The 57,671-nt window shown below is 64.7% G+C and carries 47 protein-coding genes and 1 pseudogene (1 of these 48 running past the window's edge); 38 read left to right on the top strand and 10 right to left on the bottom strand.

Annotated features, from left to right (window positions below; genetic code table 11):
* Window positions 1-566 precede the first annotated feature (566 nt).
* The 3 genes from RMO95_RS02645 to RMO95_RS02655 form a co-directional block, all read right to left on the bottom strand.
* Window positions 567-2,204 (bottom strand): hypothetical protein, encoded by a 1,638-nt coding sequence (locus tag RMO95_RS02645; RefSeq protein WP_310449040.1) that lies wholly within the window; start codon window positions 2,202-2,204, stop codon window positions 567-569.
* Between the two features lie 186 nt (window positions 2,205-2,390).
* A complete protein-coding gene (locus RMO95_RS02650; protein ID WP_310449041.1) occupies window positions 2,391-2,948 on the bottom strand; it encodes a pyridoxamine 5'-phosphate oxidase family protein in 558 nt (185 codons plus the stop codon).
* On the bottom strand, window positions 2,948-4,702 hold the full coding sequence (locus tag RMO95_RS02655; protein WP_310449042.1) for a sigma 54-interacting transcriptional regulator: 1,755 nt from the start codon (window positions 4,700-4,702) through the stop codon (window positions 2,948-2,950). Before RMO95_RS02655 ends, RMO95_RS02650 begins: the two co-directional genes overlap by 1 nt.
* Between RMO95_RS02655 and RMO95_RS02660 the strand changes: the two genes are divergently transcribed.
* The 18 genes from RMO95_RS02660 to RMO95_RS02745 all read left to right on the top strand — a co-directional run bounded on the left by RMO95_RS02660 (window position 4,701) and on the right by RMO95_RS02745 (window position 24,957).
* The gene (locus RMO95_RS02660; protein WP_310449043.1) at window positions 4,701-5,132 is read left to right on the top strand and encodes a hypothetical protein; all 432 of its coding nucleotides are present in this window, start codon (window positions 4,701-4,703) and stop codon (window positions 5,130-5,132) included. The genes RMO95_RS02655 and RMO95_RS02660 overlap by 2 nt on opposite strands.
* A complete protein-coding gene (locus RMO95_RS02665) occupies window positions 5,129-6,964 on the top strand; it encodes a PEP-utilizing enzyme (RefSeq protein WP_310449044.1) in 1,836 nt (611 codons plus the stop codon). Before RMO95_RS02660 ends, RMO95_RS02665 begins: the two co-directional genes overlap by 4 nt.
* Window positions 6,965-7,032: 68 nt before the next feature.
* Window positions 7,033-8,115: a PEP/pyruvate-binding domain-containing protein gene (locus RMO95_RS02670; RefSeq protein ID WP_310449045.1), complete on the top strand. Its 1,083-nt coding sequence runs from the start codon at window positions 7,033-7,035 to the stop codon at window positions 8,113-8,115.
* Between the two features lie 74 nt (window positions 8,116-8,189).
* The gene (ppcB, locus tag RMO95_RS02675; protein WP_310449046.1) at window positions 8,190-9,704 is read left to right on the top strand and encodes a phenylphosphate carboxylase subunit beta; all 1,515 of its coding nucleotides are present in this window, start codon (window positions 8,190-8,192) and stop codon (window positions 9,702-9,704) included.
* A 55-nt stretch (window positions 9,705-9,759) separates the two neighbouring features.
* Window positions 9,760-10,998 carry a Tm-1-like ATP-binding domain-containing protein gene (locus RMO95_RS02680; protein WP_310449047.1) on the top strand — a complete coding sequence of 413 codons (1,239 nt, stop codon included), beginning with the start codon at window positions 9,760-9,762 and terminating at the stop codon, window positions 10,996-10,998.
* A 12-nt stretch (window positions 10,999-11,010) separates the two neighbouring features.
* A complete protein-coding gene (locus RMO95_RS02685; RefSeq protein WP_310449048.1) occupies window positions 11,011-11,718 on the top strand; it encodes a CBS domain-containing protein in 708 nt (235 codons plus the stop codon).
* A gap of 123 nt (window positions 11,719-11,841) precedes the next feature.
* Window positions 11,842-12,435 (top strand): UbiX family flavin prenyltransferase, encoded by a 594-nt coding sequence (locus RMO95_RS02690; RefSeq protein ID WP_310449049.1) that lies wholly within the window; start codon window positions 11,842-11,844, stop codon window positions 12,433-12,435.
* 38 nt (window positions 12,436-12,473) lie between these two features.
* A complete protein-coding gene (locus RMO95_RS02695) occupies window positions 12,474-12,995 on the top strand; it encodes an NUDIX hydrolase (protein WP_310449050.1) in 522 nt (173 codons plus the stop codon).
* Between the two features lie 6 nt (window positions 12,996-13,001).
* On the top strand, window positions 13,002-13,472 hold the full coding sequence (locus RMO95_RS02700) for a pyridoxamine 5'-phosphate oxidase family protein (RefSeq protein WP_310449051.1): 471 nt from the start codon (window positions 13,002-13,004) through the stop codon (window positions 13,470-13,472).
* 10 nt (window positions 13,473-13,482) lie between these two features.
* Window positions 13,483-14,208: a metallophosphoesterase gene (locus RMO95_RS02705; protein WP_310449052.1), complete on the top strand. Its 726-nt coding sequence runs from the start codon at window positions 13,483-13,485 to the stop codon at window positions 14,206-14,208.
* Between the two features lie 431 nt (window positions 14,209-14,639).
* Complete coding sequence (locus RMO95_RS02710; RefSeq protein ID WP_310449053.1) at window positions 14,640-16,421, top strand: 2-oxoacid:acceptor oxidoreductase subunit alpha; 1,782 nt, start codon at window positions 14,640-14,642, stop codon at window positions 16,419-16,421.
* Entirely contained in the window at window positions 16,421-17,263 is an 843-nt protein-coding gene (locus RMO95_RS02715; protein ID WP_310449054.1) for a 2-oxoacid:ferredoxin oxidoreductase subunit beta, read from the top strand. The genes RMO95_RS02710 and RMO95_RS02715 overlap by 1 nt, the downstream gene beginning before the upstream one ends.
* Entirely contained in the window at window positions 17,260-17,793 is a 534-nt protein-coding gene (locus tag RMO95_RS02720; protein WP_310449055.1) for a ferritin family protein, read from the top strand. The genes RMO95_RS02715 and RMO95_RS02720 overlap by 4 nt, the downstream gene beginning before the upstream one ends.
* A gap of 42 nt (window positions 17,794-17,835) precedes the next feature.
* Entirely contained in the window at window positions 17,836-18,093 is a 258-nt protein-coding gene (locus RMO95_RS02725) for a YfhL family 4Fe-4S dicluster ferredoxin (RefSeq protein ID WP_310449056.1), read from the top strand.
* Between the two features lie 58 nt (window positions 18,094-18,151).
* On the top strand, window positions 18,152-20,476 hold the full coding sequence (locus RMO95_RS02730) for an aldehyde ferredoxin oxidoreductase C-terminal domain-containing protein (RefSeq protein WP_310449057.1): 2,325 nt from the start codon (window positions 18,152-18,154) through the stop codon (window positions 20,474-20,476).
* A 54-nt stretch (window positions 20,477-20,530) separates the two neighbouring features.
* On the top strand, window positions 20,531-21,826 hold the full coding sequence (locus RMO95_RS02735; protein ID WP_310449058.1) for an AMP-binding protein: 1,296 nt from the start codon (window positions 20,531-20,533) through the stop codon (window positions 21,824-21,826).
* A gap of 227 nt (window positions 21,827-22,053) precedes the next feature.
* Entirely contained in the window at window positions 22,054-22,518 is a 465-nt protein-coding gene (locus RMO95_RS02740; protein ID WP_310449059.1) for a MarR family transcriptional regulator, read from the top strand.
* 114 nt (window positions 22,519-22,632) lie between these two features.
* Window positions 22,633-24,957: an aldehyde ferredoxin oxidoreductase C-terminal domain-containing protein gene (locus RMO95_RS02745; RefSeq protein ID WP_310449060.1), complete on the top strand. Its 2,325-nt coding sequence runs from the start codon at window positions 22,633-22,635 to the stop codon at window positions 24,955-24,957.
* 88 nt (window positions 24,958-25,045) lie between these two features.
* Here RMO95_RS02745 and RMO95_RS02750 read toward each other — a convergent pair whose 3' ends face one another.
* The 3 genes from RMO95_RS02750 to RMO95_RS02760 form a co-directional block, all read right to left on the bottom strand.
* Window positions 25,046-25,504 carry a UPF0158 family protein gene (locus RMO95_RS02750; protein ID WP_310449061.1) on the bottom strand — a complete coding sequence of 153 codons (459 nt, stop codon included), beginning with the start codon at window positions 25,502-25,504 and terminating at the stop codon, window positions 25,046-25,048.
* A 116-nt stretch (window positions 25,505-25,620) separates the two neighbouring features.
* Entirely contained in the window at window positions 25,621-25,785 is a 165-nt protein-coding gene (locus RMO95_RS02755; protein ID WP_310449062.1) for a hypothetical protein, read from the bottom strand.
* A 74-nt stretch (window positions 25,786-25,859) separates the two neighbouring features.
* On the bottom strand, window positions 25,860-26,642 hold the full coding sequence (locus tag RMO95_RS02760) for a hypothetical protein (protein ID WP_310449063.1): 783 nt from the start codon (window positions 26,640-26,642) through the stop codon (window positions 25,860-25,862).
* Window positions 26,643-27,078: 436 nt separating this feature from the next.
* On the opposite strand from RMO95_RS02760, the gene RMO95_RS02765 reads away from it, so the two are divergent.
* Window positions 27,079-27,306 carry a dodecin family protein gene (locus RMO95_RS02765; RefSeq protein WP_310449064.1) on the top strand — a complete coding sequence of 76 codons (228 nt, stop codon included), beginning with the start codon at window positions 27,079-27,081 and terminating at the stop codon, window positions 27,304-27,306.
* Between the two features lie 74 nt (window positions 27,307-27,380).
* Here the strand turns inward: RMO95_RS02765 and RMO95_RS02770 are convergent, their stop codons facing one another.
* Window positions 27,381-28,178 (bottom strand): GNAT family N-acetyltransferase, encoded by a 798-nt coding sequence (locus tag RMO95_RS02770; protein WP_310449065.1) that lies wholly within the window; start codon window positions 28,176-28,178, stop codon window positions 27,381-27,383.
* A 38-nt stretch (window positions 28,179-28,216) separates the two neighbouring features.
* On the bottom strand, window positions 28,217-29,290 hold the full coding sequence (meaB, locus tag RMO95_RS02775; protein WP_310449066.1) for a methylmalonyl Co-A mutase-associated GTPase MeaB: 1,074 nt from the start codon (window positions 29,288-29,290) through the stop codon (window positions 28,217-28,219).
* Between the two features lie 94 nt (window positions 29,291-29,384).
* Here meaB and RMO95_RS02780 point away from each other — a divergent pair, with 94 nt between their 5' ends.
* The 19 genes and pseudogenes from RMO95_RS02780 (at window position 29,385) to RMO95_RS02870 (ending at window position 56,010) form a co-directional block, all read left to right on the top strand.
* A complete protein-coding gene (locus RMO95_RS02780; protein ID WP_310449067.1) occupies window positions 29,385-30,092 on the top strand; it encodes a GntR family transcriptional regulator in 708 nt (235 codons plus the stop codon).
* 79 nt (window positions 30,093-30,171) lie between these two features.
* Window positions 30,172-31,377, top strand: coding sequence for a thiolase family protein (locus RMO95_RS02785; protein WP_310449068.1), 1,206 nt, complete (start codon window positions 30,172-30,174; stop codon window positions 31,375-31,377).
* An 82-nt stretch (window positions 31,378-31,459) separates the two neighbouring features.
* Entirely contained in the window at window positions 31,460-33,073 is a 1,614-nt protein-coding gene (locus RMO95_RS02790; protein ID WP_310449069.1) for a long-chain fatty acid--CoA ligase, read from the top strand.
* Window positions 33,074-33,097: 24 nt separating this feature from the next.
* A complete protein-coding gene (locus RMO95_RS02795) occupies window positions 33,098-35,224 on the top strand; it encodes a hydantoinase/oxoprolinase family protein (protein ID WP_310449070.1) in 2,127 nt (708 codons plus the stop codon).
* A complete protein-coding gene (locus RMO95_RS02800) occupies window positions 35,221-36,903 on the top strand; it encodes a hydantoinase B/oxoprolinase family protein (RefSeq protein WP_310449071.1) in 1,683 nt (560 codons plus the stop codon). The genes RMO95_RS02795 and RMO95_RS02800 overlap by 4 nt, the downstream gene beginning before the upstream one ends.
* Window positions 36,904-37,222: 319 nt before the next feature.
* Window positions 37,223-38,356 (top strand): acyl-CoA dehydrogenase family protein, encoded by a 1,134-nt coding sequence (locus tag RMO95_RS02805; RefSeq protein WP_310449072.1) that lies wholly within the window; start codon window positions 37,223-37,225, stop codon window positions 38,354-38,356.
* Entirely contained in the window at window positions 38,353-38,748 is a 396-nt protein-coding gene (locus RMO95_RS02810) for a cobalamin B12-binding domain-containing protein (protein ID WP_310449073.1), read from the top strand. The genes RMO95_RS02805 and RMO95_RS02810 overlap by 4 nt, the downstream gene beginning before the upstream one ends.
* A 115-nt stretch (window positions 38,749-38,863) precedes the next feature.
* Window positions 38,864-40,453 (top strand): acyl-CoA mutase large subunit family protein, encoded by a 1,590-nt coding sequence (locus RMO95_RS02815; protein WP_310449074.1) that lies wholly within the window; start codon window positions 38,864-38,866, stop codon window positions 40,451-40,453.
* A 100-nt stretch (window positions 40,454-40,553) separates the two neighbouring features.
* Window positions 40,554-41,420 (top strand): xanthine dehydrogenase family protein subunit M, encoded by an 867-nt coding sequence (locus RMO95_RS02820; protein ID WP_310449075.1) that lies wholly within the window; start codon window positions 40,554-40,556, stop codon window positions 41,418-41,420.
* Window positions 41,404-41,880 carry a (2Fe-2S)-binding protein gene (locus RMO95_RS02825; RefSeq protein WP_310449076.1) on the top strand — a complete coding sequence of 159 codons (477 nt, stop codon included), beginning with the start codon at window positions 41,404-41,406 and terminating at the stop codon, window positions 41,878-41,880. Before RMO95_RS02820 ends, RMO95_RS02825 begins: the two co-directional genes overlap by 17 nt.
* Window positions 41,881-41,965: 85 nt before the next feature.
* Window positions 41,966-44,380, top strand: a complete 2,415-nt coding sequence (locus RMO95_RS02830; RefSeq protein ID WP_310449077.1) for a xanthine dehydrogenase family protein molybdopterin-binding subunit — start codon at window positions 41,966-41,968, stop codon at window positions 44,378-44,380.
* 100 nt (window positions 44,381-44,480) lie between these two features.
* Window positions 44,481-45,674: a CoA transferase gene (locus tag RMO95_RS02835; protein WP_310449078.1), complete on the top strand. Its 1,194-nt coding sequence runs from the start codon at window positions 44,481-44,483 to the stop codon at window positions 45,672-45,674.
* A 57-nt stretch (window positions 45,675-45,731) separates the two neighbouring features.
* A complete protein-coding gene (locus RMO95_RS02840; RefSeq protein WP_310449079.1) occupies window positions 45,732-46,883 on the top strand; it encodes an ABC transporter substrate-binding protein in 1,152 nt (383 codons plus the stop codon).
* Between the two features lie 240 nt (window positions 46,884-47,123).
* Complete coding sequence (locus tag RMO95_RS02845; RefSeq protein WP_310449080.1) at window positions 47,124-50,723, top strand: indolepyruvate ferredoxin oxidoreductase family protein; 3,600 nt, start codon at window positions 47,124-47,126, stop codon at window positions 50,721-50,723.
* A gap of 48 nt (window positions 50,724-50,771) precedes the next feature.
* Entirely contained in the window at window positions 50,772-54,356 is a 3,585-nt protein-coding gene (locus RMO95_RS02850) for an FAD-dependent oxidoreductase (RefSeq protein ID WP_310449081.1), read from the top strand.
* A gap of 156 nt (window positions 54,357-54,512) precedes the next feature.
* The gene (locus RMO95_RS02855) at window positions 54,513-55,076 is read left to right on the top strand and encodes a 2-oxoacid:acceptor oxidoreductase family protein (RefSeq protein ID WP_310449082.1); all 564 of its coding nucleotides are present in this window, start codon (window positions 54,513-54,515) and stop codon (window positions 55,074-55,076) included.
* 39 nt (window positions 55,077-55,115) lie between these two features.
* Window positions 55,116-55,298, top strand: a pseudogene (locus tag RMO95_RS02860) (HigA family addiction module antitoxin); the annotation flags it as partial.
* Window positions 55,299-55,496: 198 nt separating this feature from the next.
* Window positions 55,497-55,751: a type II toxin-antitoxin system prevent-host-death family antitoxin gene (locus tag RMO95_RS02865; protein WP_310449083.1), complete on the top strand. Its 255-nt coding sequence runs from the start codon at window positions 55,497-55,499 to the stop codon at window positions 55,749-55,751.
* Window positions 55,732-56,010: a Txe/YoeB family addiction module toxin gene (locus RMO95_RS02870; RefSeq protein ID WP_310449084.1), complete on the top strand. Its 279-nt coding sequence runs from the start codon at window positions 55,732-55,734 to the stop codon at window positions 56,008-56,010. The genes RMO95_RS02865 and RMO95_RS02870 overlap by 20 nt, the downstream gene beginning before the upstream one ends.
* Window positions 56,011-56,272: 262 nt before the next feature.
* Here RMO95_RS02870 and RMO95_RS02875 read toward each other — a convergent pair whose 3' ends face one another.
* Both RMO95_RS02875 and RMO95_RS02880 read right to left on the bottom strand, forming a co-directional pair.
* Window positions 56,273-56,908 carry a DUF998 domain-containing protein gene (locus tag RMO95_RS02875; RefSeq protein WP_310449085.1) on the bottom strand — a complete coding sequence of 212 codons (636 nt, stop codon included), beginning with the start codon at window positions 56,906-56,908 and terminating at the stop codon, window positions 56,273-56,275.
* A gap of 320 nt (window positions 56,909-57,228) precedes the next feature.
* On the bottom strand, window positions 57,229-57,671 hold the 3' portion of the coding sequence (locus tag RMO95_RS02880) for a filamentous hemagglutinin N-terminal domain-containing protein (RefSeq protein WP_310449086.1). It continues 3,436 nt past the right edge of the window; the window shows 443 of its 3,879 coding nt (coding positions 3,437-3,879); the start codon falls outside the window, past its right edge — the gene reads right to left on this strand; it ends in the stop codon at window positions 57,229-57,231.

Consider the following 57,671-nt stretch of genomic DNA (forward strand, 5'->3'; position numbering starts at 1 on the left):
AGTATCATCAACAACCAATTGAATCTGTTCGCGATTTAGCCGGACAGCAGTGACCTGAAGTATTTATGGTGTTTGGGCAGGCTACCGACGCCCCCACACTGTCCAATTGATTCAATCATTCTCAGGAAAATTCCAGGGTTCACTCAAGAACGCTGGACCCAACTGGATTCTGTGCAGCGCTATAAGGAAATCATCGCTTCCGCCAAAATCAAAGCAAAAGAAAAAGGGCTTCCTTTGGCCGCATGGGAACTACATGAATACAACTCAAACGCCACCTAACACCACGTATATGGACTCCCCCCGAAGTCAAGAGAACTGACCGATAGGTTTGGCTGTTGGGAAGCGCATGCAGTCATATATCCGGCATCTGTAGTGGGCTCTGAGTGGCCGCTTTCTCAACCAGCCTACGTCGGCTTAGGGCACCGAGCGGTAGCACATCCAAACTGAACGATTGCCGCTTCGGCCAAGAAACAAACATCCATCCCGCCCGCTTCCAACCCATCCAAAAACAAAAGTTGCCGCTGGCGACACGGCGATCCGCGGCGCGGGGCGCGGGGCGGCGCGATTCAGCTCTTGCCCGGCGCCACCCAGGCGAAGGCGACGCGCATGTAGTCGGCGCCTTCTTCGATGAGTTCCATGAGCCGGACGTGGCGGGCGTGTTCGCCGGCCATGACTTCGTAGAGTTCGCCGATCCAGATCGCTTGCCGTTCGATCAGCATCACCGGGCGGTCGTGCGCCTTGATGCCGTCCGGCAGCAGCAGGGCGCGCAGGTAGGTGTATTTGAAACCGCCGCTCGATGTTTCCCAGTTCGAGGCCTGGTGCGTTTCGCTGCCGATCACGCGCAGATGGGTGGCGATCGGACGCTTGGAGACGATCCAGAGGCCGCAACGCATGCGGCCGAATTCGGAGGCTTCGACGCTGCGGATGATGCCAACCCACCACGGCGACGCTGCGTTCTCGCGGCCGCCGCAGAGCACGCCGGGTTCGGCCCAGGCGCCCAGGCGCTGCGGCACTTCGACGCCGGCGCCCCATTCGCTGCGGTCGCGCAGGGTCCAGATTTCCGGCGCCGCGTCCGGGGTTTCCGCCGCGAGCTGGACGCTCGAGCGCTGGTGCTGCTCGACGTTGAGGTCGTCGTCGAGCGCCGCGCCCGATCCCGCGTCGAGGATGGTCACGCGCGGCGAGATCGAGGCGAAGCCATGGATGATCTCAACCGGGTCAGTCACCGCGGTGCGCTCGAAGCGCCGCTGCGGCGGCGTCGGCCCCAGGTAGATCAGCAGGTGGCGAATCACGCTGAAGATTTGCGCCTGCGTGAATTCCGGGCCGAAGCGGGCCTCTTCGGCGAGCAGGTTCTTCTCGACCAGGCCTTCGATTTCCGTGAGCTTGGGCAGGGCCGGCCCGCCGCCGAAGTAGCGTTTGGCGGGTGACGCGGCTTCGTCGGGATTGCGTTGCCGCGGCGGCGTGCCGGCGGCCAGGTCGATCACGAAATTGCAGTCGGGCTGCGGCTCCGGCGACCAGGCAAAGGACACGGCGAAGCGTTCGAGTATGCGGCCGGCCAGCTCCACCTGTTCCGGCGGCAACTCGTGCAGCGCGGCCAGGCTCATGCCCGCCATGCGCAGCAGTTCGGCGCGGATGTTGGAATGCACTTCGCGCTCGTGCACCACGATCGCGACGTGATCGAGCTGCATTTTCTCGGCATAGGCGAACAGCCGGCAGGGCGATTTCCAGAGCTCAGGCCCGGAGCCGATATAGCGCAGCTGGCGCATGCGTTCCGCATGCTCGCTGGCGCGTATGGCGCGCGCTATGGCTTGAGCGAGGTGACTGGCGAAATGCGCCGCGCCGGGCGCGCCGGCTTCGTGATCCTGGACGCAGCGCTCGTAAGCCGCGGCCACGGCGATCCAGTAGCTGTGGAGCAACTCGTAGAGCTTGCGCAGGTCGTGGTCGCGCGTGTGGATGTGGTGCAGATATTCCTGGAACACGGCGCCCGCGAAGCGGTTGCCGGCCGACTCGATCTCGGCGACGATCAGGAAGCGGTCGTCGCAGGCGAAGCCGTCGGTGTTGGCCAGCGAACTGGCCCACACCTCGACCTCGATCAGCGCCGCATCCGGTTTGGATTTTTCCAGGGGCTTCAGCAGCCGGCGCGCGGCCTCGACCGAATTCATCGGGTGATCGGGCTTGTGCGAGAACAGTTTTCCAAGTTCGAACATCGGGCTCCCCCCTGCGGCGCGGCCCGACCATTCTAGCCGCATACGACGTGGTGATTATAGGAAGACTCGGCAATGCCGGCTTGCCCCGGCCCCACCCCGGCCCTCCCCATCCCCACCCCAGCCCTCCCCTTTGCCGGCCCGCGAAGCGGATTTCCCGGCAGGCAAGGCCTGGGGAGGGAGCCAGATTCATGCGATTGCCCTGTCGGCAATGCGGACGGCGCGGCCCTGGAGTTCTGCAAGAGTTGGCGCTGGCGACACGGCGCCCGGGGGCCCGGTCAGCGGTGGCCTGAGTTCGATTTCCTCGCGGTGGCCAAAGCCCTGGCTGTTGTCGATGAAATGCATGCGCTCGGGCAGCAGGCGGTACCAGCGCACCTTGGCCAGCGCCTTGACGATGGCCGGCGGCATCTTCGCCAGCGGGCCGACGATGGGAAACTTTTCGCCATAGAGCCGCTGGGCGCGCTTTTCGTCCTCGCCCTGCAGTTCGACGACGCGGCCTTCGAGCTGGATGCCCTTGATCTGTGCCCAGTCACTGTAGTCCTCCTGGATCGTCGCCGCACAGCGCGGATCGAGCGCCAGGTTCTGGCAGTGGCGCGTGGTCGGCGAAGACAGGAAGATCAGCGACGCCCCTTCGCTGGCGTAGAACACGGCCGCCGCCCAGGGGCCTGCGGCGCCGTGGGTGGCCAGGGTCATGACATGGTGGCCGGCGAGGTAGTCGGCCAGCGGCTGCGGCAATGCCGTGGGCATCAGGCCGCGCCTGCCTGCGTCGGGTCGAGGGATGCGGGGCCGAAATCGTCGGCGCCTTCCTTGCCTTCGTGCAGGCGCTTGAGGCGATAGGCGATCTGCGGCCGGGTCAGGCCGAGCATGCGCGCGGCGGAAGACAGGTTGCCGCGCGCCTTGTCGACGGCGGTTTCGAGCAGCATGGCTTCGACCTGGTCCAGCGTCAGCGAGCCGTTGAACACCGCCTCGCGCAGGTCCTTGCCGGTTTCCCAGCAGTTGATGTCGAGGCCGCCGGTGGGGTCGAGCCCGAATTCATGCGGCTGGTCGTCGTTGCATGACATGAACAGATGGCCGACCTCGATGCGCGTGCCGCTGGGCGCGAGAATCACGCCACGCTCGACGGCATTCTGCAGTTCGCGGATGTTGCCCGGCCACGGGTAGCCGAGCAAGGCGCGCTTGGCCTTGTCTGTGAAGCCGCGCAGCTTCTTGCCGTGGATCGCGCTGTGCTTGGCCAGGAAATGCTTGGACAGCAGCGGTATGTCCTGCTTGCGCTCGCGCAGCGGCGGAATCACGATCTGGTAGGCGTTGAGGCGGTAGTAGAGGTCGGAACGGAAACGCCCTTCCTTGACCAGTTGCTGCAGGTTGGCATTGGTGGCGGCGACCAGCCGCACATTGATCTTGCGCGTCTTCTGGTCGCCTAGGCGTTCGATCTCGCCTTCCTGCAGCACGCGCAACAGCTTGGCCTGGGCCGACGCCGGCAGGTCGCCGATCTCGTCGAGGAACAGCGTGCCGCCGTCGGCGCGCTCGAAACGCCCCGGGCGCGAAACCAGGGCGCCGGTGAAGGCGCCCTTCTCGACGCCGAAGAGTTCGGATTCGACCAGCTCGTGCGGAATCGCCGCGCAGTTCACGGCGACGAAGGATTTGCCGCTGCGCGAGCTCATTTCGTGCAGGCTGCGCGCGAAGACTTCCTTGCCGACGCCGGTCTCGCCGCGCAGCAGGACGCTGATGTGGCTGCCGGCGGCCTGCTTGAGCAGCGCATAGGCGGCGCGAAATCCCGGCGAAGCGCCGGTGACGTCCTCGGGCAACTGGTCGCGGTCGCCGATCGAGGAACGCAGTTGCACCACCTGGGTCTGCAGGTCGATCAGTTGGTCGGCGATCGACTCGCTGTTGAAGTAGCGCATCTGCAGGGCGGCGTCGTCCCATTCCTCGGCCGGCTTGCCGATGATGCGGCAATTGTTGTGGCCCATGCCGGTGCACTCGACCTCCTTGTAGAGGATGGTGCGACCCATGAAGGCTGAGGTATAGCCGCAGGCATAGCCAATCTGGGTCCAGCACACCGGCTCGCTGTGGATGCCGTAATGGTGGCGATGCCACTGTCCTTCCCAGGAATGCTCCCAGAGGATCTCGGCGTAGAACTGCCCGGTGTGGCGATTCAGCTCCACCTTGACCGGGGTCGCGCGCACGATGCCTTCCAGGGTGTGCAGTTGCGGGCCGGTCATGAAGGCGTCGAGATCGCTCGAATCCTCGGCGCGGGTGCGCGCCAGCTCGGCGTCGCGCACGCCGGAGGCGTAGCCCATGCGCGTCAGCAAGCCGCGCGCGCGGTCCATGCCCAGGGTGTCGATCAGTTCCTTGCGCAAGGCGGCCTGCGCCTCGGCATGCACCAGCAGCATGCGGTGCTCGTGCAACCAGATCTGTCCGGTTTCGGCACAAAAATGCACGCGGGCGCGCAAATCCTCGCTGCTCGAACTGCTGGTACGCCCGACACTGCGGAGCTTGGTCATGGCCTCACTCTCACTCTGTCTACTCCTCAATCCGCCCATTCAATGCCTGATCGTGAACGCAGCCTTGATGGATGTCAAACAATCATTTTCCCGCCGGCGGCGGTCGCGATTCCGGCTATTGCTCGAAACATCAAAAACCCCGACTGGCAACGTGGAATTTGATCAAATGATCAAGGGTCGATTTTCGTCCGCGGCCCTGCAAGCCCCCTTCCGCGGACTTGCCCACGTCATTTTTGCTGCAGGCGCGCAAGGCGCTGAATCGGCTTTTTTAGTCGGTTCCGATCGCGTCGCAACCCGCCGACCTCCCCCCGCATATTGCACCGCGCCATCGCGGCTGGCCCGTGGCTTGCGTTACATCGCTTGCTCCGGGCATCCGACCGGGACCAAACAATCCGAAATTCAAAAAATTACAGAAGGAGACATTCAATGAAGTTTCCAGTTCCGCACGACGTAAAAGCCGCCACGATTCCAGGCACCGAAGGCTGGGAAAGGATGTACCCGTACCAGTACCAGTTCGTCACCGACGATCCGGAACGCAACCAGTACGAAAAGGAGACATTCTGGTTCTACGACGGATTGCACTACCCGGAGCCGCTGTATCCCTTCGACACGATCTGGGACGAAGCCTGGTTCCTCGCCCTGTCGCAGTTCAACAACCGCATCTTCCAGGTGCCGCCGGTGCGCGGCGTCGACCACCGCATGATCAACGGCTACGTCTACATCTCGCCGGTGCCGGTCAAGGATGGCGCCGAAATCGGCAGCCGCGTGCCCAACTTCATGGAGCGCGCCGGTTACTACTACAAGAACTGGGACGCGCTGGAAGCCAAGTGGAAGACCAAGATGGAGGCCACCATCAAGGAGCTGGAAGACCTGCAGATCTCGCCCCTGCCGGACCTCGAGGATATCTCGGTGGTGACGGACGCCATCGGCGAGTCCAAGGGCTACCACCTGATCAAGAACTACGACGACTTGATCAACCTCGGCATCAAGTGCTGGCAGTACCACTTCGAGTTCCTCAACCTCGGCTATGCGGCCTACGTCTTCTTCATGGACTTCACGCAGAAGCTGTTCCCCAGCATCCCGCTGCAGCGCATCACGCAGATGATCTCGGGCATCGACGTGATCATGTACAAGCCGGATGACGAGCTCAAGGAACTGGCGAAGAAGGCCGTGGCCATGGGCGTCGACCAGGCCGTGGTCGGCAACCGCGACTGGGTCGCCGTCAAGCTGGCGGTCGAGAAGCTGCCCAAGGGCGCGGAATGGCTGGCCGCCTTCGAGAAGGCCCGCTATCCGTGGTTCAACATCTCCACCGGCACCGGCTGGTTCCATACCGACCGCAGCTGGAACGACACGCTCGACATCCCGCTGTCCGGCATCCAGACCTACATCGGCAAGATCAAGGCCGGCGTCAGCATCGACCGTCCGGTCGAGGCCGTGCGCGCCGAACGCGACCGCATAACCGCCGAGTACCGCGCGCTGATCACCAACGAAGCCGACCTCAAGCAGTTCGACGAGCTGCTGGGCTGCGCCAAGACCGTGTTCCCCTATGTCGAGAACCACCTGTTCTACGTCGAGCACTGGTTCCACTCGGTGTTCTGGAACAAGATGCGCGAAGTCGCGGCGATCATGAAGGATCACGGCATGATCAACGACATCGAGGACATCTGGTACATGCGCCGCGACGAGATCAAGCAGGCCTTGTGGGACGTCGTCACCGCCTGGGCCACCGGCGTCAAGCCGCGCGGCACCTTCACCTGGCCGCCGGAAATCGAGTGGCGCAAGGGCGTCATGGAGAAGTTCCGCCAGTGGAGCGCGCCGCCTGCGATCGGCATCGCGCCCGAGGTGATCCAGGAGCCCTTCACCATCGTGCTCTGGGGCGTCACCAACAAGTCGCTGGCCGACTGGGCCTCGGTGCAGGATGCCGGCGATCCCGACAGCATCACCGAGCTCAAGGGCTTTGCCGGCAGTCCCGGCATCGTCGAGGGCAAGGCGCGCGTCTGCCGCAGCGCGCAGGACATCCGCGACCTGCAGGAAGGCGAGATTCTCGTCGCGCCGACCACCTCGCCGTCCTGGGCGCCGGCCTTCGCCAAGATCAATGCCTGCGTCACCGACGTCGGCGGGGTCATGAGCCACGCCGCGATCGTCTGCCGCGAATACGGCATGCCGGCGGTGGTGGGTACCGGGCACGCGACCAAGGTGATCAAGACCGGAATGATGCTGCGGGTCGACGGTTCGTCGGGTTCGATCACCATCACGCGCTGAGACGGCAGTAAAGGGTACCGACCATGGGCAGCATTTTGGCAATCGAAGAGGCTCGCAGGGAGGCTGGAATGAATGACACCACGCCATTAGTGTGCTGGTTCGAGGAGGTCAACAAGGACTCCGTGGCTCTGGTGGGGGGTAAATGCTCCTCGCTCGGAGAACTCATCAATGCAGGAGTGCGCGTGCCGCCGGGTTTTGCCCTGACGACACAGGGCTATGCGCAGTTCATGCGCGACGCCGGCATCCTGTCCGAAGTGAATGGCCTGCTCAAGGGCCTCGATCACCAGGACATGGACAAGCTGGAGGAAGCCTCCCGCATCATCCGCGAGATGATCGAATCGCGCCCGATCTCCATCGAGCTGGAGGATTTGATTGCCGAGTCCTATCGCAAGCTGTCGGTACGTTGTGGCGTTCCGGCGGTCCCGGTCGCGGTGCGTTCCAGCGCCACGGCCGAGGACCTGCCCGGCGCAAGTTTTGCGGGTCAGCAGGACACTTATCTGTGGATCCGCGGCATCGACGACGTGATGCACCACGTGCGGCGCTGCATCTCCAGCCTGTACACCGGCCGCGCCATCGCCTATCGCGTAAAAATGGGTTTCCCCCACGAGCAGGTGGCGATCAGCGTCGGCATCCAGAAAATGACCAATTCCTTCACCGCCGGCGTGATGTTCACCATCCATCCCACCAACGGCGACCGCTCGGTGATCGTCATCGACTCGAATTTCGGCTTCGGCGAGTCGGTGGTCTCCGGCGAGGTAACGCCCGACCACTTCGTGGTCAACAAGGTCGCGCTCGACATCCTGGAGCGCACCATATCCAACAAGACCGTCTGCTACACGGTCGATCTGCGCGAGCAGAAGTCGGTCGCCACCGAGGTGCCGTTCGAGCGCCAGAACGTGCAGTCGATCATCGACGATGAGATCACCGAGTTGGCCTGGATGGGCAAGCAGATCGAAAAACACTACGGCCGGCCGATGGACATCGAGTGGGCCATCGACAAGGATCTGCCGGCCGGCGGCAACATTTTCATCCTTCAGGCGCGGCCGGAAACCATCTGGAGCGACAAGCAGCGGGAGCCGGTGTCCGCCGGCAGCGCTTCGGCGATGGATTACATCCTTACCAGCCTGCTGACCGGCAAGAAAGTCAGCTGAACCAATCCGGCAGGACAAGCCACCGAACAACGATTCGATTTCACCCACAACACCTGAACTACTACGGAGCGCACATGAAAGCACCAGCGAAAGCAAAACCCATCGACGATATCCGCAGCTACATCGCCGCCCTCGATCTCAACGGCGAGTTGCATCGCGTCAAGACCGAGGTGGACTGGAAATTCGAGCTGTGCCACGTCTCGAAGGTCAACGAGGAACAGAAGGGACCGGCCCTGCTCTATGAAAACGTCAAGGGCTATGACATTCCGGTGTTCACCAGCGCCTTCACCACCTCGCGGCGGCTGGCCATCGCGCTGGAGCAGGATCCCTCGCTGTCGATGAGCCAACTGGCGAAGAAGTGGATGGAACTGACCACCAAGACCATGGTCAAGCCGGAGTTTGTGGACAATCCCGAAGTGAAGGAGAACATCATCGAGGGCGATGCCGTCGATATCGAGATGTTCCCCTCGCCCTGGTTCTATCCCGACGACGGCGGGCGCTTTTTCGTCACCTCCGGCTTTCTGGTGACCCAGGACCCGGACACCGGCTGGACCAATCTGGGCACTTACCGCGCCCAGGTGCTGGGCAAGAACATCCTCGGCTCGCAGATCATCAAGGGCAAGCATGGCGACATGCACATGAAGAAGTACCAGGAGCGCGGCGAACTGATGCCGGCCGCCTACGTGGTCGGCACCGATCCGGTGCTGTTCCTCGCCGGCTCGACCCTGGTCAGCGCCCAAGTGGATGAATACGAAGTGGCCGGCTCGCTGCGCGGCAAGCCGGTCAAGGTGTTCAAGTCGGAACTGACCGGACTGACCCTGCCGGCCAATGCCGAGATCATCGCCGAAGGCTGGATCGACCCCAACGAATTGATGGACGAGGGCCCTTTCGGCGAATACACCGGTTACTACTCGGGCAACAAGGGCAAGGACTATCCCAAGCCGGTGCTGCGCATCGCACGCATCCTGCATCGCAACAAGCCGGTGATGTGGGCGACGACCGTCGGCAAGCCGATCAACGACATCCACATGATCCAGTCGCTGAACCGCACCGCGACGCTCTGGCATGACCTCGAAACCATGAAGGTGCCGGGCATCCAGAGCGTATATATCCCGCCCGAAGCCTGCGGCCGTTTCTGGGTCGTGGTCTCGGTCAAGCAGATGTATCCGGGGCATTCCAACCACGTCGGCAATGCCGTGATCGCCACCACCACCGGCCACTACGGGGTCAAGGGCGTCATCGTCGTCGATCACGACATCGAGGCCGACGACTGGGATCGCGTCTGGTGGGCGCTGGCCACCCGCTTCGATCCCAAGCGTTCGGCGCAGATCATCGACCGCGGCCGCTCCACGCCGCTCGATCCGGGCTTACCAATCAATGCACGCGACATCACCAGCCGCATCATCCTCGATGCCTGCACGCCTTACGAGTGGACCGACAAGCCCAACGAGATCTTCATGGACCGCACGGTATTGCAGAAAGTCTCGGACCGCTGGAACGAGTACGGCTTCGCGGGAACCAGTCCGGTGGCCGGCATGATCAACCGGCTGACCAAGCCCGAAGTGAAGAAGGCCAAGAGCGGCAAGTGAAGAACCGGCGCCGGCAGGCGAAACCGCCTGCCGGCGCCGCAATCAGACTGAGAACATGAATTCCAAAAAAGGCATTGTCATCGTCTGCAACCTGGACACCCGTGGCGAAGACATCGTCTTCGTCAAGCAACTGATTGCCGACCGCGGCCACCAGCCGATCCTGCTCGATTTCAGCATGGAAGAGCCACCGCCCTTTCCCGGCGACATCCGCACCGAGGACGTCGCCGCGCGCGGCGGCCTGACTATCGACGTGGTGCGCGAGAAGTACCGCTCCGACCGCGACACGGCCACCAACAACCAGATCATGGGCGCCGCGGCGATCGTCCAGGATCTACTGGCGGAGGGTAAGGTGCACGGCATCATCGGCATCGGCGGCGGCACCGCGACCCTGGTCGCCACCTCGATCATGAAGCAGCTTCCCTTCGGCATGCCCAAGCTGATGGCTTCGCCCATGGCGGCGCACCCCGCCTACATCGACAAGTACGTCGGCACGCGCGACATCACCATGCATCACACGGTGCTCGACATCGTCAAGATGAATCCCTTGCTGCGTGCGCAGATCATCAACGCGGTCGGCGCCATTTGCGGCATGGTCGAGATGACGCAGGGCACGAACATCGTTTTCGACAAGCCCTGTGTCGCCATCTCCTCCTTCGGCTTCGGCGAGATGGCGGTGCAGTCGGCGCTGGCCATGCTGGAGGAAGCGGGCTTCACGGCCATCGTCTGCCACGCCCAGGGCAAGGGCGACAAGGCGATGGAGGAAATGATCCGCGACGGCGCCTTTCACGGCGTGCTCGACATCTGCATCGGCGGCATCATGGAACATCTGTTCAAGGGCAACCGCGATCCCGGACCGGACCGGCTGATGGCCGCCGTGGAAACCGGCATTCCGATGGTGCTGGCGCCCTGCGGCCTCGACATCCTTTCCTACGGCGGCCGCGCCGACATGCTGGAACGGACCAAGGACCGCGTGCAGTACGTGCAGGACGCGCTGCGCGTCCAGGTGCGCACCACCGCCGAGGAACTGCGCCAGGCCGCCGACGTGATCGCCGAGCGGCTCAACCGCGCCAAGGGACCATGGACTTTCCTCGTGCCGCTCAAGGGCTGGTCCTCGCTGGACAAGGAAGGGCGGCCGATCTACGACCCGGTGGCCGATGCCGCCTTCGTCGCCCGGCTCAAGGAAAAGCTCGACGATCCCACGCGGGTCAAGGAGCTGCCGCTGCATCTTTACACCCCGGAATTCGCCCGTGCGGCAGTCGACGAATTCGTCCGCCTGCAGCAACAGAAGAAATAAGGAGACACAGCCATGATGGTGCGCAACTGGATGCAGGCCAACCCGACGATCATTTCGAGCGACACGCTGGTGTCGGAGGCCAAACGGATCATCAGCGAAAACAATCTGCACGCCCTGCCGGTCGTCGACAACGGCAAGCTGCGCGGGCTGGTGACGCGGGCCAACCTGCTGCGCATGGGACACTTCGTACTGCGCACGCAGAGCACCGACGAGTTCAACTTCTTCGTCACCCGCCTCAAGGTGCGCGACATCATGGTGCGCAACCCGGCAACGATCGGGGCCGGCGACACCATGGAGCATTGCCTGCTGAAGGCACGGGAACTCGGCGTGGCGCAGCTTCCGGTCATGGAAACAGACCAGGTGGTGGGCGTCATTTCCGCCAACGAAATATTCCAGTTGGCGGCCCATTGCCTGGGCGCCTGGGAGCGCCGCAGCGGCGTCACGCTGGCGCCCGTGCGCCTCGGGCCCGGCGTGCTCGGTCGGATCGTCGATGTGGTCGAAGCCGCGGGGGCGGTATTGCAGGCCGTGTACCCGGTCGGACGCCAGGAGGAGCACACGGAATGGGGCTATCCGGAAAAAAAGGTCATCCTGCGCTTCCATGCCGATGCCGGGCAGGACGTTGCCGCCGCTCTGGAAGCTGCCGGCTTCCCGGTCCTCGAAGCGACCGAGGTGCAGCATGGCGAAGCCTGTCAGGCCGGGCCAGCAGGCGGCGGACACTGACAAGCAGCGGCAGCCGTGAAACAATGTGGCCGCCATCCGCAAGAGTCGGCGCTGGCGGCACGGCGATACCGGCCGGCCGCATTGCGAACCCCGCGGACCCCAATCTGACGCAAGGACAAGAGCATGAAACTGGTAGTCGGCATCTCGGGCGCGAGCGGCGCCATCTACGGCTTGAGGATACTGGAGGTGCTGCAGCAGGTCGGCGTCGAAACCCATCTGGTGATGTCGGATTCCGCCAAGCGCACGATCGTCTATGAAACCGACTACACGATAGATGCGGTCAAAAAACTGGCCACCCAGGTGCACGATGTGAACGACGTCGGCGCCTGCATTTCGTCGGGTTCGTTCCGGCACCACGGCATGGTGATCGCGCCGTGTTCGATCAAGACGCTGTCGGCGCTGGCCAATTCCTTCAACACCAACCTGCTGATCCGCGCCGCCGACGTCACGCTGAAAGAACGGCGCAAGCTGGTGCTGATGATCCGCGAGACGCCGCTGCACCTCGGCCACCTGCGCCTGATGACCCAGGTCACCGAGATCGGCGCCGTGCTGGTGCCGCCGCTGCCGGCCTTCTACCACCAGCCGAAGACGCTCGACGACATCATCAACCAGTCGGTCAACAAGGCGCTCGACCAGTTCGATCTGGGCGTCGAACTGGACCTGTTCAAGCGCTGGACCGGCAATGAAGAGCGCGAACGCGCCAAGAAGTCGCAGTAGCGCCGCGGCGTGGGCCGGATGAAACGCCGGAGCGCCGCATGAGCGCGCGACATTGCAGCCAGTGCGGAACGCGCATGGCGTATGCCGGCATCGGCGGACGCCAGCGCGAACAATGCCCGGCTTGCGGCTTCATCGCCTGGCGCAACCCGGCGCCCGTCGGCATGGCCGTGATCGAGCACGAGCGGCAGTTGGTGCTGATCCTGCGCCGCGACCCGCCGCTCGCCGGCTACTGGGCGCCGCCGGCCGGCTACGTCGAAAGCGGCGAATCGGTGCCCGAGGCGGTGCAACGCGAGGCGCGCGAGGAGTGCGGCCTGGAAATCGCGCTGGACGGACTGTCCGGCGTGTATTCGCAAGCCGACGTCGATGTGCTGATCGTCGCCTATCGCGCCCATTCGACCGGCGGCCGCCCGCTCGCCGGCGACGACGCGGCCGAGGTGGCGCTGTTCGACCACGGGCGCGTACCGCTGCAGCCGTCGCCGACCGCCGGCAGCGCCACAGACCGCTGGCTGCACCAGGTGATCCTCGACGTCACCGCACCATGGCGGACGGCCGGCGGCTGATCGAAAATGGAGGGCAGCGAATTGGCTCACAGCGGTCCCGTCCTCGCGCCAAGGCTGATCGACTACCTGCGCCCCGGCGCACCGGCGCTGATGCTGACCACGGGCAGCGACGGCTATGCGGGTTCCGCCTATACCTGGGTCGTGGCGATGGATGCCATGCGCCTGCGCTTCGGCGTCGACCTCGGCAGTTCGTCCATGAAAAACCTGCAGCGCAGCGGCCAGGTGGCGATCCAGGTCATCGGCCCGGGCGACATCAGTTTCCTGGTCAAGGGCAAGGCGCGCCGCATCAAGGATCGCATCGAAGCCGCGGCACCGGCCTCGGTCATGCTCTGGGAAATGGCCGTGGTGGCGTCCAAGGACCAATCCTGGCCCGGCGTCGGCACCACCGCGCTGGGCTATGAATGGCCGGCGGATAAGCGCGAGGCCATGCTCAGGATGGAACACGCGGTGTATGCCGAGATGCGCGACTTCGCCTGAGCCTCGCTCAATGAGCAGGCAAACGCCGCCGGATACGGTCATCTACGCCATCGGCGACATCCACGGCCGGCTCGACCTGCTGGCGGCGCTGCACGAGCGCATCGCGGCGGACGCACGGCGGCGCGCGGCGGCGCGCAAGCTGCTGGTCTATCTCGGCGACTATGTCAGCCGCGGCGCGGATTCGCGCGGGGTGGTGGCGCGTGTACAGAAATGGCAGCCGCCAGGATTCGAGCCGGTATGGCTCAGGGGCAACCACGAAGACCTGCTGCTGCGTTTTCTCGGCGGCGAAAACGATGCAGGCCGGCATTGGTTCGACTACGACGGACTCGACACCCTGGCCGACTACGGCGTGGCGATCGCCGACCGCCGGGCGCGCGACGACGCCAGCGTGATCGCGCTGCGCGAGCGCTTTGCGGCAGCCTTGCCGCGGGAGGACCTGGCGTTCTTCAGTTCCCTGCGCGTCAGCCACCGCGCCGGCGACTACTGTTTCGTCCATGGCGGCGTGCGCCCCGGCGTGCCGCTGGCGCAACAACGCGACCACGACTGCATGTGGATCCGCAGGTCCTTTCTCGATTCGGATCTGGAGCATGGCGCGATGATTGTCCATGGCCACAGCATCAGCGCCCAACCCGAAGTCCGCCACAACCGCATCGGCATCGACACCGGCGCCTACCGCAGCGGCGTGCTGACCTGCCTGGTGCTCGACGGCAACAGCCACGATTTCCTGCAGACTTGAGTTGATTGAATTTGCAAAAAGCATTTGATCCGCAGATTTTGCCGATTGACGCAGATGGATCAGGGCGTTGCTTGGTCGGGTCGTACCACCTCCGAGGTGCGCCGTGGGCACTGGCCACTGCGCTCAGCGTAATCTGCGCAATCTGCGTCATCTGCGGATTGAATTGAGATTTTCAGGTTCAAGCCACCTCGCACGACTTGCCTTACGCAAGAGTTGGCGCTTGCCGGCTCGCGCAGCGAAATTCCCGGCAGACAGAGTCCGACACGGCGACCTGCATCAGCGTTTTATGATGGACCACAAATGATTTGACTTCCACCTTTCTTGCGTTTATTCTCTCCTGACAGTAGGGTTATTTAGCCCTGATCTAATTAGGGTTCAACGAACTGCAGGCGGATCAAACCGCGGCGAAATTCGACAGGAGGAGGAAGCTCGTGACAATCAAAAGTGTCTCGCTCGTCATCGCCGGCAGCGGCGGCGCGGGCGTCGTTACGGCCGGCTCGCTGCTGCTTGACGCGGCGGCCCAGGCCGGCTGGTATGCCCTGATGAGTCGTTCCTCGGGGCCGCAGATTCGTGGCGGCGAAGCCGCCGCGATGCTGCGTTTCGCCACCGAGCCGATCATGTCGCACGACGACAGCTTCCATCTGCTGATGGCCATCGATTGGGACAACATTGCTCGCTTCTCGGCGGAGATTCCGCTGGTTGCCGAGAGCCTGATCGTCGGCGATCCGGCCCACGGCGATGCACCGGCCGCCCTGCTCGCCGGCCGCCCGCGGCAGGCCGCGCTGGCCATGACCGAGATTGCCGGCAAGATCGAGAACGGCCGCCCCAACATGGTGGCGCTGGGCGCCATTGCCGGCCTGATCGGCCTGCCGCCGGAAGCCATGCAGGCCGTGGTCGAAAAGACCCTGAAGCGCAAGGGCCAGGCCGCGATCGACGCCAGCATGGCCGCGTTCCACGCCGGCTTTGCCGCCGCCGCCGACCTGCCGGCGATTCCGAAGCTGCCGACGGTGGCAACATCGGTTGCCGCCGCAATAGAACCGCGCTGGAGCATCACCGGCAACGAGGCCACGGGCCTTGGCGTGATCCGCGGCGGCGTGCGCTTCGTCGCCGCCTACCCGATCACTCCCGCCACCGAGGTGCTGGAATGGCTGGCGCCGTCCCTGGCCAAGGTCGGCGGCATGCTGGTGCAGGCCGAGGACGAACTGGCCTCGATCAACCAGATCATCGGCGCCTCCTACGGCGGCGTGCCGGCGATGACCGCCACCTCCGGCCCCGGCCTCTCCTTGATGATCGAATCGCTGGGCCTCGCCGTCGCCGCCGAGGTGCCACTGGTGGTGGTGGACGTGATGCGCGTCGGGCCCTCGACCGGCATCGCCACCAAGTCGGAACAGAGCGACCTCAACATCGCGGTCTACGGCCTGCACGGCGACGCGCCGCATATCGTGGTCGCCGCCAACTCGGTGCCCGACTGCCTGTTCACCACGCAGTGGGCCGTGCATCTGGCCGAGGCCATGCAGGCCCCCGCCCTGGTGCTCACCGACCAGGCCATGGGCCAGGCCCGCGCCATCGTGCCCAAGCCGGCCGAGCTGGCCTTCATCGGCCAGCGCCTGGTGGCAACCGCCGCATCCGCCCCCGCCGCCGTCCCCGCCGTCGCCGGCGAACGCTACAAGCGCTACGCAATGACCGCCTCCGGCGTTTCGCCGATGGCCATTCCCGGCACGCCGGGCCTGACCCACACCGCCGACGGCCTGGAGCACAACGAGTTCGGCACGCCGTCCTCGCAGGCTTCCGACCACCAGGCGCAGATGGACAAGCGCAGCCGCAAGCTGACCCAGTTCAACTACGGCGACCACTGGGCCGACATCGAGGATTCGGAAGTTGGCGCTGGCGACACGGCGATCATCACCTGGGGCTCCTCCACCGGCCCGGCGCGCGAAGCGCTGCGCCGCTACGCCGCCGCCGGCGGCCGCGCGCGCCTGATCTCGCTGCGCCTGATCGCGCCGGTGCAGCCGGAGAAGATGGCCGCAGCGCTCGCCGGCATCAAGCGCGCGGTGGTCGTCGAGCAGTCGCACAGCGGCCAGTTCTACCGCATGTTGCGCGCCTTCTACGAGCTGCCGGCAAAGACCGTTTCGCTGCACCACGGCGGCCCGCTGGCCTTCGGCCCGAAGCAGATCCTGGAACAACTGAACCAACTCAATGCAGGGAGCGCGTGATGGAAAGCTGTGCGCAGAAGAAGAAATACGCGGCCAAGGACTACAAGTCCGAGCTGAAACCGATCTGGTGTCCGGGCTGCGGCGACTACACCGTGCTCAACGCCATTACCCGCGCCCTGGCCGAACTCGCCCTGCCGCCCGAAGAGGTCGCCGTCGTCTCCGGCATCGGCTGTTCCTCGCGCATACCCGCCTACACCAGCGTCTATGGCTTTCACGGCGTACATGGCCGCGCCCTGCCGGTGGCCACCGGCTTGAAGCTCGCCCGCCCGGACCTGACGGTGCTGGTCACCGGCGGCGACGGCGACGGCTTCTCGATCGGCGGCAACCATTTCCTGCACGCCTGCCGGCGCAATGTCGACCTGACCTACATCGTCATGGACAACCAGGTCTATGGCATGACCAAGGGCCAGGCCTCGCCGACCACCGCGCCCGACTGGGAAGGCAGCAAGCTGACGCCGGAAGGCACCGGCATCAATCCCTTCCAGCCGCTGGTCGTCGGCCTCGCCTCGGGCGCGAATTTCATCGCCCGCGTATCCTCCAGCGACCCGGTCAACATGGCCAGGATCATCGTCGAAGCGATCCAGCATCCGGGTTTCTCGCTGGTCCAGGTGTTGAGCCCCTGCGTCACCTTCCGCCCCGAACAGGCCGAATGGCGCGACACCGTGCGCACCGCCGTGGTCGACTACACCGACGATGCCGCGCGCGCCGCGCGGCGCCTGATGACCGACGACGGTTTCAACGTCGGCAAGGTGCTGTACAAGGGCTCGCGCCCGCCGTTCCGTCCCGAATTCGAAAACACCAACGGCTCGGTGACCGAACTCGAAGCCAGGTTTGCGCTATGAGCGACGATCCGCAAAACCTCGACGCCATCAACACCCTGCCCGTACTCCTGGCCCATGCGCTGGCCATGGAGTCCGAGGCCGCCGAGCGCTATGGCGAACTCGCCGACCAGATGGAAGTCCATCGCCGGACCGCAGTCGCGGCGATCTTCCGGCGCCTGGAACAGGCCGAGAAGGCGCATCTGGGCGATCTGACCGAGATGTGCGGCAAGGTCGAGCTGCCGCACATCGCGCCCTGGGATTTCAAGTGGCGCCACAGCGAAAGCCCGGAAGTCATCGACTTCACCAAGGTGCATTACCAGCTGTCGGTGCGGGAAGCCATCCTGCTCGCCTTCGAGCATGAGCGCAGGGCGGCGGAGTTCTATGCCGGCATTGCGCAAAGCGCGACCGACCCGGACGTGCAGAAGCTGGCGCGCGAGTTTGCCGCCGAAGAACAGGAGCACATCGGCTGGCTCGAAACCTGGCTGGCCGAATGCGGCCCCGGCGACGCGCAAGGGGCCGAGGATCCCGACCCGCCGCTGTGCCAGGAATAGCCGCACCCCTTCAATTCATACCGCAATCGAGGAGAACACCCCATGGCACTTCTGATCAACGACCTTTGCATCGCCTGCGACGTCTGCCTGGCCGCCTGCCCGAACAAGGCAATCACGGCCGGCGAGGACATCTTCACCATCAATCCGGATCTGTGCACGGAATGCGTCGGCCACCACGCCGTATCCCAGTGCGTCAAGGTCTGTCCGGTGCGTGCCTGCGTGCCCGACCCCGACCACAAGGAAAGCAAGGACGAACTTCAGGCCAAGTACGAACGCCTGCAGGCACTCAAAGCCGCCTGAGGGCCGCCCGAGAGCCGCCCGAGAGCCGCCTGACCAAACCAACACAGGAGCCAAGCAAATGGGTATCAGGAACAAGCTGGAGCGACTCGTCGCCCGCATGCACGACACGCCGCAGTACAACTCGCAGGGCGCCGTGCTCTTCGTCGATCTGGAACAGCGCAAGACGCTCCGTAAATACCTGCCGCTGGAGGTGCTGAAGAACTTCCTCGGCGGGCGCGGCGCCAACATGTGGCTGCTCTACAACCTGGTCGAGGAAGAGCGGGCGGCGCTCGATCCCGAGATTCCGCTGATCTTCGGTTCCGGCGTCTTGACCAGCAGCATGCCCTCGGCCACGCGCGGTAACTTCACCGGCATATCGCCGGAGTCCGATGCGATCCTCGACGCCAACGGCGGCGACTACTTCCCGTCCTTCCTGCGCTGCCACGGCTATGACCACATCGTCATGTTCGGCTGCGCACCCTCGTGGACGCTGTTGAAGATTGCCTACGAGAACGTCGAGTTCGTCGATGCCGCGCCCTACGTCGGCCTGGACAACCTGGCCCTGCCGAAAGCCATCGAGCGCGACTTCAACTGCGTCGAGCGCGAAGACATGGCGCTGGCCCGCATCACCACGGCCGGCGAGAACCAGGTGCTGTGCGCCGGCATCATGGGCGGCATCAAGGCGATCTGGGCGCGCGGCGGCGGCGGCGCCAAGATGGGTTCGTTGAAGCTCAAGGGCATCATGATCCACGGCGCGCCGAAGGACCTGCAGCCGGTGCAGCCGATGGCCAAGTACAACAAGGTGATCGGCAAGAAGATCATCACCACCAGCGTGATCAAGAATGCCCTGAAAATGGTCGGCACGCCCTTCCTCTACAAGCCCAGCCGCGTGCTGTGCGCGCTGGGCGCCAAGAACCACCAGGAGACCAGCTGGAAGCCGACGTTGGATGCCGACAACTTCGATCCCTACCGCCCCGGCATGGACGGCTGCTACCTGTGCCCGGTGCATTGCCGCAACCAGAACGACATGACCCCCGAAGGCCACGGCGGCTGGGGCGCCGCGGCGCTCAAGGGCCTCACCGGCAACGCCAGCTACGACAAGGCGCAGGCCGAGGTCGAGCACGGCAAAGAGCGCACCTACAACGGCATCCGCAACGACGGCAAGTACGACCAGTACGACAAGGGCGACGGTCCCGAGTACGTCACCCTGGGCAAGTTCGGTCCGCTGATCGGCATCAGCGAACCGGAGCAGGTGCTGCGCCTGAACAACATCCTCAACGACCTCGGACTGGATTCGGCATCCGCGGGCAGTTCCATCGCCTGGGCCATGGAGCTCTACCAGCGCGGCATCATCACGCAGCAGGACACCGGCGGGCTGGACCTGACCTGGGGCAATTACCCGGTGATCGAACAGTTGCTGTTCATGACCGCGAAGCGCGAAGGCTTCGGCGACACCATCGCCGATTCGGCGCGCGCCGTGGAACGCGGCAAGTACCCGCAAGAGGCGCTCGACTACCGCCTGACGGTCAAGGGCCTGTTCCAGTCCGACCCGCACGATGCGCGCATCCTCAAGGCCTTCGCCCTGAGCCTGTCGGTCGCCACGCGCGGCATGGATCATCTGAGGAGCCGCCCGACGCTGGAAATCAATGCCCGCATCAACGACGATCCGGCGCTCAAGGCCTCGCTCTACAACGGCGTCGTCTCGGCGGCGCCCAACAGCTACGAAGGCAAGGAATACGCGGTCAGGAAGTGCGAGAACAACTACGCGGTGGGCGACTCGGTGGGCATGTGCCGTTTCAACACCAAGCTGTTCAACTCGCCGTCCCTGCCCGACCCCGCCGACTTCGCCGTGCAGCTCGGCGCGCTGACCGGCCAGGGCTTTGTCGAGGCCGAGATGGACGAGATCGGGCGCAACATTGCCGGCATCGAGCACATGCTGAACTTCCGCCTCGGCTTGCGCGCCAAGGACGACACCCTGCCGCGCCGCTGGTTCGAGGAAGCCCTGACCGAAGGCCCGTTTGCCGGGGAAAAGATCGACCGCGAAGCTTTCGATGCCATGAAGGCGCGCTTCTACGCGCTGACCGGCCTCAACGCCGAAGGCCTGCCGGCCGCCGAATGGCACGAAAAGCTGTCGCGCCTGATCACCGGCTTTGCCGTGCGCGTCGATTTGCCGAAAGCGCTGCCGGGCGCACCGGAACAGTCGGTGGTGATCGACGAACCGGTGAGCGACGTCACGGCACTGCGCCGGGCCTTGTTGCGCAAGCTGCCGGAAGCGGCCGCGGACCTCAGCGACAGCACCTGGAATGTCGCCGTCAATGACGACATGGTGCTCGCCGGCGAAGGCGCAAGGCGCATCGCCAGCGGCGATCGCGTGCGCCTGGTGCCGATCATCGCCGGCGGCTGAAAAGCCCGATTACCTTGCGCCACGAATGCCACACTCACAGACGGTGACACTCACATGACATTTTTCGACGAAGCGACCGAAACCCTGCCGCGCGAGCAACTGGCGACACTGCAACTGGACAAGCTGCAAAAGATGATGGCCGAGCTGTGGGGCCGCAACAAGTTCTATACGGCCAAGTGGCAGGCCGCCGGCGTGCAGCCGTCCGACATCAGGACGCTGGCCGATCTGGCCAAACTGCCGATGACCAAGAAGGGCGAGTTGATGGACGACCAGGCCGCCGACGGTCCCTTCGGCAGCAACCTGACTTATCCGGTCGAAGCCTACGTGCGCATGCACCAAACCTCCGGCACGACGGGCGTGCCGCTCAAGGTGATGGACACCCATGAGTCCTGGGACTGGTGGGGCCGCTGCTGGGGTCACGTGCTGGCCGGCGCGGGCGTCACGGCCTCCGACCGCCTGTTCATGGCCTTCGCCTTCGGCCCCTTCATCGGCTTCTGGGCCGCGGTCGAAGGTGCGCGCAAGATCGGCGCGGTGATGATTCCGGGCGGCGGGCGCGATTCGCAGCAGCGCCTGGAACTGATGCGCGAAGCCGGCGCGACCATACTCTGCTGCACGCCGACCTATGCCCTGCGCCTGGCCGAAGTGGCCCACGAAATCGGCTTCGACATCAAGTCGATCCCGATGAAGTCCACGGTGCATGCCGGCGAACCCGGCGCCAACATACCGGCCACCAAGCAGCGCATCGAGGCCGCATGGACCGCCAAGTGCTTCGACCATGCCGGCGCCTCGGAAGTCGGCGCCCATTCCTTCGAATGCGCCGAGCAGCCCGGCGGCACGCATCTGATCGAGAGCGAATACATCGCCGAAGTGATCGACCCGCTGACCGGCGAGGCCGTAGCCCCGGGCGAGCGCGGCGAACTGGTGATCACCAATCTCGGCCGCTGGGGCTTCCCGGTGATCCGCTACCGCACCGGCGACCTGGTGCGGCCGAACCTGGACCGCTGCAAATGCGGCCGCAGCTTCATGCGATTCGAAGGCGGCGTCCTCGGCCGTGCCGACGACATGGTCACCGTGCGCGGCGTCAATGTCTTCCCGGCCGGCGTGGAGAACATCATCCGCAAGTTCACCGAAGTCGATGAATTTCGCATCACGGTGAACAAGGTCAAGCAGATGGACGAGATGGACATCGAGGTCGAACTCTGCGAAGGCGCCGATCCCGATGTGGTGCACGACATCGCCGTCAAGCTGGATTCGATGCTGGCCTTCCGTCCTCGCGTGCATCATGTCGCGCGCAATTTCCTGCCGCGCTTCGAGATGAAGGCCAAGCGCTTTCATGTGAGGCTCGAGTAGGGCGAACCGAGATGAATATCGCGAGCAAGCTCGCTCCTACGAAACCCCGATGTGCCCCACGTAGGAGCCAGCTTGCTGGCGATAGCCCCTTCCCGGCTCGCCGCCACCAAAAGTTGGCGCCGGGTTGCTGGCGCTCCGACTATTTGACTCACGGCATTTTCAGCGGTCATAATCGGGCTGCGGATTCAGCAAATCCGCATACCTTCCCGAACTGACCAGACCACGACATGCCCGCCATTCCTGCCGCCAAGAAGAAATCCTCCATCGACTATGGATTGCTGCCCGAGCTGGTCGGCTACCAGTTGCGCATGGCCCAGATCGCCCTGTTCCGCGATTTCGCCCACGGCCCCGGCGAGGAGGATGTCACACCGGGCCTGTTCGGCGTGCTGGTGATCATCGAGGCCAACCCCGACCTCAAGCAAAGCGAACTGGCCCGCGCCACCCATCTGGATCGCTCGACCGTGGTCACGGTCATCGACAATCTCGAACGGCGCGGCCTGGTCGAACGCCGGGTGGCGCTGCATGACCGCCGCTCCAATGCGATCCGCCTGACCGCCGCCGGCACCGCGCTGCTGCGCAAGCTGAAACGTCAGGTCACCCAGCACGAAAAGCGCCTGCTGGACAACTTCAGCGAGGCCGAGCGCGCGAACTTCATCGCGCTGCTGCAGAAAGTCTTCCCGCAACATCGCTGAGACCGGTTCGTCGCTTCACCGGCCGGCCCCGCCGCGGCCGATAATGATGGACTTCCAATCATTGACGTCGTATACTAATCGCCATCGCCGGACCACGGCCATGGAGCGTTGACGATGAGCGTCAGAAGCAAAATCGATCGGTTGTGCGCACGCATGCACGACGCGCCGCAGTACCCGACCCAGGGCGCCGTGCTGTTCGTCGATCTGGAGCGCCGCGCAACCCGCAGCAAGTACCTTCCCGCCGAAATCATGCGCAGCTTCCTCGGCGGCCGCGGCGCCAACATGGTGCTGCTCTACAACCTGCTCGATGAAGAAAAGAACGCACTCGATCCCGACGTTCCCCTGATCTTCGGCGCCGGCACGCTGACCGGCGACATGCCTTCCGCGACGCGCGGCAATTTCACCAGCCGCTCGCCCGACAGCGACGCCTTCCTCGATTCCAGCGCCGGCGACTACTTTCCGGCCTTCACCAAACGCCTCGGCTACGACCACATCGTGTTGCACGGCCTGGCGCCGCAATGGACGCTGCTGAAGATTTCGCGCGAGGGCGTCGAATTCCTCGACGCGGCGCCCTATGTCGGCCTCGACAACCTCGACACCGCCGCCGCCATCGAGCGCGATTTCCACTGCACCGAGCGCAAGGACATGGCGCTGGCACGCATCACCACGGCCGGCGAGAACCTGGCGCTGTGCAGCGGCATCATGGGCGGCATCAAGTCGATCTGGGCGCGCGGCGGCGGCGGCGCCAAGATGGGTGCGCTCAAGCTCAAGGCCATCATGATCGCCGGCAAGCCCGGCGACCCGCCGCTGCAGAAGCAGCTCAAGGAACACAACAAGGTGATCGGCAAGAAGATCACCTCGACCTCGGTAATCAAGAACGCGCTGAAGCAGGTCGGCACCCCCTTCCTCTACAAGCCTTCGCGCGTGCTCGGCGCGCTGGGCACGCTGAACAACCAGACCACGGCCTGGCATGCATCGCTCGACGCCGACAATTTCGATCCCTACCGGCCCGGCATGGACGGCTGCTTCAAATGCCCCGTGCATTGCCGCAACCAGAACGACATGACGCCCGAGGGCAAGGGCGGCTGGGGCTCCGCCGCGCTGATGGGGCTCAAGGGCAATGCCAGCTACGACAAGGCACAGGCCGACGTCGATCATCACAAGCTGCGCACTTACAACGGCATCAAGGGCGACGGAAAGTTCGACAAATACGACAAGGGCGACGGCCCCGAGTACGTCACGGTCGGCAAGTTCGGCCCGATGATCGGCCTCTCCGAACCCGAACACGTCCTGCGCCTCAACAACATCCTCAACGACCTCGGCCTCGATTCCGCCTCGACGGGCAGCGCGATCTCCTGGGCCATGGAGCTGTGGCAGCGCGGCATCATCGACGCCAGCCACACCGGTGGCCTCGATCTGTCCTGGGGCAATTACGAAACCATTGAAAAGCTGCTGTTCATGACCGCGAAGCGCGAAGGCTTCGGCGACACCATCGCCGATTCGGCGCGCGCCGTCGAACGCGGCAAGTACCCGCCGGCAGCGCTCGAATACCGCATGGCGGTCAAGGGCCTGTTCCAGTCCGACCCGCATGACGCACGCATCCTCAAGGCCTTCGCCCTCGGCCTTTCGGTCGCGACGCGCGGCATGGATCACCTGAGGAACCGCGTCACGCTGGAAATCAATGCCCGCGTCAATGACGACGCCGCGTTCAAGACCCAGCTCTACGGCGGCACCGTGGCGCCGCAGCCGACCAGCTACGAAGGCAAGGAAATCGCCGTGCGCCGCTGCGAGAACACCTTCGCCGTCGGCGACTCGGTCGGCATGTGCCGCTTCAACACCAAGCTGTTCAACTCGCCCACCCTGCCCGACTGCGGCGACTTCGCCGCCCAGCTCAGCACCATGACCGGCCAGCCGGTGACGGCCGAAGAACTCGACGAGGTCGGCCGCAACATCACCGGCCTCGAGCACCTGCTGAATTTCCGCCTCGGCCTGCGCGCGAAGGACGACACCCTGCCCAAACGCTGGTTCGAGGAAAGCATAGACACGGGACCGTTCAAGGGCGAGAAGATCGAGCGCAAGGAATTCGACGCCATGAAGGCGCGCTTTTATGAACTGACCGGCCTCAATGCCGAAGGCGTGCCGCGCGCCGACTGGCACCAGCAACTGGCGCTGGCCGCCACCGGCTTCGCCCTGCGCGTCGAACTGCCGCGGCCGCTGCCCGGCGCGCCCGAGAAGTCCATCGTCATCGACCGGCCCGTCGCCAACGTCGCCGAACTGCGCGACGCCCTGCGCCGCCACCTGCCCGAAGCCCGCAAGCAACTCGACGACCCCACCTGGAACGTCACGGTCAACGGCGAAATGCTGCTCTTCGGCGAATCCGCCAAGGCCCTGCACAGCGGCGACCGCGTGCAACTGGTGCCGATCATCGCCGGCGGCTAGGCTTCACGGGGCCGCGGACGGCGAGAGTTGGTGCTGGCGATACGGCGAAGCAGACAAGCGAACCGGAAACGTGCAACGACCTTAGACCTCACTCGCGGGTCGATGCCTCATCGACGATCGCGATCCCGTTGTCACGGCACCATTCGCGCAAGGCCTCCTCGGTCCGGAGCGCCCGGAAGTCGTACCAGCGCTGCAGCAGCCTGCGGGTTTCCAGAAAATTCGTGAAACGAGCATAGGCGCCCTTCTTGCGGAAGAAGGCGGCCACGGTGCCATAGTCGTTCGGAAGTTCCCGGTCGATGAAAGACAACACCAAGTGGCGGCCGAGGTCCAGGTCGTGCTTGTTTGGAACAGCGATGTATCGATCGGAAGATTCGAGATCCGGCGGAAGCTCGTCGTCGAAATCGAACTCGGACGACACGTAATGGATTGCTCCCGTATCGCGATCGATATAGGCATCGCTGTCGATAACCCCGCCGGCGCTGACAAACTCGCATGCGGCGAGCAGATCGGCGTATCGAAGCTTGGTGACGGAAGAAGATGAACTCATCGACAGGCACTCCAGGTGATCGATTGGTCACAAAGTTCAGCCGGACGCGATCTCCCTCGCCCTCAAGAGGCTGGGGAGGGGACCATTGAAGTGAGGTCGGCTGGACTTCATGGTAATCAGGTACGCGATTGCTGGACCACTTCGCCCAGCGTGTGCGCCTGCGGCGCATACCACTCGAAAGCGTAACCGATCGCGCCAAGCGAAATCGCGGTCACGGCAAACGGCACCAGCGTGCGCCGCACCGCGCTTTCCAGCCAGTGCCGCGTCTGCAAGCCGCGCATGCGCCGGTACAGGCTGGCCGAGAGCGCCCCATCGACCAGGAGTTCGGCAAACAGGATCGGCGCCAGATAGCGAACTAATTCGGAGCAGGACCGCCTCTTTGAGAGGAAAAGATTGATGGTGGTGGCTCATTCAACAACTCGAAATTTAAGAATCGCCCTTCGGGACACTCCTCACGAAGAGCTTTCCTGAGTCGATCTTTCATTGCGCAAAGTGACTCGACAGTTCGATCAACATGGATTATGACGGCTTCTGTTAGGCGCTTAAGATGTATGTAATGAAGGTCACCAATCGCAGCACGAAACTGGTCTACGGTGTACTCGCGTCCTTCCTGAATCCCTGCTGCCATGAGCATAGGTTGCACGATTTCAAAGTGATGACGTGACCGTGTGTTAATCGCTTTGAGTGCCTCACGAAATCGATTCTCTTCAATCGAAAGTTCAAACAGTGTCTGTTGCTGTTCCGGGTGACTAAGAAAATCAAGTGATCGAAAATCAAATGGCAGCGCATCCTCTTGGTAAGGTAACGTGGGCTGGATTGCGAATTGTCTACCCGGATCATTTCTGAATGGGGTAATGAAATCGTTTTGGAACAACTTCAGCGTGTTAGCCTGCTGCATCAATGTCGATAGCGCGCGATTACCTGCAGCTATATGGGTTCTCTTTTCCTCGTCTCGCTTCTGAATTGTCTGTAGTCGAAAGGCGGCCCATGCCCCCATGAAGGCAGCTACTAAAGTCGCTAGCGGATTAACGATGTCACCAACTGTGGTTGGCATGTGCGATCCAGCGAGAAACGAAGCGACAGCAAAGCCGACAAAAAAGAAAGCGATCATCAGCACCACTTCGGTATCCCCCTTCACGAACGCTCTCCCTTCCCCAAATGCGATGCCGCCGACGAGATGACATGCATGCCAAATAAGCCACGGCCAGATAAATGCGTTCTGGATTTAACGCCTTATCGCTGGTCATGGCAAGTTCAACGGCCTTGTGCAGCGCATGCGAAATAGCCGGTCCATTGTGGGGCAGACTGGGCGGACTGTAGGGCGGACTTCAGTCCGCCATCCCTCTCGGCCGGCTGAAGCCGGCCCTACAACGCCGACCATACCGGCCGGCTGAAGCCGGCCCTACAGGGTCACATCGCTGGCGACGCAGACCACTGGCTGAGATGGCAAAACACCCCTTCGCCGCACCGCCAGCGCCAACTCTTGCCTGTGCGCCTGCATGGTTCAAGCGATTGGACTATCATGGATTTGCTGATACACAACTCAGCCAAACCTATTTTCATCGGAGGCGACCATGGCAAAGAAATCGAAGAACGAGAATCCCGTCTACAAGATCGTGGAAGTTGTTGGTTCCAGCCCGACATCCTGGGAAGATGCAGCGCGCGCGGCGGTGGAATCGGCGGCCAAGACCTTGCGCGATTTGCGCGTGGCGGAGATCACCAAGCTCGACATGAAGATCGACGGCGGCAAGGTGGTGGCTTATCGCGCGCGCGTCTCGATGTCCTTCAAGTACGAAGACTAAGCGGAGTCATCCGTCTTGTGAAAACGGGGACTGCGGTCCCCGTTCTTGTTTTCTGCGCACACGCGCGGCGCGACTCAGAGCTTGCGCAGGACGTGCACCGTCTGCCAGTCATCGGGGTCGTGCTCCGTTTTGAAACCGAGCTGGCGCGCGAACTTCAGCATCTTGTGGTTGGCGGACAGCACGAAGCCTTCCATTTCGGTCAGGCCCTTTTTCTGCGCGATGTCGATCAGCGCGGCCATCAGGCTGCCGGCCAGGCCCGAGCCCTGCCAGGCGTCGTCCACCGCGATCGCAAATTCGCAGCGGGTGGTGCCGGGCACCACGACGTAACGCGCCACGCCGACCTCAATTTCGCTGCCGGTGTGGGCTTCCGTCGCCACCAGCGCCATGTGGTGTTCGTAATCGACATTGGTCAGGTACTTGAGCTTGTCCGGCGACAGTTCGCTCATGCTGACCATGAAGCGCTCGTAGCGCGATTCGGTCGACAAGTGGCGCACGAAGTCGGCCTCGATCCTGGCGTCTTCGGGGTGGATCGGGCGGATGCGTACTTGCCGGCCGTCGAACAGCGTGCAGGGGTGGTCGAGGCCGCAGGGATAGCCTGCGCTGTCTGTGGCTGGCGCGGCAGTGGGCGCCGCCAGATGTTCGCCGACGCAGCCGACCAGGGCGTCCAGCGTGGCGATGCTGGCGTAATCGCTGGCCGCGATATCGACGTCGAGTTTTTCGTGCAGGCCGGCAATCACGTTCTGCCAGTCCATCGAATCGAGATCCACCTGGCGCCGCAGCGGCTGATCGGGTTTGAGTTGGCCGGCATCCAGTTCCGGCGCGATCGACTTCAGGGTTTCCAGCACAGCCTGCCTGATTTGCCGCTCGTCCATGCCTGCAGTCCTTTGCGTTTGGGCAGGGCTTGCCCGATTCAGGCGGCGTGCCTGAACACCAGGTGCATTTTGCCACCGGCAGCATCCATTTCTTCGACGACGCAATCCAGATGCATTTCCGCGGCCAGCAGTATCAGTCCGGCAGCGGCAGCCCCGAGTTGAAATGCCTCGCCGCCCGAGCGCAGCGTACAAATCACGCCGAGCCTGCCGTCCTCCCCGCCTGAAGCCCCGTGCTGCAACTGCAGCGACAGGCTGCCGGCCCAATCGAAAGGCAGGCGGCGTTCGAGTTCGGCGCGCAGTTGGTCGAAACAGGCGGCCAGCGCAGTTCGTGCGGGTGCGGTCGGGCCGGCTGCGGTTTGCCGCGCCAAGGGCGGCACGCTGCGGGCGCGGCTCAGCACGGCCTCGGCCAGCGCGGCGATGCCCTCGCCGGAGAGCGCGCTGACCGGATGGATCGGCGGTGCGTTACGCCACAGCGGCGCGACGGTCCGCAGGGCCTGGCAGGCGCGCCTGGCGCCGTCGGTGTCGCACTTGGTCACCACCAGCAGATCCGCCAGTTCGAGGATGCCGGCCTTGATCGCCTGCATCTCGTCGCCGAGTCCGGGCGGGAACACCACCAGCAGCGAATCGGCCAGCCGCGCGACGTCGATCTCGGACTGGCCGGTGCCGACGGTTTCCACCAGCACCAGGTCGTAGCCGGCGGCATCCATCAATTGCACCATCTGGCGCGCGGCGCCGGTCAGGCCGCCGAGGCTGCCGCGCGTGGCGGTCGAGCGGATGAAGGAGCGATTGTCGTCGTCGGCTTCGCCGATGCGAAAGCGGTCGCCGAGCAAGGCCCCGCCGCTGACCGGGCTCGACGGATCGACCGCCAGCACGGCCACGCGCTGGCCCAGTTGCAGGAAATGCCGCACCATGACGCCGACCAGCGTGGACTTGCCGGCGCCCGGCGGCCCGGTGATGCCGATTACATGAGCCCGGCCCAGCCTCTGCGCCAGCCGCGCCAGCAGCGCGGCGGCGGCGGTGGGATCGCGCTCGGCCAGCGACAGCGCCCGCGCCAGGGCCTGCCGTTCTGCCGCCGCGATGCCGCGCGCCAATTCATCAAGCGAAACACCCATCTTTTGCCACCCGTCCTATTGACACTCCCGATGTACTGCGTATACAGTATCCAGTATTCCATGACGCGAGCGCAATAGCGCAAATGATTCTGCCATGAACACGTCGATCAAACCCCTAGAAAGACCCGCCGGCCTGGCCGATCGCGTGTATCACCAGTTGCGCGACAACATCGGCAGCCACCAGATTCGCCCCGGCGAACGCCTGCAGGAAGTCAGCCTCGCCGCACAACTCGGCGTCTCGCGCACCCCCGTGCGCGAAGCCCTGGCGCGACTCGAAAGCGAAGGCATGATCGCGGTCGAGGGACGCGGCTTCGTGGTGCCGGAACTGACCGACGCCGACATCGAGGAAATCTACCAGCTGCGTTTCCTGCTGGAACCCGCCGCGGCACGCACCGCGGTCGCCGAAATCAGCAGCCCTACCGATCTGGCCAGCATGGCCGCGGCGATCGACGAAGCTACGGCCGCCGACAAGAACGGCGACTTCCGCGCCTTCCTCGAAGCCAACAGCCGCTTCCACAACGCCTGGCGCGCGCTGATTCCGAATCGGCGCATGTCCAAGCTGCTCGACCAGTATGTGGGCCATGTGCGCTTCCTGCGGGTACTGACCCTGGGCGACGCGAGCGCCCGCAAGACTGCGCTGACCGGCATGAAGAACATCCATGCCGCATTCAAGAAACGGGATCCGGATGCCGCTGCCGCGGCGATGCACAAGCACCTCGAAGCGGCCAAGCACTTTCTCATCACGGCCATTGAAGAGATCGATCAGGAGAAGGAGGCGGAACAAACCGCCTCGGTGCGCTAAGACCGCCCTTCCCCACCGATCACCGGCGCGGCGGCAAGGCCCCGCCCGCCCCGATATCACGCATGAATGGACTAGCGACATGACCTACAAAGCAGAAATTCCCTACGGCGCTTATTGGAGCACGCCTTTCGCCCGCTGGCAGGGCAGCTTCGCCAACCTGCACAGCATCGAATTTGCCGCCCATGTGGCAAAGCTGGAACTGGCCAAGCGCAAGATCGACCCGAAGACTTTTGACTACGGCGCGCTTGGCTTCTCCGTGCCGCAGAAGTATTCCTTCTACGGCCTGCCCTGGCTCACCGGCATGATCGGCGCCGGCCAGGCCGGCGGCCCGACGCTGATGCAGGCCTGCGCCACCGGCGTGCGCACGCTGCTTGCCGCAACGCAGGAAATCGAGACCGGCATGGCGACCACTGCGCTCGCCATCAATTGCGACCGCACCTCGAACGGACCCCACCTCTACTACCCGAATCCGCGCGGCCCCGGCGGCACCGGCATGGCGGAAGACTGGGTGATGGACAATTTCGGCTGCGACCCGCTGGGCGGCCACGCCATGCTGCAGACCGCGGAGAACGTCGCCAAGAAACATGGCATCGGCACGGCCGAACAGCACGAGCTGGTGCTGCGCCGCGAAGAGCAGTACCGCCAGTCGCTGGAGAACGATTCGGCCTTTTTGCGCCGCTACATGACCCTGCCCTTCGAGGTGCCGGCGCCGAACTTCAAGAAGACCGCCAGCACCATGGCCGGCGACGAAGGCGTGTCGCAATCGACGGTCGAAGGCCTGGCCAAGCTGAAGCCGGTGATGGAAGGCGGCAGCGTGACCTACGGCGGCCAGACGCATCCGGCCGACGGCAACGCGGCGATCGTCGTCACCACGCGCGAAAAGGCCCGCGAACTCTCCGCCGATCCGAAGATCGCCGTGCGCCTGCATGGCTTCGGCCTGGCCCGCGTGCCGCTGGCCTACATGCCGGAAGCCATGCTGCCGGCCGCGCAGCGCGCGCTGGCGCAGGCCGGCAAGAAGGTCGCCGACATGAAGGCGATCAAGACCCACAACCCGTTTGCGGTGAACGACCTGTTCTTCGCCAAGGAAACCGGCTGCGAGCTGAAGACCATGAACAACTATGGCTGCTCGCTGGTCTGGGGCCATCCGCAGGCGCCGATGGGCACCCGCGCCATCATCGAGCTGATCGAGGAACTGGCCCTCAAGGGCGGCGGCTTCGGCCTGTTCACCGGCTGCGCCGCGGGCGACACGGCCATGTCCGTCGTACTCGAAGTCTGCGACGCCTAACGCCAGCCATGGTGAATCCATCCGCAGTAGGAGCGAGCTTGCTCGCGATCCGCACTGTTCGCGAGCAAGCTCGCTCCTACCCATGAGCCTGGCCAACTGGATTTCGGACAACGCCGCGCGCACGCCCGACAAGGCAGCGATCCGCTTCCACGGCCGCGAACTCTCCTATCGCGACTTCGCAGCGCTGATCGACCGGCTGGCTTCGGCGCTGGCCGCCTCCGGCGTCAGGCGCGGCGGCTGCGTCGCCTACCTGGGCTTCAACAGCCCGGAAATGCTCGCGCTGCTGTTTGCCTGCGCGCGCCTCGGCGCCATGTTCATGCCGCTCAACTGGCGCCTGGCCGCGCCCGAGCACCGGCAGATGCTGGAAGACTGCCCGCCCACGCTGCTGTTTGTCGAGCCGCAGTACGTCGCCCAGACCGAGGCCTTCCGCGACGCCTTGGGCGCCATGACGCTGGTCAGCTTCGGCGCGGCCGGCGCCGGCTGGATTTCCTGGACGGACTTCTGTAGGCGCGCCGCCGGCCCCGCGCCCGCCGTTCCCGCCGTTCCCGCCGTTCCCGCCGTTCCCGCCGTTCCCGCCGTTCCCGCCGCGCCCGCCGTTCCCGCCGTTCCATTTGACCCGGAGATCGGCGATGACGACACACTGCTGATCTGCTACACCTCGGGCTCCACCGGCAAGCCCAAGGGCGTGCTGCTGACGCAGCGCGCGATCGCATGCAACGCCGCCAACAGCGCCGACATGCACGAGCTGACGGCGGACGACGTGATACTCACCACCCTGCCGCTGTTCCATGTCGGCGGGCTCAACAACCAGACCACGCCCGCCCTGCAGGCCGGCTGCAGCGTGGTGCTGCATCCGAAGTTCGATGCCGACGCCACCTTCGATGCCATCGAGCAGGACGGCATCACGCTGACGGTGCTGGTGCCGGCGCAGCTCGACATCATGATGGCGCATCGCCGGTGGGCCAGCGCCAACTTTTCCAGCCTGCGCATGGTCACTACCGGCTCGACCATCGTGCCGCGGCATGTGATCCACGCCGTGCATGCCAAGGGCGTGCCGCTGGTGCAGGTCTACGGCTCCACCGAGACCTGCCCGATCGCGGTGTATCTGAAGGCCGAGGATGCGCTGCGCAAGGTCGGCTCGACCGGCAAGGTCGCGGCGCGCTGCCGGCTGCGCATCGTCGAGCGCTTCGGCGCCGACGTGGTGCCCGGCGCCACCGGCGAGATCGTGGTGCAGGGCGACAACGTCATGTCCGGCTACTGGAAGGCGCCGCAGACCACCGCCGCGGTGCTGATCGATGGCTGGTTCCACACCGGCGACATGGGCCATCAGGACGAGGAAGGCTATCTCTATGTCGATGGCCGCAGCAAGGACATGATCATCTCGGGCGGCGAGAACATCTATCCGGCCGAGATCGAGAACCTGCTGATCGAATCGCCCGACATCGCCGAAGCCTCGGTGATCGGCCGGCCCGACGAACGCTGGGGCGAAATCGTGGTCGCCGTGGTGGTGCCCAGGGCCGATTGCCGGCTCACCGCCGAGCAGGTGCTGAAGCTGCTCGACGGCCGCATCGCCCGCTACAAGCATCCCAAGGAAGTCATCGTGGTCGAGGCCTTGCCGAAAACCGCGCTGGGCAAGATACGCAAGGAAGACGTGCGGCAGATGGTCGCCCGCGCAAGCTGTTCCCAATCAACATAGTCCAGCAATGACGGAGAAAACTTTATGGCGCTAAAGATCGGAATCGACGTCGGCGGCACTTTCACCGACTTCGTGGTCACACGCGACGACGCCGAACCGGCAATCTTTAAGACCCTGTCGACGCCGTCCGATCCCTCGATCGCCGTGGTCAACGGCCTCACCGACATCGCTGCCAGCATGAGCCCGCCCATGTCGCTGGAAGCCTTCGCGCCGACCATCGACACCATCGTGCACGGCACGACCGTGACCACCAATGCCACCCTGACCGGCACCGGCGCCAAGTGCGGCCTGCTGACCACCGAAGGCGTGAGGGATGCGCTGGAAATGCGCCGCGGCATCCGCGAAGAGCAATACAACAACCGCTACACCAACGTCAAACCGCTGGTGCCGCGCTACCTGCGCGCCGGGATCCGTGGCCGCCTTGACCGCGTCGGCAAGGAGACCGCGCCGCTGGACCTGGATCAGATCCGCGAGGCTATCGCCCTGTTCAAACAGGAAGGCGTGCAGGCAGTTTCCATCTGCTTCATGAACTCCTTCGCCAATCCGACCCACGAGCAGGCCGCTGCGGAGCTGGTGAAAAAGGAGATGCCGGACGCCTACCTTTCGGTGTCCACCGACCTCCTGCCCTCGATCCGCTTCTACGAGCGCGTCAGCACCACGGCGCTGAATTCCTATGTCGGCCCCAAGCTGAATCACTACCTCGACCAGCTGGTCGGCCGCCTCAAGGGCATCGGCTTCAAGAACCTGCTGCTGATCATGCAGTCCAACGGCGGCGTCATCACGCCCCAGCTGGCGCGCGAGAAAGCCGCGCTGACCCTGCTCTCCGGCCCCGCCGGCGGCCCCGGCGCCGGCCTGTTCTATGTGCGCCCGCACGGCCAGAACAAGTGCATCACCACCGACATGGGCGGAACAAGTTTTGAAGCATCAGTCGCGGTGGATGCGCCGATGATCAAGAACGACGGCGAGATCGCCCGCCACAAGATCGCCCTGCCGATGCTCGACATCCACACCATCGGCGCCGGCGGCGGCTCGATCGGCTGGCTCGACGAAGGCGGCATGCTGCGCATGGGTCCGCAAAGCGCTGGCGCCGATCCCGGCCCGGCCTGCTACAGCAAGGGCGGCCGGCTGCCGGCCACCACCGATGCCAACGTGGTGCTGGGCTACCTCGACCCCGGCTTCTTCGCCGGCGGCAAGATGAAGCTCGACGCCGCCGCGGCGCGCGCCGCAATCGAGGAACACATCGCGAAACCCATGGGGCTGTCGGTCGAGGAAGCCGCCGCCGGCATGTACCGCGTCGCCTGCAACAACATGGCCCAGGGCGTGCGCGAAGTCACCATCAAGCGTGGCTTCGATCCGCGCGAATTTCCCTTCATTCCCGCCGGCGGCGCCGGCCCGATCCATTCCTGCCTGATCTGCAGCGAACTCGAAATCCCGCTGCAGATCGTGCCGCGCGAATCCTCGGTGCTGTGCGCCTTCGGCATGCTGATGAGCGAACTCAAGCACGACTTCGTGCGCACCTTCGTTTCCCGCCTCGAAGCCATCGACTGGCCCCGGCTCACGGCGATGATCGACGAGATGTCGGCGGACGGCACACGGCAACTGGTCGAGGAACGAATCGCCGAGGAACGCCGCCGCTACGACGTCAAGTTCGACTGCCGCTACATCAAGCAGTACCACGAGGTGTCCTTCACGGTGCCGCGCGAACTGATCGACAGCCGCGACACCGTCGCCATCGCCGCCGCCTTCAACGCCGAGCACAACCGGCTCTACGGCTATTCACTGGAGGCCGAGAAGACGCCGATCGAAATCATCAACGTCCGCGTCCAGGCCATCGGCATCACCGACAAGCCGACCTACCGCCAGGAAGCCTGGGCCGGAGTGGACGCATCAGGTGCGCTGAAAGGCAAACGTAGCATGTACATCCCCGAGACCAAGAGCTTCCGCGAAACGCCGGTCTACGACGGCCACAGGATGCATTACGGCAACCGCATCACCGGCCCGGCCATGATCGAGCAGGAGACCACGGCGATTTTCGTCAGCGATTCCTACGACTGCGCTGTCGACGCCTTGGGTTCCTTCGTCATCTGGCAGAAGGGCCGCGAGGATCTCGCCGCGGCCTGCTTCAAGCAACAACAGGAGGCACTGGCATGAGCGCCACAAAAATCGATCCCATCCTGCTCTCCGTCTATGCGCGGACCTTCAAGTCGATCACCGACGAGATGAGCATCTCGATGGAGCAGACCACGCGCTCGCCCATTCTTTGCGAGGCCAAGGACTACGTCACCGGCCTCTACGACGCCGACGGCAACATGCTGGAGCAGACCGAGAACCTGCCTATCCTGGCCTTCTCGCTGGCGCCGGTGTGCAAGTACATCAAGGAATATTTCGGCGACGAGATTTATCCCGGCGACGTGATCTTCCACAACGACGTGTTCAGCCTGGGCAACCAGAACAACGACGTCGCCGCCTTCAAGCCGGTGTTCTTCGGCGACGAGCTGGTGGCCTGGACGGCGGTCAAGGGCCACCAGGCCGACATCGGCGGCAACGTCGCCGGCGGCTACAACCCGAATGCGGTCGAGGTCTGGCAGGAAGCCCTGCGCATCCCGCCGGTCAAGGTGGTCGAGCGCGGCAAGCTGCGCAAGGACGTCTGGAATTTGATCTTCGCCAACGTGCGCCTCGACATCGTGCAGCACGACATGAAGGCCGAGATGGGCGCCTGTACCGTCGGCGAACGCCGCCTGCTGGAACTGCTGAAGAAATACGGCGTCGAGAGCTACGAGTTGCACAAGCAGGCGCTGTTCGAGGCCACGCGCAAGATGATGGAAGCCGAGATCGCCAAGATCCCCAACGGCAACTACTCGGGCGAAGGCTATGTCTATTACGACGGTCGCTTCGTCGGCTCGAAATACACCATCCGCGTGGACATCGAAGTCAAGGACAAGCACATCAAGTTCGACTACTCGAAGACCGATCCGCAGACCAACGGCTTCGTCAATGGCACCTTCACGTCAAGCGCCTCGGCCACCATCCTGACCCTGCTGCAGATGGTGAATCCCGACATCCCGCACAACGAAGGTATGGTGCAGCCGATCGAGATCGTGATCCCGAGCGGCACCATACTGAATGCCGCCTATCCGAAGGCCACCACCTTCGGCAACCACCTCTGCCCGCCTAATGCCGACGCCATCCAGCGTGCGCTGGCCCCGGTGATGCCCGACCGCGTCACTGCCGGCTGGAACAACCTGCTGGCCTCGCTGACCACCGGCATCGACCCGAAAAACAACGAGAAGTACGTCGACATCGGCTTCATGGGTCTCAAGGGCGGCTCCGGCGCCATGCTCGGCACCGACGGCTACGACCACATCGGCATGATCGACGCCTCAGGCGGCGTGCTTGACCAGGACTACGAAATGTTCGAGCAGCAGACGCCGCACACCCTGATCAAACATGAACTACTGACCGATTCAGCCGGCGCCGGCCAGTGGCGCGGCGGCCTCGGGGTCGAAACCATTTTCAAAATCGGTTCCGACGACACGCAACTGGTGACCTTCGGCGACGGCGACTTCGAACCGGCCTTCGGCCTCTTCGGCGGCGGTGAAGGCGGCCTCAATTTCATCCGCCTGCACTACCCCGACGGCCAGACCGTGGTGCCGAAGAACAAGGACCTGATCACCGGCGTGCCCAAGGGCACCACCTACCACCAGGTCGCCAGCGGCGGCGGCGGCTACGGCGATCCGAAGAAGCGCGACCGCAAGCTGCTCGCCGAGGAAATCCGCAACGGCGTGATCACGAAGGAAGCGGCAATGCGTGATTACGGGTTCAGCGAGTGAATGCTGAAATGAAACTCTCTTGTGCAACGGCCGCCACACGATCGTGCCGGCAGGGTGCCCTGCTTCGCTCATGTCCTCCGTCGGCGGCCTGCGGCCCCCTCCTCCCCCTTTACTTCACTGCGCAGGGCACCCTACCGTCACGATCCGGAAGCGCCGCACCTTTTTGCAGCTGCAAGGCACCGGCGTATCCCACCCGGGGTGTCGGGTGTCCGATTCCCGCAAGTAAAGGGGGAGGGCCGGTGCTTTTTCGGCCCGGAGGACATGGAGGAAATCGGACACCCGACACCCAGGGCGCCGCACAGAACATGAAACAACAACCATGAATTTCGACCTCACCGAAGACCAGCAGCAGATCCGCGATACCTTCGCCCGTTTCTGCGACGAGCGCATCGCGCCGCAGGCGGCCGCGTTGGACGAAGCGAAGCAGTATCCGCACGCCCTGTTCCAGGAACTGGCCGCGCTCGGCTTCTTCGGCATGCGTTATCCCGAAGAAGTTGGCGGTAGCGGTACGGCGCTGACCGAATTTGCCCTCGCTCTGCAGGAGATCGCGCGCGGATCGATGTCGCTGGCGGGCGCCGTGGCCATGCAATCGCTGATGGGCACCAAGTTCCTGCATCTGCTGGGCAATGCAGACATCATCGAGCGCCTGTTCAAGCCGGCGCTGCGCGGCGAGAAGATCGGCGCTATCTGCATGACCGAACCGAATGCCGGTTCCGACCTGGATTCCATCGCCACCACGGCAAAGAAGGTCGACGGCGGTTACGTCATCAACGGCCAGAAGACCTGGATCACCTCGGCGCCGGTGGCGGATTTCTTCACCGTGTTTGCCAGGGCCGGCGAAGAGAAGAAGCTGACCATCTTCCTCGTCGAGAAACATTTCAAGGGCATCACGGTGGGGCGCGAAATCCACAAGATGGGCGTCTGGGCGCTGCCGACTTCCGAAGTTGCTTTCGATGAATGCTTCGTCCCCGACAGCCATCGCCTGTCGAAGGAGGAAGGCGACGGCGAAGGCCATTTGCGCAAGACGCTGGGCGAGATCCGCATCATCACCGGCGCCATGGGCCTCGGCGTGGCGCGCGCGGCGCTGGCCGAAGCCGTGCGCTACGCCGGCGAACGCAAGCAGTTCGGCAAGGCGATCAACCGCTACCAGGCGATCCAGATGAAGCTGGCCGAGATGGCCACCGAACTCGAAGCCGCCGAGCACCTGGTGTATTACGCCGCGTGGCGCCGCGACTCCGGCAAGCCCTATCACAAGGAAGCGGCAATGGCCAAGCTGTTCGCCACCGAAACCGCGGCCACGGTCTGCGACAAGGCGGCGCGGGTCTTCGCCTCCTACGGCTATGCCATGGAATACCCGGTGCAACGCTATCTGCGCGACGTGCGCTTTACGCTGATAGGCGGTGGCACCAGCGAGATTTTGAAATTGATTATTGCCAAGGAGGTATCGGCGTGAACCAGCGTCGCATCAAGGTTCTACTCGGAAAACCCGGCCTCGACGGCCACGACCAGGGCGCCAAGGTCGTCGCGCGGGCCATGATGGACGCCGGCTTCGAGGTGATCTACACGGGATTGCGCCAGACGCCGGAACAGATCGCGCGCATCGCTCTCGAAGAAGACGTCGACGTGATTTCGCTGTCCTCCATGGCCGGCTCGCACATTCCCTTCTGCCGCAAGCTGAAGCCCCTGCTCGAATCCAACGGCCTGACCGACAAGCTCTGGGTGATCGGCGGCAACCTGCCGGCGCAGGACCACGACGCGCTGCGCGAACTGGGCTTCAAGGGTATTTTTCCTTCGGGTTCGAAACTCGATGCCATCACCGAATTCATCCGCAAGGAAGTGAAATGAACTTCCAAACCCAAAGTCCAGCCACAGAGGACACAGAGAACACAGAGAAAAATCAAGTCACGGGGGTTTCCCTCTGTGACCTCTGTGTCCTCTGTGGCAAAAAAAGGTTTTCGCTATGAAGAAGGTCATCAACGAATCCGGCATCGAAGTCAAGCCGCTGTACACGGCGGCGGACGTCGAGGCCAGCGGCGGCATGGAGATGGTCGGCGATCCCGGGCAGTATCCCTTCACCCGCGGCATCCACCGCGAGATGTACCGCAAGCAGCCCTGGACCATGCGCCAGTACGCCGGTTTCGGCAATCCGGCCGACACCAACCAGCGCTTCAAGTATCTGATCGCCAACGGCCAGACCGGGCTCAACGTCGCCTTCGACCTGCCGACCCAGATCGGCCTCGATTCCGACGATCCCATGGCCGAGGGCGAAATCGGCCGCGTCGGCATGTCGATCGACACCCTGCGCGATTTCGAAATCGCCTTCGACGGCATCGACCTGAAGAAGATCACCGTCTCGCTGACCATCAACGGCGCCGCGGCGATCCTGATCGCGATGTACCTGGCGATGACCGAGAAACGCGGCTACGACGTCAAGGAATTGCGCGGCACGGCGCAAAACGACATCCTCAAGGAATTCATCGGCCGCGGCACCTGGATCTTCCCGGTCGAGCCCTCGATCCGCCTGGTCGGCGACACCATCGAGTATTGCGCCAAGGAGGCGCCGAAATACACGCCGGTGTCGGTCTGCGGCTATCACATCCGCGAATCCGGGGCGACGCCGGCGCAGGAAATCGCCTATGCCTTCTGCATTGCCAAGGCCTACGCCGACGACGCGATCCGGCGCGGCCTGCCGGTGGACGAATTCGCCGGGCGGCTGTCGTACAACTTCAATATCTTCGGCAACATCTTCGAGCAGGTTTGCAAGTTCCGCGCCGGCCGCGGGCTGTGGGCCAAGATCATGAAGGAGCAGTACGGCGCCGAGAAGCCCGGCTCGATGTGGCTGCGCATGATCGCCGCCGGGGGCGGCGGCGGCCTGACCTTCGAGCAGCCCGAAGTCAATATCGTGCGCGGCGCCTACTACGCGTTGATCTCGGCGCTGTCGGGCACGCAGACCATGGCGCTGTGTTCCTACGACGAGGCCTACACGATACCCACCGAGTACTCGGCGCGCATCTCCTTGCGCACCATGCAGTTGCTGATCGAGGAAATGGGCCTGACCGAAACCGTCGATCCGCTGGCGGGCTCCTTCTACGTCGAGACCATGACCAACGAGATGCGCAAGAAGATGGAGGAGATCATGGACGAGGTCGATGCCCAGGGCGGCATCGTCAAGATGGTCGCCGAGGGCACGATCCAGGCCAAGGTTTCATCCCAGGCCTATGGCATGCAGCGCAAGATCGAGTCGGGAGAATTCCCCAAGGTCGGCGTCAACTGCTACAAGAACGAGCAGGAGGAAGACCATCCGGTCGAATTCCACCCCTACAACGAGGATGACGCGCGGGTGCAGATCGACAGCCTCAAGCGCATCCGCGCCGAACGCGACAACCAGGCAGTCGATGCCGCGCTGACGCGCCTGCGCACTGACGCCGCCGCCGGCCGCAACGTGATGCCGGCCCTGGTCGAGGCAGTCAAGGCCTACGCCAGCGTCGGCGAGATGACCAAGGAACTTGTCAATGTATTCGGGCGCTACCAGGAACCGATCCGCTTTTGAGCGTGATACCAAAAACCATTGAGAACCACGCAGGAACGAGCTTGCTCGCGATGGCGACACAATCGCGAGCAAGCTCGCTCCTACATCGAGGACAACACTAATGACCGAACTGAAACACTACTTCGCACCCACCAGCCTGGACCAGGCGGTCGAGTGCCTCAAGGACGGCGACGTGACCATACTCGCCGGCGGCACCGACCTGACGCCGCAAAGCCAGGCCGGCCGGGTCAAGATCAAGCACACGCTGATGAACATCCGCCACATTCCCCAGCTCTCCGGCATCACGCTGGAAGGGAGGGAAATCCGCATCGGCGCCCTGGCCACGATCACCGAGATCATGGAGCACCCGCTGGTGAAGGAACACCTGCCGGTGCTGGTCGAGGCCTGCGACCATTTCGCCAGCGACCAGATCCGCAACGCCGGCACTATCGGCGGCAACATCTGCAATGCCTCGCCGGCCGGCGATACGCTGATTCCGCTGCTGGTGCTCGACGCTTCGGTCGAGCTGGCCTCGATGCCGGAAGCCAAGCTCTACCGCCACAGCATGCCGCTGTCGACCTTCTTCGTCGGCCCCGGCAAGACCCGCAAGTCGCTGTGCGAACTGGTGACCGGCGTGCGCATCCCCCTGCCGGCGCCGGGCCACGTCGCGCGTTTCTTCAAGCTCGGGACGCGGCCGGCGCTCGACATCTCGACGATTTCGATCGGCGTCGCCGGAACGCTCAAGGACGGCGTGCTGTCCAATGCGAGAGTGGCCTTCGGCGCCGTGGCGCCGACACCGGTGCGCGCAGCGCAGACAGAACAGGCGCTGGAAGGACAGCGGCTGGACGCAGCCACCATCGAAAAAGTCGCTGCGGTCGCCCGCGACGAAGTCAAGCCGATCGACGACGTGCGCGCCACGGCCTGGTACCGCAAGGAAATGATCCACAACATCACCAAGAGGATACTCAGCCATGTCGCTCAAGCATGACATCGAATTCACCCTGAACGGCGTCAAGCGGCGCGTCAGCGTAGACGTCACCATGAATGCCCTCGCCATGCTGCGCGACGTCATCGGCCTCACCGGCACCAAGTACGGCTGCGGCGAAGGCGAGTGCGGCGCCTGCACCATCCAGGTCGACGGCGTCTCGCTGAATTCCTGCCTGATGTTCGCCGTCGATTGCGATGGCCGCAATGTCACCACCATCGAGGGCCTGGCCAACGACAGCCAGGCCGACGCCCTGCGCGAATCCTTCGTCGAACACGGCGCGGTGCAATGCGGTTTCTGCACGCCCGGCATGATCATGCAGGCCGACCATCTGCTGCACAAGCACGAGCATCCTGACGAAGCCTGCGTCAAGCGCGGCATCGAGGGCAACCTGTGCCGCTGCACCGGCTACAAGAAGATCGTCGACGCGATTGCGTCGGTGAGCCAGGAGTCTTCATCGTGAACGCAACAGATGTAGGAGCGAGCTTGCTCGCGATCAGCTTGTATCGCGAGCAAGCTCGCTCCTACGAAGAATTGGGAGTACGCACATGAACGTTGCAGAAAAGAAACCCAGAGTCATCGAGGCCGACTCGCTGATCGGCAAGCGCATCCCGAAAATGGATGCCCCCGAGAAGGCCAGCGGCAAGACGCGCTACATCCACGACATCAACCTGTCGGGCCAGCTCTACGGCAAGATTTTGCGCTCGGCCCGGATCCATGCCCTGATCAAGTCGATCGACGTCTCCGCCGCGCGGGCCCTGCCCGGCGTGCATGTGGTGATTACCGCCGCCGACGTGCCCGACCAGCGTCCGATCGGCGTCGCCCGCGACCACTTTCCGCTCAAGGTCGGCCGTGTCAGGAGCCAGCGCGACGAGATCGCCGCCGTGGCGGCCGAATCGGAAGAAATTGCCGAGGCCGCGCTGAAGCTGATCAAGATCGAATACGAAGACCTGCCGGTGATTTCCGATCCGGAAGAAGCCATCAAGCCTGGCGCGGCGCTGATCCACCCCGAGCCGCACGGCGCCGACGGCAGCCACGAGCATCTGAAGCAGGGCATGTCGATCGCCCACAAGGGCAAGCCGGACAACATCGCGATGCGCTTCGACTACGTGCACGGCGACGTGGTGCAGGGCGAGACCGAATCCGACGTGGTGGTCGAAGACACCTTCAAGCTGCATTACGTCACGCACTGCTGCATGGGCGTCTCGGGCATGATCGCGGAGTTCGATGCCTCGGGCAACCTGCTGATGTACTCGAACACCCAGGTGCCCTTCCTGCACAAGCGCGAGTTCGCCGACTACCTGAACATGGACCCGGCGCGCATCCGCATCATCCAGCCGCCGATCGGCGGCGGCTTTGGCTCCAAGCTCGACATCTACCCCTTCGAGGTGATCTGCCTCTACCTCGCCCGCGCCGCCAAGCGGCCGGTGAAAATGGTGTTCACCCGCGAAGAGGAATTCCTCGCCTCGCCGACGCGCCAGCCGGTACTGCTGACGCTGCGTTCGGGCTGCAAGAAGGATGGCACGCTGACCTTCCGCCAGGTGCATACGCTGCACGACAACGGCGCCTACACGTCGTGGGGCGCGACCACGCCCTTCGTCATGATGCAGACCTTCTCCTCGCTCTACCGCGTGCCGCACTGCGACTATCACACGGCGGCGGTCTACACCAACAACCCCTATGCCGGGTCGTTTCGCGGCTACGGCAATCTGCAGGCCACCTTCGCCATCGAGCAGCACATGGACATGCTGGCCGAAAAGATCGGCATGGACCCGCTGGAGTTCCGCCTCAAGAACGCCCAGGATGCGGGCGAGACCACCGGCCAGGGCATGAGCTTCAAGAGCTGCGGCTTCAAGGACTGCATCACCACGGCGGCAAAGCGCAGCGACTACGCGCGCAAGGCCAGGGAGAACGCCGCCAATCGCGACAAGCCCGGCAACATCAAGCGCGGCATCGGCATGGCTTCGATGCTGCACGTCGGCGGCGGCGCCAAGATCTACCCGTCGGACGGCTGCGGCACCATCCTCAAGATGGACGACTTCGCCAACGTCACGCTGATTACCGGCGCCTCGGAAATCGGCCAGGGTTCGGAGACTGTGCTCTCGCAGCTGGTCTGCGAGGAACTCGGCTTGCCGATTTCGGCCATCACGGTGGTCAACAACGACACCGCGATCACCCCGTGGGACGTCGGCGTGCATGCCAGCCGCACCACCTTCATCGCCGGCAACTCGGCGATCGGCGCGGCGAAAAAGGCCAAGGCAAAAATCCTCGCCGTGGCGGCGAAGAAGTACGAAGTTGCCGAAGACGACCTCGACCTGCGCGGCGGCTTCGTGATCCAGGCCGCCAGCGGCGAAGTCGTGGTCGAACTGTCCAAGCTGCTGCGCAACCTGCACTTCCAGGACAAGGCCGAACTGGTGATGACCACCTTCTACTACGAGCCGCCCAGCGTGCACCAGGACAAGGGCTTCAAGGGTGACGTCTCCGCCGCCTATGCCTGGGGTACGCAAGTGGTGGAAGTCGAGGTCGACACCGATACCGGACAGGTGAAGATGACCAAGGTCACCGGCGCCCACGACGTCGGCCGCGTGCTGAACCGGCTCGGCATCGAGGGGCAGATCGAAGGCGGCGTGGTCATGGGCCAGGGCTATGCGCTGACCGAAGACCTGCTGATCCAGAACGGCGTCATGAAGAATCCGAACTTCCGCGACTACAAGCTGGTCACCGCGCCCGAGATTCCCGAGATGGACATCGCCTTCATCGAATCCATGGACGGCGAAGGCCCGCAAGGCGCCAAGGGCGTCGGCGAGGCGCCCTCGATCTGCATCGCCGCGGCCACCGCCAACGCCATCGCCAACGCCACCGGGGTGCGCATGTACGAACTGCCCTTCACCCCGGAAAAGGTCTACCGCGCGCTCCACGGCCAGACGCCGAAGCTGTATTGGAAGCCGTGGAGAGCGGAATGACGGCTGGTAGCGCATCTCTTGTATCTCTTGTAGGAGCGAGCTTGCTCGCGAATCCGGCGGCCGCTTCGCGAGCAAGTTCGCTCCTACAGGACAGCGCGGAATGAAGCGCCGTACCGTCCTTGCGATGGAACAGGCCCTGTCGCTGCCTTACGCGACGCTGCGCTTCGCCCAGCTGGGCTGGCGCGTCATTCGCATCGAGTCGACGCCGAGCGGCGAAGGCCTGCCCGGCGATCCGAACCGCTACATCGGCGGCAAGGTGGTCGATGACGACCGGCGCACTTATTTCATCGCGCCCAACGTCGGCAAGGAAGCCATCGCGATCAACCTCAAGGACCCGCAGGGCCAGGCGCTCTTGAAGCGCCTGATCGTGGACCTCGATGTCGACGTGTTCTGCTGCAACACCGTGCCCAAGCGTTACAGGCAGCTCGGCATCGATTACGAAAGCCTCTCCGCCGTGAAGCCGGACCTGATCTGGGCCGGCATCTCGGCCATGGGCCCGGAATACCCGGATGCGCCCGGCTACGACCCGGTGATCCAGGCCATGGCCGGCTACATGGAACTGACCGGGCCCGCCGATGGCCCGCCGACGCTCGCCGGCGTGCCGCTGATCGACCTCAAGGCCGGCGACGAGGTCTACGCCGGCGTCATGATGGCGCTGCTGGAGCGCGCGGAGTCCGGCCGTGGCAGCCGCATCGACGTCTCGATGCTGCAGGCGGCGGCCTCCTGGCTGATCACCACCCTGCCCCTGCTCGACTTCGACTGCGACCCGTCCGAAATCACGCGCTGCGGCAACGAGCATCGCAAGTTCATCCCGACCAATGTCTATCCGACGGCCGACGGCTTCATCTACATGGCCATCGGCAGCGACGTGCAGTGGCGCCGCCTGACCGAAATTCCCTGGTTCGCACCAGTGGCCAACGCCGTGCGCGTCACCAACGAAGGCCGCCACCAGGAGCGCGAGGCCATCCACCGCGACATGGCGGCGGTGACGCGGCAGCACTCGACCGCGGCGATCGCCACGGAATTCGCCAAGGCGACCATCCCCCATGCGCCGATCCACGACATCCCGGCCGTACGCGAAATGGCCGCCGTCAGCAGCCGACTGACGACCACCCGGACGCCCGCCGGCAAAACCGTGCGCATGCAGCCGATGGCCGTCGATGTGCCGGGCGTCGCCACCGAATTGAGCTTCCCCGCCAAATACGGCGCAGACACCCTGGCAGTGCTGCAGGAAGCGGGATTTACGGCGGCCGAGTGCACAGGCCTCAAGGAACAGGGCATCATCGCCGGATGAGCAGCAGAATTCTCATGTAATCGCAGCACATACAACATCAATCAAGGAGGAGACACCATGCAAATCAGAAAAATCGTACTGGCGCTTTCGGGCCTGGCGCTGGCCGCATCCATGTCGGTGCAGGCGCAGGTGAAGATCGGCGTGATGGCATCGTCGACCGGACCCATCGCCTTCGTCGGTATTCCGCAGAAGAACGCGGTCGCCCTGCTGCCGAAGAAGATCGGCGATCTGAACATCGAATACATCACCTTCGACGACGCCAGCGACCCGACCCAGAGCGTGCAGCTGACCAAGAAGCTGCTCGGCGAGGAGAAGATCGATGCGCTGATCGGACCAAGCGGTTCCGGCAACGCCATGGGCGTACTGGCCTTCATGGCCGAGGGACAGACGCCGATGCTGGCGCCGGTCGGCACCTCGGCCGTGGTGCTGCCGATGGACGACAAGAAGCGCTGGGTGTTCAAGACCCACCCCAATGACGACGTGATCAGCGAGGGCGTCGTCGCGGGCATGACCAAGCGCGGCGTCAAGACCGTCGGCTTCATCGGCCGCGCCGATCCCTACGGCGAAAACTGGTACAAGACCTTCGTCCCGATGGCGGAAAAGGCCGGCATCAAGATCGTCGCCAACGAGCGCTACAGCCAGAAGGACACCAGCGTCGTGGCCCAGGCGCTGAAGCTGATCGCCGCCAAGCCCGATGCCATCCTGGTCGCCGGCGTTGCCGCCGACGCCGCCATGCCGCACTCGCAACTGACCGATTCCGGCTACAAGGGTCACATCTTCCAGACCCATGGCGCGGCTTCGAGCGCCTTCATCAAGATCGGCGGCAAGAAGGTCGAGGGCGCGCTGATCGTCGGCCCGCTGCTGGCCGTGCCGGATGAAATCCCGGACAGCTTCCCGACCAAGAAGATCACCCTGGAGATGGTCAATGGCTACGAGAAGCAGTTCGGTTCCCGTCCGCCGATCTTCGCCGCCGGTACCTATGACGCCGGCCTGCTGCTGATCCGGGCCATCCCGGAAGCCGCCAAGAAGGGCAAGCCGGGCACCCAGGAGTTCCGCAGCGCGCTGCGCGACGCACTCGAAGGCACCAAGGAGATGCTGGCCTCGCAGGGCGTCATCAACATGTCGGCCAAGGACCACTCCGGCTTCGACCACCGCGGCCGCGTGCTGATGACGGTCAAGGACGGCAAGTTCTCGATGCTCAAGGACTGATCGCATCGATCGCGCCGGCCGCTGCTGCATCCGGCCGGCGCTAAGCCCCACGGCAAACCCGCTCATGACTCCCTCCTACCGCATCTCCACACGCTACAGAATGTGGTGGTGCATCACCGCACACAATTCCCGACCATCCCGCAATCACGCAGGATGATGAGCGTTGCGATCCGTCACGGATCGCAGCTGTGACGGACGGCGCAAGGTTTTCACCGCGCCACCAGCACAAAGGGAATGCGGATGAATCTGGCAAGCGTTTCACTCGACGACAAGTACCGGCTCGAACGCGGTCGCGTCTTTCTCACCGGCATGCAGGCCCTGGCGCGCCTGCCCATGCTGCAGCACGCGCTCGACCGCAAGGCCGGCCTGCATACCGCCGGCTACATCTCGGGCTACCGCGGCTCGCCGCTGGGCGGCCTCGACACCGCGCTGCACGCCGCCGAGCCCTTCCTCAAGCCGCGTGACATCAGCTTCCAGCCCGGCCTCAATGAGGACATCGCGGCCACCGCGATCTGGGGCACGCAGCAACTGCACCTGTTTCCCGAGCCGAAATTCGACGGCATCTTTTCCATGTGGTACGGCAAGGGCCCCGGCGTCGACCGCTGCGGCGACGTCTTCAAGCACGCCAACCACGCCGGCAGCGCCAGGCACGGCGGCGTGCTGCTGATCGCCGGCGACGACCCGTCGGCGCGCTCTTCGGCCGTCGCCCACCAGAGCGAGCACATGTTCTCGGCCTGCGGCATCCCGGTGCTGGCCCCCGCCGACTTGCAGGAATACCTCGACTTCGGCCTGCACGGCTGGGCCATGTCGCGCTATTCCGGCTGCTGGGTGGCCTTGAAAGTCACTTCGGATACGGCGGAAAGTTCGGCCACGGTCGAGATCGATCCCGAGCGCGTGCGCATCGTGATTCCCGAAGATTTCAGGCTGCCGGCCGACGGCGTACATCTGCGCTGGCCCGATCCGCAACTGGCGCAGGAACACCGGCTGCAGGAGTTCAAGGTCTATGCCGCGCTCGCCTACGCGCGCGCCAACGGGCTCAACCGCCTGGTCTTCGACAGCCCGCGTCCGCGGCTGGGCATCATCGCCAGCGGCAAGGCCTGGCTCGACCTGCGCCAGGCGCTCGACGACCTCGGCATCGACGAGGCATACGCGGCCGAGATCGGCCTGCGCCTGTTCAAGGTAGGCATGCCCTGGCCGCTGGAAGCCGACTCCGTGCGCCACTTCGCCGAGGGCCTGGAAGAAATCCTGGTCGTCGAGGAGAAGCGCCAGATCATCGAATACCAGTTGAAGGAAATGCTCTACAACTGGCGCGAAGACGTCCGTCCGCGCGTGGTCGGCAAGTACGACGAGACCGGCGAATGGCCGGTGCCGGTACACCGCTGGCTGCTGGCGCCGACCGCCGAGCTGACGCCGGCCCTGGTCGCACGCGCCATCGCGGCGCGCATCGGGCGCTTCCACCAGGCGCCACGCATCGCCGATTACATCGCCTTCCTCGACGCGAAGGCGCAGGCCCTGGCCAAACCCAAGGTCATCATGCTGCGCACGCCCTGGTTCTGCCCCGGCTGCCCGCACAACCAGTCGACCAAGGTGCCGGAGGGCAGTTGCGCGCTGGGCGGCGTCGGCTGCCACCTGATGGCCGTGGCGATGGAGCGCAACACCATCACGATTTCCCAGATGGGCGGCGAAGGCGCGGCCTGGCTCGGCGTGGCGGGACACAGCGGCACGCAGCACGTCTTCGCCAACATGGGCGACGGCACTTATTTCCATTCCGGGCTGCTGTCCATTCGCGCCGCCGTCGCGGCCAATCAGATGAGCCATCCCCCCGCCCCCCTTCCCGGGGAAGGGGGTGACACTGGTTCGCTTCGCTCCAATAAAAATGGCAGCCCCGCCTTGGGGCGGCCCGGCGGCGGGGTCAACATCACCTTCAAGCTGCTCTACAACGACGCCGTCGCCATGACCGGCGGCCAGCCGCTGGACGGCACGCTGACCGTGCCGCAACTGACGCGCCAGCTCGCCGCGGAGGATGTCAAACGCATCATCGTTATGTCCGACGAACCCGAGAAGTATGGAAAGAATGCCGGCTTCGCCCCCGGCGTCGAGATCCGCCACCGCGACGAACTCGAACGCACCCAGCGCGAGCTGCGCGAAACCCCCGGTGTCACGGCGCTGATCTACGACCAGACCTGCGCCGCGGAAAAGCGCCGCCGGCGCAAGCGCGGCCGCTTCCCCGATCCTGCGGTGCGGATTTTCATCAACGAGCTGGTTTGCGAAGGCTGCGGAGACTGCAGCGCCAAGTCCAACTGCCTCGCCGTGGTGCCGGTCGAAACCGAATTCGGGCGCAAGCGCGCGATCGACCAGCATGCCTGCAACAAGGACTATTCCTGCCTCGAAGGCTTCTGCCCCAGCATCGTCACCGTGCATGGCGGCCAGCCCCGGCGCGGCCGCGCCGTCGAGGCGGCGTCCGCCGGTTTCGCCGAGCTGCCCGAACCCGCGCCACGGCAGCTCACCGAGCCCTACGGCATTCTGATCGCCGGCGTCGGCGGCACCGGCGTGGTCACCATCGGCGCGCTGCTGGGCATGGCGGCGCACCTCGAAGGCAAGGGGGTCACGGTGCTCGACATGACCGGTCTTGCGCAGAAGGGCGGCGCCGTGATGTCGCATGTGCGCATCGCCGAACGCCAGGACCAGCTCCATGCGGTGCGCATTGCCACGGGCGAAGCCCGCTTGCTGCTCGGCTGCGACATCGTGGTCGCGGTCGGCGACGAGATCCTGTCGAAAACCGCGCCCGGCACCACCCGGGCGGTGGTCAACACGGCGCTGTCCATCACCGGCGAATTCATCCGCAACCCGGACCGGCCGTTTCCCGAGGGCGCCATGGAACGCTCCATCGTCGACGCCATCGGCGCCGAGGCGACAACTTTCCTCGATGCCAGCAACATGGCGACGCGGCTGATGGGGCATTCCATCGCCACCAACCTGTTCATGCTCGGCTACGCGTTCCAGCAGGGCCTGGTGCCGCTGTCCGCGGCGGCGCTGCTGCGGGCCATCGAACTCAACGGCGCAGGCGCCGAGGCGAACCGCCAGGCCTTCGCCTGGGGCCGGCGTACCGCCCTCGACCGGGCCGCCGTCACGGCCCTGCTCGGCGCCGACCAGGCCGACGTGCCGGGGCGCAAGCTCTCGCTCGATCTCGACGAAACCATCGAGCGCCGCCGCGCCTGGCTGACGACCTACCAGGACGCCGCCTACGCCCGGCGCTACCTGGCGCTGGTGGACAAGGTGCGGCAGCACGAGGCAAGAGTTGGCGCTGGCGATGCGGCGCTGACCGCTGCGGTCGCGCGCAACTACTTCAAGCTGCTGGCCTACAAGGACGAATACGAGGTCGCGCGGCTGTTCGCCGATCCCGCCTTCGGCCGCTCGCTGGAGCAGAACTTCGAGGGCGACTACCGGCTCAACTTCCACGTCACCCTGCCCTGGAGCCGCGGCGCGCATCCGGGCGAGGAGCCGCCCAAGAGAAGCTTCGGCCCCTGGCTGCTGCCGGCCATGAAGTTCCTCGCGCGGCTCAAGTTTCTGCGCGGCACGGCCTTCGATCCCTTCGGCTGGATGGCCGAGCGGCGCCAGGAAAGACAGCTCATCGCCGACTACGAAGCGAGCATCGAAGACCTACTGCCGCGGCTCGACCGCGAAGGGCTCGCCGCCGCGATCGAGATCGCCGCGCTGCCGGAGGGCATCCGCGGCTACGGCCCGGTCAAGCAGCGCTCGATTGCGCAGTTCCAGGTGCGCCGCGCGGAACTGCTGGCCCGCCTCGACGCAGAGAACACGCACCAACAACAGATGGCCTGAGCCACCGCAGCAGACCCCGGGCAAGCGCCCGGCCAAGGAGGAAACAAAATGGATACAAGAACCGGAGATCACCGCGTACTGCTCGGCAACGAGGCGATATCGCGCGGACTGGTCGAAGCGGGGTGCCAGTTCATGACGGCCTATCCCGGCACGCCGAGCTCGGAAATACTGCCGGCGGTGATAGCGTTCGGCCGCGAACTGGGCCTCAAGATTTACGCCGAATGGTCGACCAACGAGAAGGTGGCGCTGGAGACGGCGCTGGCCGCCGCCTATTCCGGCAAGCGCAGCGCCGTGGCGATGAAACAGGTGGGGCTCAACGTCGCCGCCGACCCGGCGCTGTCGGCCGCCTACATCGGCGTGGTCGGCGGCCTGCTGCTGATCGTCGCCGATGATCCCGGCCTGCATTCCTCGCAGACCGAGCAGGACTCGCGCCTGTTCGCCCTGTTCGCCAAGATTCCGGCGCTTGACCCGTCCAGCCCGCAGGAAGCGCGGGACATGGTGGCGCTGGCCTTCGCGCTGTCCGAGCGCCATCAGTTGCCCATCATGCTGCGGCCCACGGTACGCATCTGCCATTCCGAACAATCGATCGAGTGCATGGCGGAGGGCGCGCCCTCACGCCTCGCCGCCTTCGAAAAGAATCCGCGGCGTTGGGCCGCCACCCCACGTGCCCGCGCCCTGCAGCACCAGCAGCTGAACCAGAAGCTGATGGCGATCGAGCAGGAGTTCGAAACCTTCCCCGGCAACCACGCCTTCTTTCCGCCGGGCCTGGCCGAGCGCGCGCCGCTGGGCATCGTCGCCGCCGGCGTCAGCTACGCCTATCTCAACGACGTGCTGGGCGGCCTCGGTCTCGCCGCGCAACTGCCCCTGCTCAAGATCGCCACGGCCTACCCGCTGCCGCGCAAGCTGGTCGCCGATTTCGCCAGCCGCTGCGAACGCCTGATCGTGTTCGAGGAAACCGACGCCGCGATCGAAATGCAGATCCGCCTGCCGCTGCCGGTCTGGGGCCGGCTCACCGGCCACGTGCCCTCGCACGGCGAACTGACACCGGGCGTGATCGAAAAGCTGGTCACCGCCGCCGCGCACGAAGCCGGCCTCGCGGCCACCGAGCGCCCCGCCAACCGCCTGCAGTCGCTGGTCACCGGCATGGAACTGCCGATCCGCCGCCCCACCTTCTGCCCCGGCTGCGGCCACCGCTCGATTTTCTACGCGCTGCGCCGGGCCTTCCCGGAAGCCATTTTTCCCGGCGACATCGGCTGCTACACCCTGGGCCTCAACCAGGGCTCGGTCGATACGGTGCACGACATGGGCGCCTCGATCTCAATGGCATCGGGCTTCTACCACGCCTATGCGCAGGACGGCAAAAGGCCGCCGATCTTCGCCACCATCGGCGACGGCACCTTCTTCCATTCCGGCGCCGCCGGCCTCGAAAGCGCGGTGTACAACGGTGCCCGCTTCGTCCTGCTGGTGCTCGACAACGGCACCACCGGCATGACCGGCATGCAGCCGACGCCGGAATTCGGCAAGACTGCCGACGGCCATGCCGGCGGCACGGTGCACCTGGAAACCCTGATCCGCGGCTGCGGCATCAGCTACCTGGAACATGCCGATCCGAGCAACCTCGCCACTTTCCAGCGCGTACTGCTCGACGCCCTCGACCACAGCCGCGCCGCCGACGGCGGCATTGCCGTGGTGCTGGCCCGCTATGCCTGCGTGACGCAAATGAAAGGGCTGGGTCCGAACAAGACCCCGCTGCCGGTCGAAGTGCATCACGCGACGCGCCCACTGGATAGCGCGACGGCCGGCCTGCCGTGCCACCAGGACCGACTTTCGCCCTGCGCCGAAGCCTGCCCCGCCGGCAACGACATCGAAGGCCTGATGCGCCTCGCCGCCACCGACGACTGGCAGCAAGCAGCGCGCCTGCTCTACGCCGAGCATCCTTTCCCGTCGACCCTCGGCCGCGTCTGCCCGCATCCCTGCGAGAGCAAGTGCAATCGCGGCGTCCATGACGGCGCGCTGGCCATCAACGCCATCGAACGCATGGCCGGCGATCGCGGCCACTCCGCCGCCGCCTTCGTCACCAGCGCGCCGGCCAGCGGCAAAAGCGTGGCGGTGGTCGGCAGCGGCCCGTCCGGGCTGACGGCGGCCTACCATCTGGCGCAGCGCGGCCATGTGGTCGAGATCATCGAAGCCCGGTCCGAAATCGGCGGCATGCTGCGCTGGGCCATCACCGAATACCGGCTGCCGAGTCAGGTGCTGCAACGCGAACTCGAAGTCTTCGCCGCGCTGGGCGTCAAGCTGCGCGCCGGAGTGCGCCTGGGCCAGGACCTGGCCTGGTCCGCGCTCGACCGCTTCGATGCGGTCTACCTCGCCACCGGCGCCTGGCGGCAGCGGCGCCTGAACATCCCCGGCGAGGACCTGCCCGACGTCCTCAGCGGGCTGGATTACCTCGGCCTGGCGCGCGACGGCGACGCGCCCGTACTGGGCCAGCGCGTAGCAATAGTTGGCGGTGGCAACACGGCGATCGACGCCGCCCGCACGGCGCGGCGCAAGGGCGCCAAGGCGGTGGACGTGTATTACGACGTGCTGCTGGCGATCCCCGAGGAAGTCGCCGCGGCGCGCGCCGAAGGCATCGCCTTTCATCATGCCGTGGTGCCGACCGGCTTTGAGGCCGGGCACAACGGCGGCATTGATTTGCTGCTGCGCGACCTGGCCGTGCCGCTACCGCCGGGCCCGCAGGCCGCAGTCCCATTCCACACCGCGACCGCCAGGGCAGACAGCGTGCTGGTCTGCATCGGCGGCGACGCCGATCTCGCCTATCTGGCCGCGATGGAATCGGGCGACGAATTGAGCAGCGAATTGTGCAAGAACGGCCGCCTCGCCGTCGATGCCTGGGGCCGCACCGGCCAGCCGCGCGTCTTCGCCGGCGGCGACGCCTCCAGCACCGGCGCCGGCACCGTCACCGGCGCCATCAACGCCGGCAAGCGCGCCGCGCTGGCGATCGACGCCTACCTCGGCGGCAAGCCGCTCGCCACCGCGCTGCAACTCGGCAGCGGCCCCGGCATCACGGCCGGCATCGCCGGGTCCGGTTCCGCCTCGCCGCGCGCCGGACAAAATCCCTGCGCGCCGGGACCGCAGGAAATCCGTCTGCAGTATTTCCGCAAGACGCCGCGCGCCGAGGTACGCCACCGCGCCGCCGACGATTCGGTGTGGAACTTCGACGAGGTGAATCTCGGCCTCGGCTCCGCCGAAGCCGCCGCCGAAGCGCGCGAGCGCTGCTTCCACTGCGGCGTATGCACGCATTGCGACATCTGCGTCAATGTCTGCCCGACCGCGGCCATCAGCGAGGTCGACGGCGCCTATCGCATCGACGCCGCCAAATGCACCGGCTGCCGCATCTGCGCCGCCGAATGCCCGCGCAGCACCATCGCCATGCCGCCAACCGGCGTCTGCGTCGCCTGCGGCTATTGCACCACGATGTTCGAATGCCCGTCGCTGAAGAAAGGCGCGGACGGTACGGTCGACATCGACCGCCGCACCTGCATCGATTGCGGCATGTGCATCCAGGTCTGCGCCCAGGGCGCGATCCGGCCCCGACCAACGCTCATGACTTCGGTAAGCCACCCCGCATTATGAAATCCCACACCTTCGATGGGTCCCAAGCTGGCAAATGGGCCCGCCCCTCCCATCCTCCCCGCACGGGGAGGCTACTAATCGGCTCGCTGCGCTCGAACCTGACACAGCGCGCTTAGCGATGTATTTCACGTTAATCCAGACAGCGGAGATATGCGCATGAAATGCCAGACCGTGATCGCCGGCATCGGCGGACAGGGCGTGCTGTTTGCCGCCAAGGTACTCACCGAAACCGCCCGCCGCAGAAAGCTGCAAGTGCTCGGCTCGCAAACCTTCGGCATGGCCCAGCGCGGCGGCTCGGTGATGACCCACCTCAAGATCGGCCCCTTCGAAAGCCCGCTGGTCTGCGAAGGCGACGCCGACCTGCTGCTGGCGCTGGACAGCGTCGAAGCGCACCGCACCCTGCCCTACCTCCACGCCCGGCGCGACGGCCATGCCGCCCTCTGCGTGGTCAACGCCGCAAACGCGCAAGGCTTTCTCGACCCGCGCCTGGCCGGCTTGGTCGCCGAAATGGGCATCATCGTGCACGCCTGCAACGCCGATGCCGTGGCGCTGGAACTCAAGCAGCCACTGGTCGCCAACCTGGTCCTGCTCGGCTACGGTGCCAGCCGCCAGGACTTCCCCTTCGACTACGAAGAACTGTGGGAATCCACCGCCGCCCTCAGCGCAGACGCCCACCGCGCCACCAACCTGGCGGCGCTGGAACGCGGGCGCGCGCTTTGAAGCGGGTGTCGCCGTAACGCTTGCAGAGGAACCGGGCCGCGCCGCATCAACCGGATCGTGCACGGCGAGCGCGCGATCAGCGCCGACACGGCCCTGCGGCTATCCCGTTACTTCGGCCTGACGGACCAGTACTGGCTCAACCTGCAATCGCTATACGACTTGCAGGTGGCGAAAGAGCAATTGCAGGAAACGCTGGACTCCATCGAACCGCTCGCCGCTTGAATTCGGTGTCGGCTTCGGATTAGTTTGCTTGACCTTGCACCTGTCCAGGAAGTTGGCGCTGGCGCGACGGCGTTTCTTGCGCTCAGAACAATCTCATGCTGAATCGTTTAGCGCCAAAAGCTAAATCATCGACCAAGCTTGCGCAGATGATGCGTCACATCTATACTTGTCCAATATATAGCACAAGTGGAGACTCCAATGCGTGTCGTCAATTTTTCGGAAGCCCGCAATAGCCTCAAGCAGCTGATCGATCAAGTCGTGGCCGACGCTGACGTGGCTGTGATCGCCCGGCGAGATGCGCCGGATGCTGTCGTAATGTCGCTCGATACCTACAACAGCATGATGGAGACGGTTCACCTAATGAAAGTTCCCGCCAATGCGGCGCACCTTTCTCGCTCGATTGATCAGTTCCGCAAGGGCAAGGTGAAGGCGCGTGGTCTTGTCGAGGGCTGAGAGGCTGGCATGGACCGCCGCCGCCTGGGAGGATTACGTGTGGTGGCAGGGGCAGGATCGTAAAACCCTTAAACGTATCAACTTGCTGATTGCGGATGCGTTGCGCCACCCTTTCGAGGGTATCGGCAAGCCGGAGCCCCTTCGCGAAAACCTTTCCGGTTTCTGGTCAAGACGCATTGATGACACACATCGACTTGTCTACGGGGTTTCAGAGGACAATCTGGTGATCATTGCCTGTCGTTATCATTATGAATCTTGATCGATTGCTGCATCGATGAGTCGGATCGATAAAGAATCGATAAAACGTCCGCTTAGGATTTGTCTGCGCGACATTGCATCCTTCCAAGAAGTCGGCCCTGGCGCAATGGTGTTTCTTGCGCCCGTAGAACGATCCCATGCCGACCCATTTAGTTTAGCTTGCAGCCTTCTAGAAAGTTGGCGCTGGCGCGACGGCGATTCCTGCGCCCGTAGACCTATCTCCTGCTGACCCGCTTGGTTCTCGCTTGGTTCTCGTTTGGTTCTCAGCCATTCCGTTCGAAAACGAGCGTGCGCAATCGCCACGCGGTGACGAATACCCACAAGGTGAGCACGCCTGAGGCCAGGCGCTCGAAGAGGCCGGTGTGGACGTGCGTCGCTTCGCTCGCCGACATCAGCACCAGGAAGATCAGACCGGTGCAGCCGGATGCGAGCGAGTAAGTGCCGAGCGGCCGCAGTTGTTTGGTGCGGCGAAAGAGGAGTGCACCGAGCAACGCAGCGGCGGCGATGGCGAGGAAGGCGATCGTCGCCGACAGACTGTGCAGGCGCTGGCCGAGGACTTCCGGTGCGGCACAGCCCGGTTCGCAGGGATAGAAACCGGCGCCGATGCGGCCGATGCCGTTCGCCGCGATGAGCGCGGCGACCAGCAGCGTCAGCCGGGGGTGATCGGACACCCTGCCCACCGTGGCGTAAAACGCCGCGGCGAAGCCGATGTGCATGAGCCCGGTCGCGACAAAGCCGGCATAGCGCATGAAGGTCTCGGTGCTGCTGCCGCGCTCCCCGAGTTCGCTGATGTACTGGCCGACATGGTCAAAGCCGGGCCGCAGTTCGCCGCCGATCACGATGGCCGCCAGCCAAAGCAGGGGCGCCACCAGACCGCAGAGGAGGCCGGCACGGATCATTTGCGGCGTGGCGCCAATGGCAGCATCGATCCCGGCGCGGTGTGCCTGGTGCAGTGCCTGCGAAACAGCCGTTCCATTGTGGGGCTGACCGTAGGGCGGGCCGTAGGGCGGACCGTAGGGCGGACCGTAGGGCGGACTTCAGTCCGCCATCCACCTCTTGGCCGGCTGAAGCCGGCCCTACAACGCCATCTACCCCTTGGCCGGCTAAAGCCGGCCCTACAACGCAATCCAAGTTGTGCGCGCCAAGTTGTGCGCGCCAAGTTGCGCAAATATGCCGATCCGGCAATTGGTTGATTCTGATGCGCTGTCGGCGCCGCGTCTTACGCGTCAGTGCGCGGACCTCGGGTGTCCGCGGCGGAGCCTTGGCCGAGGTTCAGTTTCAGGATGGTCGAGACCTCATTTCCATCGCGGTCGCGCGCCTGGACCTGAATCGAGATATTTCCCCGGATGCCGGCCGGAGGCGTGCCGGAAATACTGCCGGATTGCGGATCGAATCTCACCCAGCTCGGCAGGGGCTGTCCATTGGCCTGCCTGGCGGAAAGGCTCACTACTGCATTCGGGTTGGTGTGCGTAAACGTGTCGTCCGGCAGCGTGAAGTTGAAGCTCTGCCCGCCCGAGACCGTTCCGACGACCTCCTGGCGCGCCGTAAGGACTGACCGCCCGCCGCTGTCGGCCGACGGCACGCGAACCGGATAGGCGCCGGACTTGTTCTGGGTGTATTCCACCCTCAGGGAATTGGCGGCGACGGCCCCGGCCGGGGCGA

Source organism: Sulfuritalea sp. (assembly GCF_031426875.1).
GTDB lineage: Bacteria > Pseudomonadota > Gammaproteobacteria > Burkholderiales > Rhodocyclaceae > Sulfuritalea.

Excerpts from the sequence above, each read along its gene's own strand:
- RMO95_RS02645 (WP_310449040.1), bottom strand. The coding sequence starts at position 2,204 with ATGTTCGAACTTGGAAAACTGTTCTCGCACAAGCCCGATCACCCGATG.
- RMO95_RS02650 (WP_310449041.1), bottom strand. The coding sequence starts at position 2,948 with ATGCCCACGGCATTGCCGCAGCCGCTGGCCGACTACCTCGCCGGCCAC.
- RMO95_RS02660 (WP_310449043.1), top strand. The coding sequence starts at position 4,701 with ATGGCCTCACTCTCACTCTGTCTACTCCTCAATCCGCCCATTCAATGC.
- RMO95_RS02655 (WP_310449042.1), bottom strand. The coding sequence starts at position 4,702 with ATGACCAAGCTCCGCAGTGTCGGGCGTACCAGCAGTTCGAGCAGCGAG.
- RMO95_RS02665 (WP_310449044.1), top strand. The coding sequence starts at position 5,129 with ATGAAGTTTCCAGTTCCGCACGACGTAAAAGCCGCCACGATTCCAGGC.
- RMO95_RS02670 (WP_310449045.1), top strand. The coding sequence starts at position 7,033 with ATGAATGACACCACGCCATTAGTGTGCTGGTTCGAGGAGGTCAACAAG.
- ppcB (WP_310449046.1), top strand. The coding sequence starts at position 8,190 with ATGAAAGCACCAGCGAAAGCAAAACCCATCGACGATATCCGCAGCTAC.
- RMO95_RS02680 (WP_310449047.1), top strand. The coding sequence starts at position 9,760 with ATGAATTCCAAAAAAGGCATTGTCATCGTCTGCAACCTGGACACCCGT.
- RMO95_RS02685 (WP_310449048.1), top strand. The coding sequence starts at position 11,011 with ATGATGGTGCGCAACTGGATGCAGGCCAACCCGACGATCATTTCGAGC.
- RMO95_RS02690 (WP_310449049.1), top strand. The coding sequence starts at position 11,842 with ATGAAACTGGTAGTCGGCATCTCGGGCGCGAGCGGCGCCATCTACGGC.
- RMO95_RS02695 (WP_310449050.1), top strand. The coding sequence starts at position 12,474 with ATGAGCGCGCGACATTGCAGCCAGTGCGGAACGCGCATGGCGTATGCC.
- RMO95_RS02700 (WP_310449051.1), top strand. The coding sequence starts at position 13,002 with ATGGAGGGCAGCGAATTGGCTCACAGCGGTCCCGTCCTCGCGCCAAGG.
- RMO95_RS02705 (WP_310449052.1), top strand. The coding sequence starts at position 13,483 with ATGAGCAGGCAAACGCCGCCGGATACGGTCATCTACGCCATCGGCGAC.
- RMO95_RS02715 (WP_310449054.1), top strand. The coding sequence starts at position 16,421 with ATGGAAAGCTGTGCGCAGAAGAAGAAATACGCGGCCAAGGACTACAAG.
- RMO95_RS02720 (WP_310449055.1), top strand. The coding sequence starts at position 17,260 with ATGAGCGACGATCCGCAAAACCTCGACGCCATCAACACCCTGCCCGTA.
- RMO95_RS02725 (WP_310449056.1), top strand. The coding sequence starts at position 17,836 with ATGGCACTTCTGATCAACGACCTTTGCATCGCCTGCGACGTCTGCCTG.
- RMO95_RS02730 (WP_310449057.1), top strand. The coding sequence starts at position 18,152 with ATGGGTATCAGGAACAAGCTGGAGCGACTCGTCGCCCGCATGCACGAC.
- RMO95_RS02735 (WP_310449058.1), top strand. The coding sequence starts at position 20,531 with ATGACATTTTTCGACGAAGCGACCGAAACCCTGCCGCGCGAGCAACTG.
- RMO95_RS02740 (WP_310449059.1), top strand. The coding sequence starts at position 22,054 with ATGCCCGCCATTCCTGCCGCCAAGAAGAAATCCTCCATCGACTATGGA.
- RMO95_RS02745 (WP_310449060.1), top strand. The coding sequence starts at position 22,633 with ATGAGCGTCAGAAGCAAAATCGATCGGTTGTGCGCACGCATGCACGAC.
- RMO95_RS02750 (WP_310449061.1), bottom strand. The coding sequence starts at position 25,504 with ATGAGTTCATCTTCTTCCGTCACCAAGCTTCGATACGCCGATCTGCTC.
- RMO95_RS02755 (WP_310449062.1), bottom strand. The coding sequence starts at position 25,785 with ATGCGCGGCTTGCAGACGCGGCACTGGCTGGAAAGCGCGGTGCGGCGC.
- RMO95_RS02765 (WP_310449064.1), top strand. The coding sequence starts at position 27,079 with ATGGCAAAGAAATCGAAGAACGAGAATCCCGTCTACAAGATCGTGGAA.
- RMO95_RS02770 (WP_310449065.1), bottom strand. The coding sequence starts at position 28,178 with ATGGACGAGCGGCAAATCAGGCAGGCTGTGCTGGAAACCCTGAAGTCG.
- meaB (WP_310449066.1), bottom strand. The coding sequence starts at position 29,290 with ATGGGTGTTTCGCTTGATGAATTGGCGCGCGGCATCGCGGCGGCAGAA.
- RMO95_RS02780 (WP_310449067.1), top strand. The coding sequence starts at position 29,385 with ATGAACACGTCGATCAAACCCCTAGAAAGACCCGCCGGCCTGGCCGAT.
- RMO95_RS02785 (WP_310449068.1), top strand. The coding sequence starts at position 30,172 with ATGACCTACAAAGCAGAAATTCCCTACGGCGCTTATTGGAGCACGCCT.
- RMO95_RS02790 (WP_310449069.1), top strand. The coding sequence starts at position 31,460 with ATGAGCCTGGCCAACTGGATTTCGGACAACGCCGCGCGCACGCCCGAC.
- RMO95_RS02795 (WP_310449070.1), top strand. The coding sequence starts at position 33,098 with ATGGCGCTAAAGATCGGAATCGACGTCGGCGGCACTTTCACCGACTTC.
- RMO95_RS02800 (WP_310449071.1), top strand. The coding sequence starts at position 35,221 with ATGAGCGCCACAAAAATCGATCCCATCCTGCTCTCCGTCTATGCGCGG.
- RMO95_RS02805 (WP_310449072.1), top strand. The coding sequence starts at position 37,223 with ATGAATTTCGACCTCACCGAAGACCAGCAGCAGATCCGCGATACCTTC.
- RMO95_RS02815 (WP_310449074.1), top strand. The coding sequence starts at position 38,864 with ATGAAGAAGGTCATCAACGAATCCGGCATCGAAGTCAAGCCGCTGTAC.
- RMO95_RS02820 (WP_310449075.1), top strand. The coding sequence starts at position 40,554 with ATGACCGAACTGAAACACTACTTCGCACCCACCAGCCTGGACCAGGCG.
- RMO95_RS02825 (WP_310449076.1), top strand. The coding sequence starts at position 41,404 with ATGTCGCTCAAGCATGACATCGAATTCACCCTGAACGGCGTCAAGCGG.
- RMO95_RS02830 (WP_310449077.1), top strand. The coding sequence starts at position 41,966 with ATGAACGTTGCAGAAAAGAAACCCAGAGTCATCGAGGCCGACTCGCTG.
- RMO95_RS02835 (WP_310449078.1), top strand. The coding sequence starts at position 44,481 with ATGAAGCGCCGTACCGTCCTTGCGATGGAACAGGCCCTGTCGCTGCCT.
- RMO95_RS02840 (WP_310449079.1), top strand. The coding sequence starts at position 45,732 with ATGCAAATCAGAAAAATCGTACTGGCGCTTTCGGGCCTGGCGCTGGCC.
- RMO95_RS02845 (WP_310449080.1), top strand. The coding sequence starts at position 47,124 with ATGAATCTGGCAAGCGTTTCACTCGACGACAAGTACCGGCTCGAACGC.
- RMO95_RS02850 (WP_310449081.1), top strand. The coding sequence starts at position 50,772 with ATGGATACAAGAACCGGAGATCACCGCGTACTGCTCGGCAACGAGGCG.
- RMO95_RS02855 (WP_310449082.1), top strand. The coding sequence starts at position 54,513 with ATGAAATGCCAGACCGTGATCGCCGGCATCGGCGGACAGGGCGTGCTG.
- RMO95_RS02865 (WP_310449083.1), top strand. The coding sequence starts at position 55,497 with ATGCGTGTCGTCAATTTTTCGGAAGCCCGCAATAGCCTCAAGCAGCTG.
- RMO95_RS02875 (WP_310449085.1), bottom strand. The coding sequence starts at position 56,908 with ATGATCCGTGCCGGCCTCCTCTGCGGTCTGGTGGCGCCCCTGCTTTGG.